Source organism: Winogradskyella sp. PC D3.3, assembly GCF_054366245.1.
In genome coordinates, this window is the sequence record NZ_CM135962.1 from 877572 (window position 1) to 935242 (window position 57671).

A 57671-nucleotide genomic window follows, 5' to 3' on the forward strand; every position below is an offset into this window, starting at 1 on the left:
CAAAGAAATTAAAAAGATAACCTGTATAGTTGTCTTCTAAATCATTGTCGTTGCGTTCTAATTCGTCTATATGCCAATCTGAACAAGCTGTTAAAATAGATTCTAATTGGCTTGTTGTACAATTCATACAATCGTCATCATCATAATCGTAATCATCGTCTTCATCACAATCGTCATTATATTCATCAATGGCATCATCAAGCTCATTAAAATTATTAATTACAATGACGTTACCATTAGCAATTACAATACTTATAGGAAATTCAAAACCAATTAAATCATCTTCATCTATGTCGTCTATAAATTCATAAAGATCATAATCGTTAGTGAATGTGAGTGTTTCAATAACTTCGTTGTTGGTATTAAAAATAGAAGCTGTAATTGGATATACAAAATCTAAACATTCAATATCATCATCAAATTCATTTTCATCATTACAATCATCAGCATAATCTTCTAGCTGATCTAAACTGTTAATTTGAACTTCGGAGTAATCTGAAAAAATAATGGTGATAGGAAAGGAGATGTCTATATTATCATCATCGTCATCAAATTCGTCAAGTAGATCTTCAAGATCATCATAATCATTAATATTTGTAATTATGAGTTCTGTTCCATTAATGGTTACGGTTATAGGCAGTTGAATGGTAAAACAATTGGCATTATAAACGATATTATCTACAGAACCATCATTCATAGTGACTCTTTGAATCTGACTCGCCAAAGCGGAATTAGCTTGTAAAGTAGATTCTGCTGGTGGATCAATACTTATATCATCTTCAGTTCTACAAGATGTTATAGTTAAGAATAAACCAACTAACGCAAAAAGGAAAGGTTTCATAGTTTTCATAAATAATTTGTTTTTAGTTTTTCAATTAATACGGCATATTAATTACCGTCTTTATACTTAGAACAACTGATGAATTAAATGTCCCGAAAAATATATTGTTTTTTTTATTTAATTACAATTTGAGTTGTTTTGGGGTTTAAATCGTTGATTTTAGTTGATTCGATGTATTCCTCTGTTGCATGGTCTTTAAAAAAAAGTATACTTTTGAGAATTCAAATTTCAAAAAAAATACTTTTAATTGTCTAAGTCGCTCCACAAAGATATCTGTGATAAACTACGCTTTTCTAAACTCTACGAAAAGTATGCGCAAAGCATGAGCACTATTCTATACTATAAGTATGGTGATTTATTAAACCCTTCAGATAAAGTGCAAGATGCCTTTATTAAATTATGGGAAAACTGTGCTAAAGTGGCACCTGAAGCTGCAAAATCTTATTTATATACGGTTGCAAATAATATGATGCTTAACGAGGTGAAACACCAAAAGATTGTTTTTAAGCATCAAGAAGTAAAGCCTAAGGATTACACTAATGAGACGCCAGAATTCATGCTGCGTAAAAAGGAATTTTTAAAGCGCTACGAAACAGCCTTGTCAACATTAAAAGAAGAAGAACGTGTGGCTTTTCTTTTAAGTAAGGTCGATGGAAAAACCCACAAAGAAATTGCAGAGTTATTAAGTATTACCAAAAAAGTAGCTGAACACAGAATTTATGCCGCCTTAAATAAGTTGAAAGATCAATTGGAAGAACTGAATTGAAACTAATTTTGGGACAATTGAACGTTGAGTTGTTTTATAAGTATAGCATCAAGTTATGGACAAAGAATATTTACTAAAAAAATGGTTGGACAACAACTTATCTGAAGCAGAGGCGGAAGCTTTTAATGCTTTAGAGGATGCGAAGCTGTATAATGAAATAGCAGAAGAAGCACAGCGCTTTAGTGGTCTTCATCATGCAAAAGTGCCTGCGTTTGAAGCTTTAGAAAGCCAGTTACAAAATAAAAAGGCTTCGTCAATTAATTGGATGAATATAGCATCACGATTTGCAGCTGTTTTTGTTATTGGTTTAACCTTATTTTTGTTTTTAAATAGAGATAATACCAATACAATTGCAACCGATTTAGCACAAAAAGAAACCATTACACTTCCTGATAATTCTAGAGTAGAACTTAATGAGTTGTCTCAGCTTACATATAGGCCTTCAAATTGGGATAACGAAAGAACCTTAAATTTAAAAGGAGAAGCCTTTTTTGATGTCGAAAAAGGAAAGCAATTCGATGTCAATACTGAATTTGGAAAAGTAACCGTTTTAGGAACCGAGTTTAATGTGTTTACAAAGGATAGCATTTTTAAAGTAACCTGTTATGAAGGTTTGGTGCAAGTCAGTTATAACGATGCGGTTATAAAAGTACCAGCCGGTTCAGAGTTTATTTTAAAATCAGGAACTACTAAAAAATCTAACATTGCTATAGCAGAACCGTATTGGCTTAAAAATATGAGTGTATTTAAAGATGCGTCTGTACAAGCAGTGCTTTTAGAGCTCGAAAGTCAATATAACATCACAATTACCGATTCCATTACTGCAAATACGTTGAGATTTACAGGCGCATTTGAGCACGATAACCTTAATAATGCTTTAAAAGCAATTACACAGCCGCTTGGTTTGACCTATGAAATTATAAATAATAAAGAGGTCGTCATACACAATGCTAAAGATTAAGTATATAACTTTTTTAATAAGTGTATTAATTTGCTTTTCAGTAAAAGCACAAGCTAATGATGGAAAAATATCTATCATACAAGTGCTTAATGAGATTTCTAAAAGTCATAATGTTAATTTCAATTATAAAAGTGATCTTCTTAAAGAGATCTATGTCATTCCTTTAGCTGACAATCTAAGTCTAAACACAAAAATTGAAACCTTAGAACAACAGACCCATTTAATTTTTACTAAAATTAGCGACGTGGTCTTTAGTATCACTAAACCCATTACAATTTGTGGTTATTTGCGAGACAACATGGAAAATCCGCTTTATGGAGCAACCATCAATACGAAACACAATTATACAGTAACTAATGATGATGGCTATTTTGAAATTAAAGTCCCATCATTGGCGACGCTTCTTACCATCCGATTTATAGGTTTTAAAACCATAGAGCGTCAAGCCCAATTTTTTAAATTAAATAGTTGTGAGGCTATTACTTTAATGGAAGAAGCTGAGGTGTTTAGTTCTGTAGTGCTCAACGGCTATATTGTTAAAGGTATAGACAAACAACAAGACGGAAGTATCGCTATTGATTATAGCAAGTTTACCTTATTACCAGGACTTATAGAGTCTGATGTGTTACATACGGTTCAGGCATTGCCTGGAGTATTAAGCGTTGACGAAACCGTTTCCAATATTAATATAAGAGGCGGGTCTCACGACCAAAATTTAATGCTTTGGGATGGGATAAAAATGTATCAATCCAGTCATTTTTTCGGGCTTATTTCAAGTTTCAATCCACAAATCACACAAACGGCAACCGTAATTAATAACGGTACAGATGCGTCTTATACCGATGGTGTTTCAGGAACTATTGATATGCATTCTAGTAAAACCATCGAATCCAATTTTAAAGGTTCCTTTGGAATTAATCTTCTTAATGCCGATTTATTTTTAAATGCACCAATTGGTGAAAAGTCTTCAGTTCAAATTGCAGGACGTAAATCTATTGATGAATTGGTAAGAACACCAACTTATAAAACGTATTTTGAACGTGTGACACAAGATACAGAGGTCGCAGAAAACACCTCTAATGTTAGTAACTCAAATCAAGCCTTCGATTTTTATGATGCGTCTTTAAGGTGGCTTTATAAGCCATCGGATAAGGATTTTTTACGATTAAATTTTATGCTAGTTCATAACGATTTAACCTTTGATGAATCGGCCCTTTTTAATGGAGTAGAAGAAACTCGAGAAAGTAGTATTTCTCAAAAGAGTATTTCAGTAGGCTTAAATTATAGACGACAATGGAATGATAAATTAAGTACTGTGCTCAATGTTTATAATACAGATTATACATTACAAGCTGTAAATGCTAACGTTATGGCAGAGCAGCGTTTTTTGCAAGAAAATCTAGTGTCTGAAACTTCAGCAAAATTAGAAGGGTTTTATACCCAAAATCTATGGCAATTCAATTTGGGTTATAATTTTATTGAATCGGAAATTACAAACCTAAATGATATCGATGTGCCAAGATTTGTACGACGTGATTCTGAAGTTTTACGAGAACAAGCGGTTTTTGCTCAGACACAGTTTGAAAATGACACGAAAGATCTTAGCGTTAAATTAGGAGTAAGGGCGAATTATCTAGAAAAGTTTGATGAATTGATTGTAGAACCGCGTTTAAGTATTCGAAAAGCTTTAGGAAATCATGTGGAATTAGAAGCATTAGGTGAGTTTAAACATCAAACCACCTCGCAAATTATCAACTTTCAAAATGATTTTTTAGGAGTAGAAAAACGGCGATGGCAACTCACAGATAATGATAGTATCCCAATAATTAAAAGTAAACAAGCCTCATTAGGATTGCTTTATAAAAACAAAGGTTGGTTAATTGATGCCAAAGTGTATTACAAAAAAGTGGATGGCATCACCACACAAAGTCAGGGGTTTACCACAAAGTATGAATTTGAAAAAGAAAAAGGAAGCTACGATGTTTTAGGAGCCGAATTTTTAGTCCGAAAAAATTTCAATCATCTAAATACGTGGTTGAGTTATTCATATATAAAAAACGATTATACCTTTAAAACGCTTGAAGAAATTGAGTTTCCTAGCAATTTTGATATTACGCATGCCTTTACATTGGGTACAACCTATAGTGATGAGTCGTGGAACATTTCTGCCGGATTAAATTACAGGCTAGGGAAACCAACATCGATACCATTAGTAGAAAATGAAGTTACAGGTAATGCTATTAATTTTGGTAAGGCCAATAACGAACGATTACGAGATTATTTCAGAATTGATGCTTCAGCACTTTATAAATTTAAGATAAATAAGGTGTTCCGTTCAGAAGTTGGTATGTCTGCTTGGAACATCTCTGATGTTAAAAATCCAATCAACAACTATTATAGGATTGATGCAGATGATAATGCGATAAGGTTTTCCAGATATTCATTAGGGATTACGACTAATGCGGTTTTTCGTGTCTATTTTTAGAACAGCTTGGTAGTTAAACTCTTATTTTAGGTTTTAAGCGTTTTTAGTAGGGCGTTTCAATATAATTAATATTATATTTGCGTTAATTGCGAATAAAAATGTAGGTAACTTCCCTAATTTAACCCTATTTTACGCACTTTGTCGGATATATTTGCCGTTTAAAGATGTTTTTTAGTGATTTTAATTTTGTCAACTCATTTTTTTTTATACTTTTACATCATAATTAATAGAATGCACAAAAAAAATATGTTTGCCTCTGTCTTAGTTTTTTTCGTTGGCTTTGCATCTATGGCTCAGGGCTCTGCGGGAGCACCGCCTCCTCCAGCACCACCACCACCACCAGGTCTTCCTATTGATGGCGGTATTATAGTCCTATTTACACTTGCTTTATTTTATGGGATATATAAATCCTATAAGATTTCTAAACAAAAGGTTTAATTACGTAAGTCATTTAGGCGTTTCACGTATTTTCCAATGACGTCAAATTCTAAATTTATTGTATCTCCAATAGTTAAGGTCTTAAACGTCGTATGATTAAACGTGTAAGGTATTATTGCTACAGAAAAACGATTCAATTGCGAATTTACAACCGTTAAACTCACTCCATTTACGGTAATAGAACCCTTTTCTATAGTGATATTATTGAGGCTTTTATCATATTCAAATGTAAAAACCCAACTGCCGTCTTCGGTAACAATATCTACACAAGTTGCTGTTTGATCTACGTGTCCTTGTACAATATGGCCGTCTAAACGATCACCAAGTTTCATAGCGCGTTCTATATTGACAACATCGTTTGCTTTAAGTAACCCTAAATTGGTTTTATCAAGTGTTTCTTGGATTGCTGTTACTGTGTATTTATCACCATCAATACTTACAACGGTTAAACACACTCCATTGTGAGCAACACTTTGATCAATTTTTAATTCATTTGTTAAAGCGGTATGCACTGTAATATGAAGATTTCCACCATCATTTTCAAGTTTTTCTATTCTGCCAAGATCTTCTATAATGCCTGTGAACATAATTTGTACTTTATTTAGTTAAATTTGCAGTTACAAAGTTAAAGACAAAAAATGAAAAAAGACGAAAAGATAATTGTAGGGATTTCCATTGGTGACCTCAATGGTATTGGTGCAGAAATTGTCATTAAAACTTATGAAGACCCAAGATCGTTAGAATTGAATACTCCTGTTATTTTTGCTTCGGCTAAAACCATGCAATTTTTCAAGAATCATTTTAATAGTAAAATTAATTTTTTCAATATTGATTCGCCCGAAAAAGTAGTTCATGGAAAAGTTAATGTGGTTGAGGTTTGGAGCGAACCTGTAAAAATTCAATTTGGCACTGAAGATAAAAAAATAGGAGAATATGCTATAAAATCTCTTGAAGCAGCGACCAAAGCTTTAAAAGAAGGCACCATTGATGTACTGGTAACGGCACCAATTAACAAACACAACATTCAATCTGAAAAATTTAATTTCCCGGGTCATACAGATTATCTGGCAAAAGCCTTAAACGGTAAGAGCTTAATGTTTATGGTCTCTGATGAATTGCGAGTTGGTCTTCTGACAGATCATGTGCCACTTAAGGATGCTAGTAATGCAATTACAGAAAGTCTTATTAAAGAAAAAATTACGACTGTTGCTAAATCTTTAATACAAGATTTTGGTATAAGAAAACCGAAAATTGCGGTTTTAGCGATTAACCCACATGCAGGAGATAATGGAGTTATTGGTAATGAGGACGACACCATTTTAAAACCGGCTTTAGAAAAAATAAAAGCTGATGGTACTTTGGTTTATGGACCTTATTCTGCGGATAGTTTTTTTGGATCTAATACGTATAAAAGTTTTGACGCTATTATTGCTTCTTATCACGATCAAGGTTTAATTCCTTTTAAAACTATTGCTTTTGGAAAAGGGGTGAATTATACAGCAGGCTTAGATAAAGTAAGGACTTCACCCGATCATGGTACAGCATATGATATTGCCGGAAAAGGTATTGCAGATGAAAGTTCTATGAAGCAAGCCATATTTACAGCAATGGATATTTTTAGAAAGCGAAAAGAGTACGATTACTACAGTAAAAACCCTTTAAAGAAAGCTTCTCGATAGTTATAAACAAAATTTGTTGATATCTAGTCTTTAAGTAAGGAAAAATTTATATATTTGCACGCTCAAATTGAATGTGATAATGAAGGCATTAAAATCTTATACTATCCCTTTTGTAGGATTAAAAGAAGGAATGCATCATTTTGATTTTCAGATTGATAATGCGTTCTTTGAACATTTTGAATATGATGAATTTAACGCAGTTGATGTAAATATTGACCTCGAATTCGACAAAAAATCAACTCTTTTAGAGTTGCATTTTTCAGCGGAAGGCACAATAAACTTGAATTGCGATATTACAAATGAACCCTATAACCAGGCTATTAGCGACGATTTTAAACTCGTAGTTAAGTTTGGTAATGAGTATAATGATGATAATGAAGATATCTTAATTATACCACATGGTGAATATGAGATTAATGTAGCACAATATATATATGAGCTCATTATTTTAGCGGTTCCAATTAAACGAATTCATCCAGGTATTGAAGATGGTACATTAGAATCAGACATACTTTCAAAATTAGAAGAATTGCGTCCAAGTGAGGACCATAAAACAAAATCATCAGAGGATATTGATCCTCGTTGGAATAATTTAAAAAAACTATTAACGGATAAATAACATTTAAAATGGCACATCCAAAGCGTAAAATATCGAAAACAAGAAGAGATAAAAGAAGAACACATTATAAAGCTTCTGTACCTCAAATAGCAACTTGCCCAACAACTGGTGAGCCACACTTATACCATAGAGCTCATTGGCATGATGGTAAACTATATTACAGAGGTCAAGTTCTTATTGACAACTCTGTTGAAGAAGAAAACGCAGCGTAAGTACTATGCATGCATACAAGAAAACGCTCCTATGTGAGCGTTTTTTTTGTTATTATTTTTTGAATACAGCAAAAACCACTTACTTTGCATTACTATTTGCCAAAAACTAGGAAAATTGAATTAAACACTACGATTTTTGTCAATTTTTCATACTTTTAATTAATCTAAAAGCTAATAATGAGTAAAATCACAGCGGCAATTACAGCTGTCGGAGGCTATGTTCCTGATTATATTTTATCGAACAAAATCCTCGAAACTATGGTTGAGACCAATGATGAGTGGATCACCTCAAGAACAGGAATAAAGGAGCGTCGAATTCTTAAAGAAGAAGGAAAAGGGACTTCATTTTTAGCTATTAAAGCAGCTGAAGATCTCATTCAAAAAAAAGGGCTAGACCCTAAAGAAATAGATTTGGTTATTGTTTGTACAGCAACACCAGATATGAAAGCAGCTTCTACAGCGGCTTACACTGCAACACAAATTGGTGCCGTAAATGCATTTTCTTACGATTTAGAGGCGGCATGTTCTAGCTTTCTTTACGGAATGTCTACTGCATCGGCTTATATTGAAGCTGGTCGTTATAAAAAAATTCTTTTAATAGGAGCAGACAAAAATTCATCATTTATTAATTACGAAGACCGAGCAACATGCATTATTTTTGGTGATGGAGCTGGTGCTGTACTTTTTGAACCCAATGAAGAAGGTTTAGGTCTGCAAGATGAGTTACTACGAAGTAATGGAGATGGAAGAGAGTTCTTGCAAGCAACTTACGGAGGCTCTGCTTATCCTATAACTAAAGATACATTTAACGAAGGGAAACATTATGTTTTTCAAGATGGTAAAACGGTATTTAAAAACGCTGTGTTTAATATGGCTGATGTTACCGAAAAGATTTTGAAAAGAAATAATCTTACTAATGATGATATCTCATGGTTAGCAGCACACCAAGCTAATAAACGTATTATTGATGCTACTGCGAATAGAATTGATTTAGAAGAAGATAAAGTAATGATGAATATTCAGAAGTATGGGAACACCACTTCTGCAACATTACCCTTATTATTATTTGATTACGAATCACAACTTAAAAAAGGTGATAATATAATATTTGCTGCCTTTGGTGGTGGATTTACTTGGGGCTCAATTTATTTTAAGTGGGCTTATAATTCCTAATTAAAAACTAACTAACAAAATATCTAAAATTATGGATATAAAAGAAATTCAGAACTTAATTAAATTTGTTGCGAAATCTGGAGCAAGCGAAGTTAAGCTAGAAATGGACGATATAAAAATCACCATCAGAACAGGTTCAGAAGGTGATACTACAATTGTACAACAAATGCCAATGCAAACAGCACCAGTAATGCAACAGCATATGCCTGTGCATCCGGCAGCACCAGTACAAGAGGCTGCGGCACCAGTAGCTCCAGCAGAGGATTCAAAATATATCACTATAAAATCACCAATAATTGGGACATTTTATCGTAAGCCTTCTCCAGATAAACCTGTTTTTGTTGAGGTGGGTACAGATATTAAAGAAGGAGATGTGCTTTGTGTTATAGAAGCAATGAAACTATTTAACGAGATTGAATCAGAAATTTCTGGTAAAATTGTGAAAGTACTCGTTGATGATGCCTCTCCAGTAGAATTCGATCAGCCATTATTCTTGGTAGATCCATCATAACCCGATTTAAAATTCCAAAGTATAATTTCTAATGTTTTAGGGATTTGGAATTTGAAATTTTAAATACATAAAAGTTATGTTTAAAAAAATATTAATAGCCAATAGGGGAGAAATAGCGCTTAGAGTTATTAGAACCTGTAAAGAAATGGGTATTCGCACAGTTGCTGTGTATTCTACAGCAGATGCCGAAAGTCTTCACGTGAAATTTGCAGATGAAGCCGTTTGTATCGGTCCACCTCCTAGTAGCGAATCCTATCTTAAAATATCAAACATTATAGCTGCTGCAGAAATTACCAATGCAGATGCTATTCATCCGGGTTATGGATTTTTATCAGAAAACGCAAAATTTTCAAAAATATGCGAAGAGCATGGTATAAAATTCATAGGTGCATCTGAAGAGATGATTAACCGAATGGGTGATAAAGCTAATGCTAAGGCTACAATGAAAGCTGCTGGTGTACCATGTGTGCCAGGAAGTGAAGGTGTTATTGAAACATTTGAAGACTGTGTAAAAGTCGCTAAAGAAACAGGATATCCTGTTATGCTTAAAGCTTCTGCAGGAGGTGGAGGAAAAGGTATGCGTGCCGTTTGGAAACCAGAAGACCTTCAAAATGCATGGGAATCTGCGCGTTCAGAATCTAAAGCTGCTTTTGGAAATGATGATATGTATATGGAGAAGCTTATTGAAGAGCCGCGCCATATAGAAATTCAAATTGTTGGTGATTCTCGTGGAAAAGCATGTCACTTATCAGAAAGAGATTGTTCTATACAAAGACGTCATCAAAAATTAACAGAAGAAGTCCCTTCTCCTTTTATGACCGATAAATTGAGAGCTAAAATGGGTAAAGCTGCTGTAAAAGCTGCTGAATTCATTAAGTATGAAGGTGCTGGTACTGTAGAATTTCTAGTAGATAAACACAGAAATTTCTACTTTATGGAGATGAATACACGTATTCAAGTAGAACACCCAATTACTGAACAAGTTATCGATTTCGATTTAATTCGTGAGCAAATACTAGTGGCTGCAGGGGTGCCAATTTCTGGTAAAAACTATACACCAAATTTACATTCTATTGAGTGTCGAATTAATGCTGAAGACCCATTTAATGATTTTAGACCTTCACCAGGAAAAATCACTACACTTCATGCACCAGGTGGACACGGAGTACGATTAGATACGCATGTATATGCTGGTTATAGTATTCCGCCTAATTATGACTCTATGATAGCAAAGTTGATTACAACAGCTCAAACGAGAGAAGAAGCTATCAATAAAATGAAGCGTGCTCTAGATGAGTTTGTGATTGAAGGAATCAAAACTACGATACCTTTTCATAGGCAGTTAATGGATAATCCAGAGTATTTAGCGGGTAATTATACCACTAAATTTATGGAAGATTTCAAATTACAAAAAGAGATTGAAGACTAAATTAAAACCCAAACGTAAGTTTGGGTTTTTTTATAGCATTACGGTTTTTGGGTTGTTCTGCTATAGGTGGTTTATTATTAATAAAATAAATACCGTAACTTTAAGGATTGAAAAAAAAACAAAAACAAGCTATGTTAAAAAAATACCTTATAAAGGCTATTACTGTTGTAATAGTATTCTTTTCTATTCCAGCGACTTCGCAAATGTCAAATACGTTGTGGACTAGAGTTAGTGAATCAAAAGCAAGACAAACGGAACAAGTTGTAAGAAAAATAAACCTTAAATCTGAGACGTTTTATCAATTAAATATTGAAGAATTAAAAAATTCTGTTCAAAATATAGGAAATAGAGAAAATCCAGGAAATACAATCATTTTATTTCCTAATTCAGATGGGGAATTAAATCGGTATAGAGTGTTTGAAGCTTCTATTATGGAGCCAGAACTTCAGGCTCAGTTTCCAAATATGAGAACTTATGCTGGTCAAGGGGTTGATAACCCTACAGAAATAATTAGATTTAGTATTACACCCAAAGGGTTTCATGCTATGTTTTTAGGAACGTCTAATGGTACTCAATTTATCGATCCATTTTCTAAAGAAGGACATATATACACGGTGTATTCTAAGAGAGATTTAACAGATAGAGATTTCGAATTTGAGTGTGGTGTTATTGATGATGATGCCTTATTGCATAATACTACGAATTTCAGTGAGCCATTAGCAAGAAATGCAGATGATGGTACGTTAAGAAATTATCGTATTGCAGTAGCATGTACAGGCGAGTATACGCAATTTCATGGAGGAACAGTTGCTGATGCAATGGCAGCCATATTGGTAACAATTAATAGAGTTAATAGTGTTTATGAGAGAGATTTATCTATAACCTTAACTTTAGTCGCAAATAATGCGAGCATTATTTATACAGATGGGGCAACCGACGTTTTTGAAAACAATAACACATCAATTTTAATTAATCAAAGTCAAAGTGTTATTAATGCCGCTATAACTGCAGGTGGTTATGATGTTGGTCATACATTTAGTACGGGTGAAGGAGGTTTAGCAAGTCGTGGAGTGACTTGTAATAGTAACTTTAAAGCAAGAGGTGTCACTGGTACATCACAACCTGTTGGAGATGCCTATGATATCGATTTTGTAGCACATGAATTAGGTCATCAGTTTGGAGCACCACATACGTTTAATGGAACGGTAGGTAATTGTGCAGGTGGAAATAGAACAAGTTCTTCGGCATATGAACCAGGAAGTGGAACAACAATTATGGCTTATGCTGGTATTTGTGGTTCTGATAACATACAAATAGGTAGTGATGCTTATTTTCATCAAAATAGTATAAATAATATCTGGAATCATGTGAATAGTACAGGTGCTTGTCCTGTAGATAGAATCGCTACGGGTAATACTGAGCCAGTTGCAAATGCAGGAAATAATTATACCATACCTAAAGGAACACCTTATAAATTAAATGGTCAGAACTCTACAGATGTAGATGGAGAAGAAACATTAACCTACACTTGGGAACAATACGATTTAGGATCAGCAGGTCTTCCAACGGAAACAACATTATCAGGTCCATTGGTAAGATCGTTTGAAGGAACGGAAAACCCTATTAGATATGTGCCAAGACTTTCAGATATTTTAGATAATGGAGGCACCTCTACGACATGGGAAAAATTATCTACGATTAATAGAACCATAGATTTTATGTTAACGGTTAGAGATAATGACGCTAGAGGTGGTCAGACAGATTCAGATGAAATGACCATTACTAATGTTGCGGCAGCAGGTCCATTTACGGTAACATCGCAAAATACAGATCAGATTGTTTGGACACCAGGTGAAACCGAAATAATAACTTGGAATGTAGCAGGTACTACAGGAAATGGTGTAAATACTGCTAATGTTAATATTTTACTATCAACGGACGGAGGGTTAACTTATAACACGACTTTGGCTTCTAATGTGCCAAATGATGGATCTCATTCTATTGTTGTGCCTAATGTAAGTGCCGCAAAATGTAGAATTATGGTTGAAGGTGCAGGAAATATCTTTTTTAACCTTAACACTTCTTTTTTTGCAATAGGTAATTATGTGTATGAAACTGTTGATGTATGTGAAAGTTATACCTTTGATTTTGGGGTAGCAGTGCCAGAAAGCACGGATACTTATTCTGGATTTAATCTGAATGTTCCAGCGTCTTTAATTATGACTGATGCCAATATTACAGTAGATATTACACACCCAAACAGTGGTGATTTATTTTACGGTTTTAGACATCCAGCATATGCCGGAGCGTTCCTTATTAGATTAGCATCTCAAGAGTGTGTTGGTGGCGCAAATCCAAACCTTGTTTTTGATGACGAAGGTGGAGCTATAAACTGTTCTACTCTTAGTAATGGTAATAATGTTATTCCAGAAGATGCATTATCTGCTGTAGATGGAACAAATTCTCAGGGGACTTGGACGTTTTTTATTTTTGATAGTACCGTTAATAATACGTCTAGTGTAATTAATTCTGTGACCATAGAGGTTTGCGAAAACACTGTTGAAGCCGTGTTGTCTGTTGAAGATAATGAATTAGAAGCTCTAAGTATTTATCCTAATCCAAATAATGGAGCATTTAATATTCAATTCAATCCAAAATCTGGTGAAGCTATTTCTGTAGCTGTTTATGATATTAGTGGACGATCTATTTATGCTAAAGACTTTGCTAGCGTTAACAGATTTAATGAAGCAATTCAACTTAATAATGCACAATCTGGAGTGTATTTATTGACGATTACCGATGGTACACAAAAAGTGACTAAGAAAATTATAGTAGATTAAGAATATAATTTATTACTTTAAAAGCTCCTAAATTAGGAGCTTTTTTTATGCTATGAATTTATCATATTGGGAAATAAAAAACTGGTTAACTAACATTGATTTTACCATTGTTGGAAGCGGCATTGTAGGGCTTAATTGTGCCTTACAGTTAAAACAACGCTATCCAAAGTCTAAGATGTTAATTCTTGAAAAAGGAATACTTCCGCAAGGAGCTAGTACTAAAAATGCAGGCTTTGCGTGCTTTGGGAGTTTGAGTGAAATTATAGATGATTTAAATCACCATTCGGAAATTGAGGTAATAGATTTAATAAAAAAACGCATTAATGGACTTCAATTACTTCGCGAAACGTTAGGAGATAAAGCTATAGGTTATCAAAATTTTGGAGGTTATGAATTATTTCTAGAATCTGATGAAACGTTATATAATTCATGCATAGATAAACGAGGATATATCAATCAATTGCTATATCCACTTTTTAATAGTGACGTGTTTTCTTTCAAAGCGAATAAATTTGGCTTTAAAACTATAAAATCAAAGTATGCTTTTAATCCATTGGAAGGTCAGATTGATACTGGAAAAATGATGGACGCATTATTGTATAAAGTTCAATCTTTAGGGGTGAAAATATTGAATAATTGTGCCGTAGAATCATTTTCGGAGGATTCAAATTCAGTACAATTAAAAACCAACCATTTTACACTTTCAACTCAAAAACTTTTTATAGCCACAAACGGATTTGCTAAACAGCTTAACATTCCAGAAGTTCAGCCAGCAAGAGCACAGGTTTTGATTACGAAACCTATTGATTATTTGCATATTAGGGGCACATTCCATTTAGATGAAGGGTATTATTATTTCAGAAATATAGATAACAGAATTTTGTTGGGTGGAGGTCGAAATCTCGATTTTAAAACAGAAGAAACTACAACGTTTGGTGAAACTGAACGCATCCAAAGTAAGCTTGAAGAACTTTTAAAAACGATTATTTTACCTGAGACTAATTTTGAAATTGACCATAGATGGTCTGGAATAATGGGTGTTGGTAAACAGAAAAAAGCCATCGTAAAACAATTATCAGAGCATGTGTATTGTGGAGTGCGTTTAGGTGGAATGGGAATTGCAATTGGCAGTACCATTGGGAAACAGTTAGCGCAATTATTAGATTAATTTATGAAAAGACTATTTCGATTTTTAATGAAATTACTTTTTTGGAGTATTGTATTTTCAGTTGGGGCAGTGGTATTATATAAGTATGTTCCGGTTCCTATAACTCCTTTGATGGTTATTCGATATGCTGAACGTACCGAGGAAACAAAACATTGGAAACACAATTGGGTCTCTATTGATGAGATATCAAAACACATGCAATTAGCTGTTATTTGTAGCGAAGATCAAAAATTTGTGAACCACAATGGTTTTGATATTGAGGCTATTGAAAAAGCGTATAAACATAATAAAAAGGGTAAACGGATTAAAGGCGGAAGTACTATAAGTCAGCAAACAGCTAAAAATGTATTTTTATGGCCAGATCGTAGTTGGTTGCGCAAAGGTTTAGAAACCTATTTTACGTTTTTAATTGAAGCTATCTGGAGCAAAGAACGTATTCTCGAAGTGTATTTAAACAGTATTGAAATGGGACAGGGTATTTATGGCATTGAAGCTGCATCGCAGTACTGGTTTAAGAAATCTGCGGCTAATTTAGATGCTTATGAAGCTGCAGCAATAGTTTCAATATTACCTAATCCAAGAAAGTATCGTGCAAATCCTGCAACAGCATATATTCAAAAGCGGAAACAGTGGATTGTACAACAGATGAAATTCTACGGAAAATTTGACTTAAAGAACCAAAAATGAATGAATGTAAAAGAAGAATTATATAAATCTTGTTTAAAGTTTGTTGACGACCGTTTATTAACGGTTCAAAACACCATTTTAGACATACAAAACTCCTTACAATCGGAAACCAAAAGTAGTGCCGGAGATAAGCACGAAACAGGTCGTGCAATGTTACAGTTAGAACGTGAAAAAGCAGGGCGTCAATTGGCTGAAATTGAAAAGCAAAAACAAATCCTTCAAAAAGTCAATAGCGAATCTACGCATACTAAAGTTGCGCTAGGGAGTATGGTTAAAACCACACAATCTAATTATTTTATTGCCATTAGCGCTGGTGAAATAGTAATAGATGATACCGCATTTTTTGCCATTTCGGCAGCAACACCGATAGCACAATTGTTATGGTCTAAAACGATTGATGATGAAGTTGTATTTAGAGGCATCAAGTTTAAAATTACGGCGATTTTCTAATAGCCAAAGTAGTTGTAAAACAAAAAAAATCCGAGTTTTGAAACTCGGATTTTTTTTGTTTTAAACAAGGTTTTAAAATGCAACTATTTTAAGTCATTATAAAACCTTTAAGCTAAAACTAAAATTATTTAGCTTCAGCGTAGCGTCTTTCAACTTCATTCCAGTTAATGATGTTAAAAAATGCTTCAATATAATCTGGTCTTCGGTTTTGGTACTTTAAGTAATAGGCATGTTCCCAAACATCTAATCCTAAAATTGGAGTACCTTCACAAGTAACACCAGGCATTAATGGATTATCTTGATTTGGTGTAGAACACACTTCAACTTTTCCTCCTTCATGTACACACAACCAAGCCCAACCAGAACCAAATTGTGTTGCGGCAGCATTAGAAAATTCGTCTTTAAAGGCATCGAAAGAACCAAATTTTGCTTCTATGGCATCTTTTAAGTCTCCAGATAAACGGCCTCTTCCTTCAGGATTTATAACGTCCCAAAATAATGAGTGGTTGTAAAATCCACCTCCATTATTTCTAACCGCTTTATTATCCATATCGAGGTTAATAAGAATGTTTTCTATAGTTTTTCCTTCTAAATCTGTACCTTCAATAGCTGTATTTAATTTGTTTGTGTAGCCTTGATGATGTTTAGTATGATGTATCTCCATAGTACGAGCATCAATATTCGGTTCTAAAGCATCGTAAGCATATTTTAATTTCGGTAATTCGAAAGCCATAATTGTAGTGTTTTAATTGATTTATAAAATATCTCAACCCAAATTTACAATTTTGTCGGTGATTTTCTCTTAATAAACTATTAAGATTCCCTATTTTGGTATAAAAATTATCTCTTGCAAAATTCAGCTTTCAAAATATATAACGCTTCTGCAGGTAGTGGAAAAACTTTTACGTTAGCCAAAGCCTATTTAAAAATACTGATTCAGTCTAAAAGTCTCGATCAGTTTAAATCCATTTTAGCCATAACATTTACTAACAAAGCCGTTGGTGAGATGAAGGAGCGTATTGTAGATATGCTAAAATCATTTTCTTCCGAAGAAAGTTTAGTAGCTCCTAATCCAATGTTTATTGCTATTTGTGATGAGTTAAAACTTGTACCAGAGGTGCTTCAAACAAAATCGAAGCGGATCTTAAAACATATTATTCATAATTACGGTGCTTTTGATATCTCTACAATTGATGGTTTTACACACCGAGTGATTAGAACTTTTGCGCACGATTTAAAACTCCCTATAAATTTTGAAGTGGAACTCGACCAAGAAAGACTTCTCAACGAAGCCGTTGATAGCCTTATCGCTAAAGCTGGAACAGATAAAACACTAACGAAAGTCTTAGTGGATTTTGCGATAGAGAAGGCAGACGATGATAAAAGTTGGGACATTAGTTATGACTTTAATAAAATTTCAAAATTACTGGTTAATGAGAGCGATCTTTTTGCAATTCAGACCTTAAAAAAGAAGACGCTTCAAGATTTTAAAAACTTAAAGCAGCAATTATCTGATGAGATTCAACAACATGAAGAGGCGATTATAAACACCGCTGCAACAACCTTAACTCTAATAGAGGAATCAGGATTACAATTTGATGATTTTAATAGAAGTTCAGTACCGAAGCATTTTGAAAATCTTAAAAACAAACGATTTAGTATTAATTTTGAGTCCGCTTGGCAAAACGATTTAATTGAAGGGAATACATTGTATCCAAAACGTGTTTCTGACATTGTGGCGTCAACTATTGAAAGCATTCAGCCACAATTAGCAGAGGCTTTTATTGCAACTAAAAAAACGATTTTTGATTTAAAATTAAAAAAAGGCTTTTATAGAAATATTACTCCACTATCTGTATTAAATGCGATTAAAAATGAGTTAGACGCCTTAAAGGCTGATCAAAACAAAATGTTGATTTCAGAATTTAATACTATTATTAGTAAAGAAATTAAAAATCAACCTACACCATTTATATATGAACGCTTAGGTGAAAAATTTAAGCATTATTTTATAGATGAGTTTCAGGATACCTCAAATATGCAATGGGAGAATTTAGTGCCCTTGCTAGAAAATGCGCTTTCAGCATCCAATGGCTCAGCCATGCTTGTTGGTGATGCCAAACAGGCTATTTACAGATGGAGAGGTGGTGAAGCCGAACAGTTTATAAAGCTCTATAATAAAATTAATAATCCATTTCAACTTGAAGCTGAGGTCTTAGCTTTAGATACCAATTACAGAAGTGCTAAAGCGGTTATCGAATTTAATAATTCATTTTTTGAATTTTTAAGCGAGCGTGCTTTTAGTGAAGTCGCTTATGCCGAACTTTATAAGCAAGCCAGTCAAAAAACACATAATGGATCAGAAGGCTATGTGAATCTTAATTTCTTAAATGTTGAAAAAGAGGATGACATCCACGAAATGTATGCAAACCAAGTATTGCAAACGATAAAACAATGTCAAGCCAACGGATTTCCTTTAGATGATATTTGTGTTTTGGTTAGAAAACGAAAAGAAGGTGTTGCAATTGCAAATTATTTGAATGAACATGGCATAAAAATCACTTCTTCAGAAACCTTACTTTTAAAAAATTCGGACAAGGTAAATTTCATTAATTCATTTTTAAAGTTACTTGTTCAGCCTAATAATGACAGTCTTAAGGTTGAGGTACTTTCCTTTCTTGCAGAACAATATCAGATTGAAGATAAGCATCAGTTTTTTGTTACGTATCTCAAAGAAAATCTTGATGACATGTTTGCTGCGTTAAAGGAGCTTGATATTTATATTGATAAAAATCAATGTCTTCAATTGCCACTATATGAATTAGTAGAGCATATTGTTCGGTTATTCAACTTAAATGCTACTTCGGATGCCTACCTTCAATTTTATTTAGATGTTGTATTAGAGTTTACACAAAAACAAAATTCCGATGTTGCAGGTTTTGTCAATTATTTTGAAAAGAAAGAAGATAATTTAAGTGTTGTTACACCAGAAAATATGGATGCGGTTCAGATTATGACGATTCATAAATCTAAAGGATTAGAATTTCCTGTGGTGATATTTCCTTATGCAGATCTTAATATCTATAGAGAAATAGAGCCAAAAGTCTGGTTTCCGGTTCCGTCAGAAGCGTATAGCGGATTTAGCGCTTTACTTTTGAATTACAACAAAGATGTAGCGCATTTTGAGGAAACAGGTGCACTTATTTACAACACGCATCAATCACAATTAGAATTGGATAATATCAATTTGCTTTATGTTGTTTTAACTAGAGCAGTGGAGCAGTTATATATTATTTCTAAAAAGGATATTAGTGCAAAAGGAGAGGCTAATAGGAACTCTTATGCGGGTATGTTTATTAATTTTTTACAACATCAAAATAAATGGGCAGACAACCAACTTAATTATAGTTTTGGACGCTTAAAACCAAACGAAAATAGTACTGTAAAAGAAATCAATGCAAGGCCATTAAAGTTAATTTCAGTACCTAAAGAAGCGCATAATTTAAATATTGTAACGAAATCTGGCCTGCTTTGGGATACGCAACAAGAAGCAGCTATAGAACGTGGAAATTTAGTACACTTAATTTTGTCTAAGATTAAAACTAGTGATGATATTGATTTTGCATTTAGGGAGCTATTACTTTCTGGAGATGTGACAAAAGATACTATACAAGCCTTGAAAGTGTTAGTAATGAAAGTTGTGGACCACCCCAAATTAAAAATGTATTACACCGCAGATTTCAGGGTTTATAATGAACGCGATATTATAACTAGTTCTGGTCGACTTTTACGACTAGATAGAATTAATATTAATGCTAATAATGAAGCCGTAATTATCGATTATAAAACAGGTGATGCTAAAGGAGCTCACACAGCGCAGTTAAATGAGTATGAAACTGTTTTAACTGAAATGAAATTAAATGTAACACATAAATTATTGGTTTATATAAATGATACAATTGAAGTTCTTGAAGTCTGATTTTTCATAGTATCTTTGTTTCATATTCAAAACTAAACACGATGTACGGAGACATAAAAACACACTTACAACAAGAAATTGAATCGATAAAAGATGCTGGTCTTTTTAAAGAAGAACGCATTATAACCTCACCTCAAGGAGCAGAAATAACCCTTAATACGGGACAGAAAGTTTTAAACTTCTGTGCTAATAATTATTTAGGTTTATCGTCGCATCCAGATGTAATACAAGCCGCAAAAGACACCATGGATACACATGGTTTTGGGATGTCTTCAGTGCGTTTTATATGTGGAACTCAAGATATTCATAAAGAGCTTGAACAAAAAATTGCCGATTTCTATGGGACTGAAGATACCATATTATATGCTGCTGCATTTGATGCCAATGGTGGTGTTTTTGAACCGTTATTAACTGCTGAGGATGCGATTATTTCAGACTCACTAAATCACGCTTCAATTATTGATGGAGTACGATTGTGTAAAGCAGCAAGATATCGTTATCAAAATAACGATATGGCAGATTTAGAAACCCAATTAATAGAAGCGAATGCTAAAGGTGCACGTTTCAAAATTATAGTAACCGATGGTGTGTTTTCTATGGATGGTTTAGTAGCACCCTTAGATAAGATCTGTGATTTAGCAGATAAGTATGATGCTATGGTGATGATTGACGAATGTCACGCTACAGGTTTTATTGGTGAAACCGGTATTGGTACCTTAGAGGAAAAAGGAGTTTTAGGTAGAATTGATATCATTACTGGAACTTTAGGTAAAGCACTTGGTGGAGCAATGGGAGGGTATACAACAGCGAAAAAAGAGATTATTGAACTTTTGCGTCAACGTTCTAGACCCTATTTGTTTTCAAATTCTTTAGCACCTGCTATTGTCGGAGCTTCTTTAAAGGTGTTTGATATGCTTAAAAACGATACAACCTTAAGAGATAAAGTCGATTGGAATACCAAATATTTTAAAAAAGGTATGAAAGAAGCAGGCTTTGATATTGTCGATGGAGACTCTGCGATAGTTCCAGTCATGTTATACGACGCGAAACTATCTCAAAACATGGCTAATAAGCTGTTAGAAGAGGGGATTTATGTGATAGGATTTTTCTTTCCAGTAGTTCCAAAAAATAAAGCTCGAATCAGAGTGCAACTCTCTGCTGCTCATGATAAAAGCCAGCTCGATAAGGCTATTTCTGCCTTTGTTAAAGTTGGTAAGGAGCTAAATGTTATCTGAAATGATTGAAATATTAACGCAATCGCCTTATTTTAGGGCGATTTTGCAATAATTTTGTACATTTGTCTTTGTTAATACAGTTTAACAACTTATTTTTGCCAACAATTAACACTTAAAATTAAATTAATTAGAATATGAAAAATCTTAGCAGATTATTTTTTGTCGCAGTGCTTATTGCAAGTTTTAGCACATCTAATGCACAAGACAAGAACAATCCATGGGCCATTGCATTTGGAGCCAACGCAGTTGACTTTTACCCAGTAGGAGAAGACACACCTCAAGGAGAATATTTTGACGAATACTTCAATGTAACTGATCATTGGAATATTTTACCTTCAATTTCAACACTTTCGGTTTCTAGATACCTTAGTGATGGTTTTACATTTACTGCCAAAGGTTCTATAAATAGAATTGATAAATTTGGTTCTAATTCTGATCCTCTTACAGGAGAAGAGTCAACAAATAAAGTTGATGATTTAACGTATTACGGTTTAGATGGTAGAGTTTCTTATAGCTTTATGGATATCATTAATTCTAAAACAATTGATCCTTATTTAGGTGTTGGTGGTGGTTATACTTGGATTGATGAAATTGGTGCTGGAACATTAAACGGAACATTAGGATTTAAATACTGGTTCTCTGATAACCTAGGTTTAGATATTCAATCTACATATAAGCATTCTTTCGAAGATTATTTACCTACACATTTCCAACATTCAGTTGGTCTTACTTTCAAGTTTGGTGGTACTGATACTGATGGTGATGGTGTTTATGATCAAGATGATGCTTGTCCAGAAGAAGCTGGTTTAGAGATCTTCAATGGTTGTCCAGATTCTGATAATGATGGTATTCAAGATTCTAAAGATGATTGTCCAAACACTCCAGGTTTAGCTGAATTTAATGGTTGTCCTGATTCTGATGGTGACGGTGTAATGGATAAAGATGATAAATGTCCAGATGTTGCTGGTTTAAAAGAATTAGCGGGTTGTCCTGATGCTGACGGTGATGGTGTTTCTGATGCTGATGATAACTGTCCTAATGAAGCAGGTCCTGCTGCAAACAATGGATGTCCTTGGCCAGATACTGATGGTGACGGTGTATTAGACAAAGATGATAAATGTCCTAACGAAGCTGGTACAGTGGCAAACAATGGTTGTCCTGAGGTGAAGCCTACTGAAGAAGTAATGGATACTTTAAACGAATACTCAAGATCAATCTTGTTTAACTCAGGTAAGGCAACTTTCCAGAAACAAACTGATCAAGTATTACAATCTATGGTAGCTATCTTTAAAGAATACCCACAAGCTAACTTCTCTTTAGAAGGTCATACGGATTCTGATGGATCTAAATCAATGAATCAAGCTTTATCTGAAAGAAGAGCAAATGCAGTTAGAGATTACTTAATCGCTAATGGTATTAGTGCTGATAGATTAACTGCTGCTGGTTTCGGTGAGTCTAAGCCTATCGCTAGTAACAGAACAAGTGCTGGTAAAAAAGAAAACAGACGTGTAGAGGTGAAGTTGAAAAACTAATCACATCTAAAATATATTAAAAAACGCTCCGATATTCGGGGCGTTTTTTATTTTTATAAAATGATAAGTTTTATAAAATCGGTTCTCATAGATCTTCAAAAGAAAGACCTAAAACTAGAAGACCTCTATTTCATTCTACCAAGTAAACGTGCTGGTGTTTTTCTTAAGCACCACCTTTCTACATTAATAGACCAACCTATATTTGCTCCTCAAATACTCAGCAGTGAAGAATTTGTAGAAGAGTTATCTGGTTTACAAAACCTACCTAATACAGATTTATTATTTAGACTGTACGAATCCTATAAAGCACTAACCGACGAAGCAGAACAAGAATCTTTTGAATCGTTTTCGAAATGGGCTCAAATTTTGTTACAAGACTTTAATGAGATTGACCGTTACCTCATACCACAAGAGCACATCTTTGACTACTTAAACGCTATCAAAGAGCTTAATCATTGGTCTTTAGAAATCAATCAAACCGATCTTGTTAAAAACCATTTAAAGTTCTGGAAACAGCTTAAAAACTACTACACGGCCTTTACGGATAATATGCTGGAGTCTAAACAAGGCTATCAAGGTTTAATTTATAGAGAAGCGGTAGATAATTTAGAAGCTTACATGGAAAATTGTAAGGGCAAAATACATGTGTTTTTAGGGTTCAATGCTTTAAATACAGCTGAGTCCCAAATTATCCAAGGTTTGCTAAAGAATGAATTAGCCTACATTTATTGGGATATTGATTCAGCATTTATTGATGACCCAGTACATGATGCGGGTTGGTTTACAAGACAGCACAGGGCTCAATGGAGCTATTTTAAAACGCATCCTTTTAATTGGGTTACTAACCATTATAATGAACCTAAAAATATTCATGCCATAGGTATTCCTAAGCTTGTTGGTCAGGCTAAGTATATTGGTCAGATTTTAGATGAGCTTACTCAAAAAGACACTAATTTGTCAAAAATTGCAGTCGTACTAGGTGAAGAGCAGTTGTTGTTGCCTGTACTCAATTCTATTCCTAAAGATATAACCAAACTTAATGTAACGATGGGCTTACCATTACAGTTTGTGCCTTTGGCTTCTTTTTTTGAACAATTATTTACAACGCATAAAACTAATCCGAAACAATTCTATTTTAAAGATGTTGTAAACTTACTTTCGCATCCTTCGATTTACGCATTATTTGAAACCGAAGCGACTAATGTATCAAGTGCTATTATAGCTCATATTCAAAAAAATAATTTGGTCTATCTAACCGTCGCTGATCTTAAGCAAATTGCAACGTCGCATTTAGATCATATTGATCTAATTTTCAAGACTTGGAATGACCAACCTGAAGTGGCCTTAAAACGTTGCTCAGAGCTCATTCTTAAAATGAAACTCAACTTTGATGATGATAAGCAAAATCACAGTTTAGAGTTAGAATACCTATATCGTTTTAATACGTTATTTAACCAGCTAATTGAATTAAATTCAACATATAGTTATCTCAATTCAATCGCTGCTTTACAAACGATATATAAAGAGTTGTTAAGCTCAGAAACTCTAGATTTCAAAGGAGAACCATTAGAAGGACTTCAAATTATGGGAATGCTAGAATCGCGTGTTTTAGATTTTGAAACGGTGATTATAAGCTCTGTAAATGAAGGGATTCTTCCTTCAGGAAAAACGAACAATTCCTTTATTCCTTTCGACGTAAAAATTGAAAATAACCTACCTACTTTTAAAGATAAGGATGCGGTTTACACCTATCATTTTTATAGACTTTTGCAACGCGCTAAAAACGTCTATATTTTATACAACACCGAAATTGATGCGCTAAAAGGTGGTGAAAAAAGTAGATTCTTAACACAGCTAGAAGTTGAAGGGATTCATGAAATAAAAAATAGCATAGTATCTCCAGATGTTCCCATTGTAGAACAAAAACTGACCGAAATAAGAAAAACTCCATCGGTTATGGAACAAATAAAAGTATTATCTGGAAAAGGCTACTCACCTTCGTCTTTAACCAATTATATCAGAAATCCGATAGATTTTTATTATGAAAAAATACTCGGAATAAAAGAGTTTGAAGATGTCGAAGAAAATATTGCAGCCAACACTTTAGGTTCCGTTATTCACAATTCACTTGAAGATTTTTATAAACCCTTAGAAGGTTCTATTTTAACTATTGAGCATCTTAAAGATTTTAAAAGTCGTACTAAGAAAATGGTAACTAAACATTTTGAAGAACTCTACAACAAAGGTGGTTTTTCTCAAGGTAAAAACCTTATCATTTTTGAAATTGCCCAACGTTACATTTCAAATTTTTTAAATTTAGAATTAGAGAGCCTTAAACAAGGAAATGAAATTAAAATCCTTTCGATTGAAGCTGATGAAGCCATTGATATTAAAATTGAAGGTCTCGATTTCCCTATTAAACTCAAAGGAAAAGTAGATAGAATTGATAGCTTTAATGGTATGACTAGAGTTATCGATTATAAATCGGGTAAGGTGGAACAAAATAAAGTAGAAATTGTAAATTGGGAAGATTTAACTACAGATTACACAAAGTACAGTAAATCGTTTCAAATTTTATGCTATGCTTATATGATGCGTCAACAAAATCTAATAGCGCTACCAATTGAAGCAGGTATTATTTCGTTTAAAAACTTAAGTGAAGGTTTATTGAAATTCGGAAAAAAGGCGTCATCTCATGCGAGAACAAAAGACCAATTAATTACGAATGAAACCTTAGATAATTTTGAAATAGAGCTCAAAAAACTCATTACAGAAATCTGTAATCCAAAGCTTAATTTTACTGAAAAAGAACTGGACTAATGACAATTGATAAACATGTAATTTTAGAAAGAGATGGTAAAAAACCCATCTTAATTGATACCTTTTATTCTGAAGAAAAATCAAATCAACCTATAGTCATTTTTTGTCATGGCTATAAAGGGTTTAAAGATTGGGGAGCATGGGACCTTATGGCAGAAGCATTTGCCAATGCTGGATTTTGTTTTATAAAATTCAATTTTTCACATAATGGCGGCACGATGGAAAATCCTATTGATTTTCCTGATTTGGAAGCTTTCGGAAATAACAATTACACGAAAGAGCTAGACGATTTAGATGCGGTTATAACTTGGTCTCAAAATCATTTCAAATCGAATTCAAAAATAGACACCAACACTATTTGCTTAATTGGTCATAGTCGCGGCGGAGGTATTGCGATACTAAAATCTTCGGAAGATCAACGAATCACTAAACTGATTACTTTGGCTAGTGTAAGTGATTTTGCGAGTCGGTTTGGCTCTGAAGAAGCACTTAAAACATGGAAAGAAGACGGTGTTAAATACGTAGAGAATGGTAGAACGAAACAACAAATGCCGCATTACTACCAATTCTTTGAAGATTTTGAAACCCATAAAGCGAAGCTTGATATCAAAGCCGCGACAACACAAATAGACATCCCAATGCTCATTATTCATGGTGATAAGGATACTTCTGTAAATAGCAGTGAAGCAGAAGCGTTACATCAATGGAACCCTAAGAGTCAACTAAAGGTTATTGAAAATGCAGATCATGTGTTTAATACAAAACACCCTTGGAGTAAAAGTGAACTTTCTGAGGAATTAAAAACTGTTGTCGAAACGGCTATTCAGTTTATAATATAAAAAAAGCATGCCTTAAGCATGCTTTTTGTGGAGAAGATCGGGCTCGAACCGACGACCTCTTGACTGCCAGTCAAGCGCTCTAGCCAACTGAGCTACATCCCCAAAGTATTCGATATTATTTTAGTCCACTTAAAACCAAAACCGGCAATGTGGAACTGTGAAAATCTTTTTTCAAGATTGTATCTTTTTCCCATAATTTATTGAAAAACCCTCGCTTTCGACGGACCACACATAATAAATCTGGGTTATGCTCTTTATAATGTTCTAAAAGCGCTAAAAATGTATTAGGACTTTCAACGTTTATTGTTGTTGTAATCATCGATTTTAACTCGTCATTAATTTCAAAGTCACGCTTTTTATGATGAGGAGTCTTTACTAAAAGTAAGGTTAGTGCAGATTCAAATTGTGTTTTTAAATACTTTAAAGGAAGCAAAACCTTATCTTTTTTTACAGTCGCAGATTTAACGGCCATAAATAGTTTTGAATAAGGCTTAAACACGCAATTTTCAGGAACAATTAATGCAGGTATTTGTGTTTGTTTAATAATCTTACCAGACGTTTTTCCTAAATACACTTCGTCTTTAATAGAATTGGTACGCGGCTCTATAAGGATTAAATCAACATTTAATTTTTTACAGATGTTTTCTAAGGTCTTTACCAACTTCCCTTTATACGTTTTGGTAATGACTTCAACACCTTTAGTATCTATGGACGCTACATGTTTTTCTAAAAATGATTTAGACTCGGCTTCTAAAATATCATCTATCTTAATCATGGTGCCTGCTTTGCTATAAACATCATATATTTGAACCGCATAAACCTTAGCACCAAAAGCCTGCGCAAAATCTATAGCATATTGTAAATGCGACTTTGCGTTTTTTGAGGAACCAACAGGAACTAATATTGTTTTCATCTTTAGAAAATTAAGATTAACATTAGGACAAAAGTAAACATTATAAATGATTCGAATAGCAGAAGAAAAAGATATTCAACCCATTTTAGAAATCACAAAAGCTTGTGCTAAATCTATGATTTCTAGTGGTGTTTATCAATGGAATGAGAATTACCCCAATACGTCTGCATTTCAAAACGACCTAAAACGCAACGAACTTTATGTTTTAGAAATTAATCATGCCATTAAAGCTTGTATTGTGATTTCTACATTTATGGATTCGGAATATGAGCCTATCAAATGGTTAACACCTAATGTTAATAACATTTATATTCATCGTTTAGCTGTTCATCCTCAATTACAAGGCAAAGGTTATGCACAACAATTGATGCATTTTGCAGAGCAATTTGCTATTGATAACAACTATAGTTCTATTCGATTAGATACCTTTTCGCAGAACAAAAGAAACCAAAAGTTTTACGAACTTCGCGGTTATAAACGATTAGGAGATATTTACTTTCCAAAGCAAAGTGAATTTCCTTTTTACTGTTACGAATTGGTATGGTGAGCACAGCTATAACTTTAAAACAAATTAATAAATTGGCGATTCCTGCTTTAATTGCGGGAGTGTCTGAGCCTATTTTATCTTTAACCGATGCGGCAATCATTGGTAATATGGAACAGAATGCCACAACATCTTTGGCAGCCGTTGGTATTGTAACCACATTTTTATCCATGCTAATTTGGGTCTTAGGTCAAACTCGAAGTGCCATTTCTTCAATCATTTCGCAATACTTGGGTGCCGGAAATGTGGAAGCCGTGAAGAATTTACCAGCCCAAGCTATTTTTGTAATTACAACACTCAGTCTTGTAATTATAGCTATTACCTATCCCTTAGCTTCGCCTATTTTTAAACTTTACAATGCCTCAGGCGACATTCTCAATTATAGTGTAGACTATTATCAAATTCGGGTTTTTGGATTTCCCTTTACCTTGTTTACCATCGCTGTTTTTGGAACCTTTAGAGGACTTCAAAACACCTATTTCCCTATGCTAATTGCTATTTCTGGTGCATTGGCCAATATTATTCTCGACGTTGTGTTGGTCTATGGTATTAACGGTTTTATTCCTGCCATGCATATTAAAGGTGCTGCATATGCCAGTGTTATTGCGCAATTAATTATGGCTTTACTTTCGGCTTATTACTTACTTAAAAAAACAGATATTCCGTTAATCGCAAAATTGCCTTTTAATCCTGAAATGAAACGTTTCGCGTTAATGATTCTCAATTTATTCATAAGAACGATTGCCTTAAATATTGCCTTGTATTTTGGAACGAGTTTTGCTACAAAATATGGTGAAAGCTACATTGCGGCTTATACCATTGCTATTAATTTATGGTTTTTAGGGGCTTTTCTTATTGATGGCTACGCAAGTGCGGGTAATATTTTATCAGGAAAATTATTTGGAGCAAAAGATTATAAAAGCCTTTTAGAATTAAGTAATAAACTGATTAAATATGGCATTTTCGTCGGGCTTTTTATTGGAGTAATTGGTGCTGTATTTTATTATCCTCTAGGCAACCTATTTAGTAATGACGAAAACGTACTGAAAGAATTCTATAAGGTATTTTGGATGGTTTTAGTCATGCAACCTTTATGTGCTTTAGCCTTTATTTTTGATGGTGTTTTTAAAGGGCTAGGCAAGATGAAATATCTTAGAAACGTGTTGTTATTTTCCACGCTTATTATTTTTGTTCCAGTTATATTTTGGGTAGATCGCCTAGATTATAAACTCTATGGTATTTTTATCGCCTTTACATTGTGGATGATTGCTCGAGGCTTACCATTAATTATAAAATTTAGAAAAACATTTATTCCTCTAGCGCAAAACACTTAAATTTGATTATTAATTTTATTTCTATAATGAGCTTATTAATAACAATACTACAAGACGGTAATATAGACGAAAAACTTAAAAATGCACCAGACAGCAGTTATGGTGTTGGCGTGTTTATTGGTACACTCTTACCTTTTGTGGTTTTAGTTCTCATCGCTTTTGCGATTTATAGATATAACAAAAATAGATATAAAGACGAATAGTATGGATATTCTTGGCTTTTTAGGCGGAAACGGCTTATTCCTTATATTAGGATTAGTACTTATAATTATATTTTTCTACAACAAATATAAAAGGCGTTAATATAGATTTACCGCGTTTTTAACCAACCTGTAATACTCAATCGTTGTGTATTTACGGGTTTTACTTCATGCTCTAATTCTTGGCTTTCAAAAATAACAACTTTGCCAGGAAATGGATAAATAACCTTGTCTTCACCGTCTAAATAAAGCACTAATTCACCTCCATTTTCGGGTTTCCAATCTTCACTATTTAAATAACAAACAAAAGATAATTTACGTCTATCATCATTCTGAAATGTATCTAAATGTCTTTTGTAATAGGTGTCCTTAGGATAAATGGCATAATGGAATTCCTTCTGATTAATACCAAGAAAACAGGTGCGATTGAGATAATCTTTTAAGTCATTGATTTTATTGAAGAATAATTGCTCTGCAGAATTGATAACGTTTTCATCTATCCAGAGAATAATATCTCCGCGCACTGCTTTTTTAACAAGCGCATTGGTTTTATTCCCAATAGCCGATTTTTTAAACGCATCTTCTTCATACTTTAAAAGCAATGAATGCCGTAAAGCAACAACCTCATCTTCTGAAAAAAAATCATCAACAATACTATATTTTTGCGATGAAATGTCTGAAATAACACGCTCATAAAGCGGATTTTCAACAAACGAAATAGCTTCAAAAAGACTACTCATATTGACTTTTAAAGAAATTTAATCCTTTCATTATTTTTTAAAAATTTAAAAAAAGTGCGCAAATGTAATCTAAAAAGCCATTCCTTTTACATTTATAATATCTTTGCACTATAATTTAAAATCGCATGAGTAAAATTCGCATTACAAAACAATTTTCTTTTGAAACAGGTCACGCCCTATACGGTTACGACGGAAAGTGTAAAAATGTCCACGGTCATAGTTACCACCTTTTTGTTACCGTAATAGGCACACCAATAGCTGATTCCAACAATGTAAAATTTGGAATGGTCATCGATTTTGGTGACTTAAAGAAAATAGTAAAAGAAGAAATTGTAGATGTTTTTGACCATGCTACGGTATTTAATAAAAACACACCACACGTGGAATTGGCCAAGGAACTAGAAGCTAGAGAGCATAATGTGTTGCTTGTAGATTATCAGCCAACAAGTGAAATGATGGTGATTGATTTTGCGGAAAAAATAAAACAGCGTTTACCAGAAACTATAAAATTACATTCGTTAAGGCTTTCAGAAACCACCTCTTCTTTTGCTGAATGGTACGCTAGTGATAATGAGTAAACCGAACCACATACATATTGCCGACGGAAAAAAAATCTATTTTGCATCAGATAATCATTTAGGCGCACCAACTAGTGAAGCGTCTCGACCTCGTGAAAAAAAATTCGTTGCTTGGTTAGATGAGATCAAACATGATGCGGCGGCTATTTTCTTAATGGGAGATCTCTTCGATTTTTGGTTTGAATATAAAACCGTTGTGCCAAAAGGGTTTACAAGAACCTTAGGAAAACTAGCAGAAATTAGTGATTCTGGAATTCCGATTCATTATTTCGTGGGTAACCACGATTTATGGATGAATGGCTATTTTGAAGAAGAATTAGGTATTCCTGTATATCATAAGCCTGAAGAATTCACGTTTAATGATACCTCTGTCTTTATTGGTCATGGCGATGGTTTAGGGCCTGGAGATAAAGGCTATAAACGCATGAAAAAAGTGTTTACGAGTCCCTTTTTTCAATGGCTATTCAAATGGATGCATCCTGATATTGGAGTTAAAATCGGACAATATATGTCTGTAAAAAACAAAATGATTTCAGGCGATGATGATGCAAAGTTTTTAGGTGAAGACAATGAATGGCTAGCGGTATATTGCAAACGTAAACTCGAAGATAAACACCGAGATTATTTTGTATTTGGTCATAGACATTTGCCTTTAGAAATTGACTTAAATGAAACGTCTAAGTACATTAATTTAGGCGACTGGATTCAGTATTATACCTACGGAGTTTTTGACGGTGAAAATTTTGAACTGAAAACCTATTAATGTCGTCCTGTTTTTACTTTAACAGAAGCGTAAGTAGACACAGAATAAGGCACCACAAAGCATAAGCCAAGCTTTAACCAATTTACCTTTTCAAAATTCAAATGATATAAAAGGTCTCCTTGGTTGATAATATTTAAAATACAACCAACCACTATAGCGACTTTAATCGAAGAGACGACGATGTCTTTTTCTAAAGCTATTTTAAGCAGTTTTAGAATCATGCTAAATGAACTATTTAAATATTTTGCTGGCAAAAGTAATAAAAATGATAAGGCTTAAAAGTGATTTTATACTCCATCTTTTTCGTGTTCTTCAATATCTTTAGTGAGATCTAGTTCACGTAATGATTTGTTTTTAAAATGCATTGTTGTCACCGTAATAAGTGTTACGGTACCTCCAAGTATTACAGCCAATGGTGCTCCAAATAGTTTTGCAGCGACTCCACTTTCAAGCGCTCCAAGCTCATTAGAAGACCCAACAAACATAGAGTTAACGGCACCAACTCTTCCTCTCATATCATCTGGCGTCTTAAGCTGAAGAATGGTTTGACGAATTACCATAGACACACCATCAAACACACCAGATAAAAATAAAGCAACCAGACTCAGCCATAACAACTTAGAAGCTCCAAAAATAATCATACATATTCCAAAGCCAAAGACTGAAATTAGTAGTTTTTTTCCAGTGTTTTTTGTGATTGGTAAATAGGTGGTTGCCACCATAGTAATAATACTTCCGGAAGACAACGCTGCATTTAGAAAACCGAAGCCTCTTGGACCTGCATCTAAAACATCTTTTGCAAATACAGCAAATATGGCCACAGCGCCACCAAATAAAACAGCAATCATATCTAGGGTTAGTGCTCCTAAAATAACCTTATCGTTAAACACAAATCGTAGTCCAACTTTTAAACTGTCCATCACCGATTCATTCGTTTTTTTATTGAGAACAGGTTTCTTTTTTATACCAAAGACTAATATTAATGACAACATTACTAATGAAAATATAATGCCAAGCGTATAATGCACACCAATCCATGCGATTAAAAATCCGCCACAAAGTGCACCAAATACGTTAGCCCCTTTCCAGGTACTACTACTCCATGTGGCTGCATTTGGGTATATTTTTTTAGGTACAATTAAGGCTATAAGCGAGAAAATAGTGGGACCAAAAAAGGCTCTTAAAACACCACCAAAAAACACTAAACTATATATGCCATATAGAATATAGTTGACAGTCCAAGAACTTTCAATAGCTTCTGAAGTGAGCCAAAACAAGCCAAAACTGATTAATGAGAATAAGGCAATGCAAAGTGTAAACAAGTTTCGTTTTTCTTTTTTGTCAACAATATGACCTGCAAAAGGGGCGAATAAAAATGCGGGTAAAAATTCACAAAGCCCAATAATGCCTAGACTTAATTTATCATTAGTTAAAGCATACACTTGCCATTCGATGACAATAAATTGCATAGACCAACCAAAAACTAAGGCGAAACGCACCAATAAAAAGATGTTGAATTCCTTGATTCTTAATGCCGCGTATGGATCGTTTTTCGCCAATTTGGTTTAATAAATAAGGTTTTAGATGATATGTAAACAAAATACCTGTTTATTAACATGTTTTGAGAATGTGTTAATGAAATTCGTTTTTGTTAACATGTTTCACGTAAATGTTAATAAAATCTAGAAATCATAACTTATAGTCATATTCAGAAAATAGTTTTAGTAAACTATTATTTACAAAGTAATTGTCTCTTCCTATTATTACTTTAGTCAAAATATTACCATCGTTATTTGCTAACTCATTCAAATATTTTGAAGCTGTCTGTCTACTGACTTTTAAATCTTTTTGTAAAAATTCAATTTTTGTATAAGGATGTTTAAATAAGTTATTTATTAAATCTTGGCTATAGAATTTAAAGTTATCTCGAATGAAAAACTTATAATTTTGCATTTCTCTTTTCATATCTGTTATAAGCTTTATAGCCTGAATTGAGACAGATTCAACTGCATCCAAAATAAAACAAATCCAACTTTCCCAATTATTTGAGTCTCGAACATCCTGCAGCAATGAATAGTAAGTAGCTTTATTTTGAATAATATACCTACTTAAATATAAAGAAGGATATTCTAATAAATTTCTTCTTACTAAATAAAGAATGTTAATTATCCTTCCTAACCTCCCATTTCCATCGTAAAAAGGATGAATACTTTCAAATTGATGATGTATTATAGCCATTTTTATCAAAGGATCTAAGTCGTCTAACTCATCATTATTAATATAATCAACAAGATTACTCATTAAATCTTTTACGACTAACTTAGATTGAGGTGGAGTATATACTATTTCTTTTGTTTTATCATTTTTTAAATCTGTACCAGGTAAGGTTCTATAACCTGCGTTATTTTGTTCTAACTCTTTATGTATCGTCAAAATACTACTATTAGTAATAAGTCGGTTTTTGTATACAAATTCATAGCCTATTTTTAGTGCTGAAGCGTAATTCTGAACTTCTTTGGCCGCAATATTTTTCACTAAATTCATATTAAGCTCTGCCTTAAAAAGCTCATCATGTGTAGTAATAATATTTTCTACAGCAGAACTATCCTTGGCTTCCTGAAGAGCAAGTGTATTAATTAAAATTGATGGATTTGGCATTGTAGCTGCAACACCTTTTAGTTCTGCTAAAGCAGCTCTAGCGTTAGGTAGTTTTTTTAAAACTCTTTTTGTCTCAAAATCTGTTTTTAACGGTAAATTTTCTAAAATATACATGCCCTAAAGTTATCTAATTTCAATCAATTTAAAAGCAACACGTCTATTTAATTGGCGTCCTTCTTCGGTGTCATTATCTGAAATAGGTTGTGTACTACCAAAACCAAAGGATGTAATTCGTGTAGCATCTATTCCTTTTTCAATTAAATAATCTAAAACGGCTTTGGCACGTTGTTCTGATAATTCTTGGTTTCTAGTTTCTAATCCAATGGAATCGGTATGACCATAGATTTCAATATTTAATGTAGGATTAGCTTCTAAATGTTTATACAATTGATTGAGTTCTTCTTTTGAAACCGCTAACAATTCGGCTTTATCAAAATCGAATAATACATTTTTGAAGATGTAAACCTCATTAGTTTTAATGGTGGGGTCTTCAAGCGTTTTGAGAGTTTCTTTTTTAACGTTCTCTACTTCTTTTTCTAAGGGCTCAATGGAAACGTCATCGATATAGTAGTAGGAAAACGATTCATATTTAGTTTGTCTAGCTTTACTTTTTTTAGTGTCGGCATTCGTATTAAAATTTCCTATAGCAAAGTAATTTTCAAAACCATTTGCGGTATATAGAAAGGAAACCTCCATCCAGTCTTTATCATTATCGTAGAATGCTTTGCTGAACGTTGGACGAAATGTTAAATTAGGAATTCGTTTTGCAAAGTGTTTTGCATTGATATTCGTTTTACTTTTAGATGCATTGAATCTTTCGGACGTCATCATCATCCCCAATTCTTTTAAAGCAAATCTCGAATTTTCAGCTAAACTGATATAGAATTTTACTTGATACTTCTTCCCTCGCTCTAAGGTAGATTTTAATGTGCCTTGAACATATTCTCTATAGTCTTTCTTGAAATACACATATATACCAGCATAACCATTTCCGGTTCTTGCTTTTTGATAACCATTGAAGTTTTGGAAACCCATTTTCTCGCTACACGAATTAAAATAATCCGTAGTTCCGCTATTTGGATTGGTCCAGTCTTTTACATTTCTATGAAATAGGCTCATATCCCTTGGACAATCGTAGAAATCTTCAAAACTTGGATTTAAAACTAAGTTTTGACTTGTAGAGATTAAGTAAGAAAAAATAAAGAAAATGAGTATAAGTTGTTTCATGTTTTATCAACGGAAGATTATATACTATATTTTATACCTGTCAGGTTTTTAAAACCTTACAGGATAGCACTCTAGAAAAGTATTATGGCTTCATGCTTAAGATCTTTCAGATTTTTAAAATTTAGAAAGTCCAAAAAAACTAAGCCTTAATATCCTTTAATTTCAATTGTAAACTGACGTTGCCATTCCAATGATTTTCATCAATAGCATAGGCAGCACTAAATGGTCTTTTACTTTTAATAATATCTATTTTATCGCCTAAGCCAAAACCAATACAGACAATTTTATCATTGAAGGATTGGGTTACAGTTAATCTAATGTGCTTATCATCTTCACCAACACATTTTCCCCAGCCAGTATCTTTTAGGTTTTGGGACATAAAGGTGGGTGACATATTTCCAGGGCCAAATGGTGCAAATTGTTTTAGGATTCGCATGAGTTTATCATTGATTTGACCAAGTTCTATTTCTAAATCAACTTTAAGCTCTGGTGTTAACAATTTTGGGTCAATGGTTTCCTTAACTACACTTTCAAACTTAGCTTTAAAAGCCTCGTAATTTTTGGGATCTAAAGTTAAGCCCGCGGCATATTTATGACCTCCAAATTGTTCAATATGTTCTGAACAAGCCTCCAACGCATTATACACATCAAATCCTGAAACGGAACGTGCTGAAGCTGCTAATTTATCTCCACTTTTAGTAAATACTAATGTTGGTCTGTAGTACGTTTCTATTAAACGTGATGCTACAATACCGATCACTCCCTTGTGCCATGATGCGTCATAAACAACAGTGGTAAATCCTTCTTGCTCGTTATTCTCTTCAATTTGAACTAAAGCTTCTTCTGTAATACGTTTATCGGTTTCGCGACGATCGGTATTAAACTCATCAATATCTACGGCATATTTTGCAGCAAGGTTAAAATCGGTTTCGGTTAAAAGCGTTACAGCGTGGTTACCGTGTTTCATTCGTCCGGCGGCATTAATTCGAGGTGCAATAATAAAAACGACATCTGTTATGGTAAGAATGTCTTTTTTAACCTCAGCGATAATCGCTTTCATTCCAGGTCTTGGGTTGGTATTTATAATGTTTAAACCCATATAAGCCAAGGCTCTGTTTTCATCTACAATAGGTACAATATCTGCACCAATGGCAGTAGCTACCAAATCGAGATATTCGGTTAAATCTTCTACGGTTTGCCCTTGGTTAGATGCCAAAGCTGTAATTAATTTAAAGCCCACACCACAACCACAAAGTTCTTTAAACGGATAATCGCAATCGTCTCGTTTAGGGTCTAAAACAGCTACCGCCTCTGGAATTTCAGCTCCTGGTCTGTGGTGATCGCAAATAATAAAATCGACCCCTTTTTCTTTAGCATAAGCCACTTTATCTATGGCTTTTATACCACAATCGAGCGCTATAATTAGTGAAATATCATTATCGTCTGCAAAGTCTATTCCTTTATACGATATACCATAGCCTTCATCATAACGATCTGGAATGTATGTGGCAATAGTATCTATTCTTGTTTTTAAATAGGATGACATTAAAGCTACGGAGGTTGTACCATCCACATCATAATCTCCATAAACCATAATGTTTTCACCTTGCTCAATCGCTTTTTCGATTCTAGCAACCGCTTTATCCATATCTTTCATGAGGTATGGATCGTGAAGTTCTTTAAAACTAGGCCTGAAAAATGTTTTAGCAGCATCATAGGTATCGATGCCGCGTTGCAATAATAATGTGGCAACAATATCGTCTACTTGAAGTGCTTTTTTTAGTTCTTCAACTTTTGATGGTTCTGGTTTTGGTTTTAATGTCCAACGCATAATGTCTTATATCGCGATTATTACTTTGTGCTTTCGTGAAAATAAATATTAGTTTTAACAGTAGCAAAACGACGAAACATTTCCATGACTCCACAATATTTATCTACAGATAAATTTACGGCACGTTCGCATTTTTTTTGATTTAAGTCTGCACCATAAAAATGATAATCTACTACTACAGTGTGGTAATATTTAGGATGTTCATCCGTTAATTCACCTGAAACATCCATTTTAAAATCATCTATTTCTACTTTCATTTTATCTAACATAGAAATAACATCCAAGCCAGAACAACCAGCTAGTGACGATAACATCATGGCTTTTGGAGATAGGCCATTACGTTTATCTGTACCTTCAATATTGGTATCCATTATTACGGTTTTTCCACTTGGATTATCAGATTCAAAGGTTAAGCCACCTTTCCATTGGGTTGTGATTTTATTTGTCATTTTTTAAGTTTAAAAGTTATAAGTACTATCTTGTTAGCTCAAAAATACTACTAAAAAAAATAACTATGGCACTAGTAACACCTTTGTCTGCAGACCACGATTTGGAAACCAAAGAATTAGCAGAATTCTTTAATGAAACCCTTGGATTTTGTCCAAATTCGGTTCTAACCATGCAACGGAGACCAGCAATTAGCAAAGCATTTATTAATTTGAATAAAGCGGTTATGGCCAATGAAGGCAAAGTAACCTCAGCTTTAAAACGTATGATTGCTTGGGTGAGTAGTAATGCTACAGGTTGTCGTTATTGCCAAGCACACGCCATTAGAGCAGCAGAACGCTATGGTGCAGAACAAGAACAATTAGATAATATTTGGGACTATAAAACGCATCCTGCTTTTTCTGAAGCAGAACGTGCGGCCTTAGATTTTAGTTTAGCTGCTTCAATGGTACCAAATGCTGTGAATGCGGAGATAAAAGAACGCTTATATCAACATTGGGACGAAGGTGAAATTGTTGAAATGCTCGGTGTAATTTCATTATTTGGTTACCTAAATCGTTGGAATGATTCTATGGGTACTGATATTGAAGAAGGCGCTGTGGAAAGTGGCAATAAGTATTTAGGGAAACACGGTTATGAAGTTGGTAAGCATGATGGGTCTCGGTATTAGTCGGTCATTTTTAGCAAGTCATCGAATTTGTGTAAGTTCTCTGATAATTAGGTAAATAAAGTGTTGTTTTTAGCTTTTCGTTTTCATTATATTGTGCGCCCTAATACTAATTTTTAATAATGAATACTAAAACGATTACACTTGTAACATTTTGTATTATTACATTTTGCTATCCATGGTTATTAACAGCACAAGCGCCTTATGGTAATGCTGGTGAACATACAGCAGTGCCGTTAGGAAGCTCAGAAGCTCCATTTGGTTATTATGAGTATTTGCCAACAGATTTTGATACTACATCTAGTAATGTTTATCCTTTGGTTCTATTTTATCATGGTTCTTCACAACAAGGTAATGGTACAACAGAATTAAATAGTGTGACACAAAATGGACCTGTAGGGCTAATTCAACAAAACACTGATCTTAATGCTATAGTAATATCGCCGCAGAATTCATATGGAACTTTTAGTGCAGATGATTTTTTAGCTTTATATAATTACTTAACCGAAAATTATCCTATAGATATTAATAGAGTCTATGTCACAGGATTAAGTTTAGGAGGTGGAGGAGTTTGGAATGCGCTTAGAGGGCATTACGATAAAATTGCTGCTGCTGTACCTATTTGTGGTGTAGAGTTTCTAAATAATCCTTCTGATTTTATGCAACAAACAGCTATTTGGGCGCACCATAATTTTTATGATACTGTTGTTGTGGTAGAGAATACCATTTCGAATGTTAACAGAATTGCAAATATTGATGAATCTGTAATGTCTGCATATCCATATGGTGATAATAATGCTGCTGCTAACGAAACCTATTCTATGCATTTTGAAACCCATAATCAAGCATGGTCTGCAATTACAGGTGTAAACCAGCCTACAGAAAAATTGACATTTACCTTATATAAAGATGGGGGTCATGATGCTTGGACACAGGTTTATGAGAATCAAGAGGTGTGGGATTGGGTGTTTGCGCAAAGTATAAATCAACTTAGTATTGATGAAGAAACATTAGATTTTAAATTATATCCTAATCCAACTTCTGATGATATTACCATTTCAACAAAAGATGATACTGAGAAGACATTAGAAATTTATAGTCTTTCGGGTAGAAGAATCTATTCTAATCGTTTTTATAAAGAGCTAACCATAGATTTAAGAAGTTATGCTTCAGGAGTTTATTTTGCTAAAGTTATGGGCGATAATATTTATGAGAAAGTGATTAAAATTATAGTGAATTAGGAGGTAATATATATAGCCTTCAACATTAAAAACAATTTTACAAAATTGTAAAAATCGGATCATAGATTCAGAATATTTTTTACCTTCTTTGCCAATTCTGGCACTACCAATTCCTCAAACCAAGGATTCTTACTTCTCCAAAACCGATTCGTTGGTGATGGATGCGGAATTGGAAAATAGGTTGGTAAATAAGACTTGTATTGACCAACAGTTTCTGTCAAGGTTCGTTTGGCGCTTTCTTTTAAATAATATTGCTGAGCGTAAGCTCCAATTAAAATAATTAATTCTACATTAGGCATTTTGTCTAATAATTGCTGATGCCATTGTGGTGCACATTCTGGTCTTGGTGGTAAATCGCCTGTTTTTGCTTTTCCAGGGTAGCAAAATCCCATGGGTATAATGGCAAAGTTTTCGGTGTTGTAGAATTGTTCATCAGTTACTCCTAGCCATTGCCTTAGTTTTTTTCCGCTTTGGTCGTCCCACGGAATTCCAGATTCGTGAACTTTTGTTCCTGGAGCTTGACCAATTATCACAATTTTAGAATTTATATGTGCTGTTGCTACAGGTCTAGGACCTAATGGTAAATGTGCTTTGCAAATAGTGCATTGGCTTATGTTGTGCAGTATGTTTTCCATAATAATTTGGTTTTCAGTACATCAAGCAAAAAGGCACAATACTAGAAATGACGTCAAATGGATTACATCTTGAAATACATTAAGGATAAAACAAGTCACTTCTTTTTTAAGTCTTGATCAGCAGCAAAAGCAAATAATTTATAAGATCTCGAATTTTGTATTTTTCTATGCTTCCATTTGTAAATGCTGTTGGTGTAAAAAGATGATAGGGTGTTATTGTAGATATGGTTTCAAGAATATCAATCTATTTAGGACTCGATGTTAGTTGATCTAAAAAAACATCTACAGTTATTATTTTATTTATGTTTTCCGTCTACCACAATTACAATTTCTCCTTTTGGTGGTTTGTTGGTATAATGCTCTAAAACGTCTTTTGCAGTGCCCCTAATGGTTTCTTCGTAGAGTTTGGTTATTTCTCTAGAAACAGATATTAATCGATCTTCCCCGAAGTATTCACAAAAATGACCAAGGGTTTTAATCAATTTATGTGGACTTTCATAAAAAATCATCGTTCTAGTTTCTTCAGCTAAGAGTAATAATCGGGTTTGTCTTCCTTTTTTAACTGGTAAAAAGCCTTCAAACACAAATTTATCGTTTGGTAATCCGCTATTGACCAAAGCGGGTACAAATGCCGTTGCACCAGGTAAACAATCGACTTCAATATTATTTTCTACACAAGCTCTTACCAATAAAAAACCAGGATCAGAAATCGCTGGAGTACCGGCATCGCTAATGACAGCGATAGTCATTCCTGCTTTTAATTTTTCTATTAAATGGTTAAGCGTTTTATGCTCGTTATGCATATGGTGGCTTTGCATTGGTGTGGTAATTTCAAAATGTTTTAAAAGTTTGCCTGAAGTTCTAGTGTCTTCAGCTAAAATTAAATCGACGTCTTTTAAAACATCGACAGCCCTAAATGTTATGTCTTTTAAATTTCCTATTGGTGTGGGAACGAGGTAAAGCTTACTCATTAGTGTTTGTTTTTTGCCTAAGAAAAAGAGGAGTTGTTGCGTGTTTAATTATTCTTATATGATTATTAATTAAACCGTCCCTCAACAAGCTGAATAAACCGGTCTTCGTATTCTTCTTTACCACTCCAATTATTATAGTCTGGTTTTACATACTCTATAATTAATTTACGAGCTTCGTCTATCGAATTTGCAGTGTTAATTTGAGAAATAACACGATCGTAATCTTCGTGTTTGCCTTCAAATAAGTGTTTAATAAATGCTAATTTATCATTGAGTCCAATCTTTAATCCCTGACCTTTTAATTTATCGTTTAACGATTTAGTTAAATTTTCTGTTTCACGTTTTTGTGCCGCTTCAATAGGTTCAAATTCTGGAATTTCTTCAAAACCAGAGGTAATAGATTCAAATTCAATAGACGATGAAGCTGTTGCGTTTTCATTTTTCAAGGCTTTTTCTAATATAGGATCTATTGGTGCCTCTTTTTCCTCTTCTTCAGGCATATGTGCCACTAAGTCTTTAATTTTAGACATTACAGGTTCCATAATACCATCGTCTTCAACCTCATCTAAATTGATATAGGTTCTATCTTCAACTTCAACATTATCACTTACTTTATTATTAAAAGCCGTATCTAACATGTCAAAAAAGGAAGAGTCATGTCCAATGGTAGGTAGTTTATCCTCAAAATTTTCTTGAGCAAATTTTAATATGGTAAGTTTTTCATAAAGAGTAGCCACTTCTTGGTGTAGTTTATAGACATCTTCTCTACCTTTTAGTTTTAGAATCCTATGGGCAATGCTAACTAATTCTGATTCTAATTTCTTTTTCATGGTTCTAATATTTTATTTTGAAAAATTGTATAGCGCTTTAAGTTTTGAAAATCAATTGCTACTTCTATCTAAAACAAGAATATAATTTCTTTATCGCTTTTCGTGAGTTTTACTTTTGATTTTTAATAAATTTGCGTGACCTTTATAAAAACGGAGTCCGACTCCGATTTAGTGCTAAAATTACAAAATGTTTCTCGAAAATACAGTAAATCAGAAAGAACAATTTGGGTGGATTGAAGTCATCTGCGGATCTATGTTCTCAGGTAAGACCGAAGAATTAATCCGACGACTAAAACGCGCACAATTTGCTAAACAAAAGGTGGAGATTTTTAAACCTGCTGTCGATGTGCGTTACGATGAAGAGATGGTAGTATCTCATGATGCCAATGAAATTCGTTCTACTCCTGTTCCTGCCGCTGCAAATATCCCAATTTTAGCGGATGGTTGCGATGTCGTAGGCATTGATGAAGCTCAGTTTTTTGATGACGAAATTGTTCGCGTTTGTAATGATTTAGCCAATAAAGGAATCCGTGTTATTGTTGCCGGATTAGATATGGATTTTAAAGGTAATCCTTTTGGGCCTATGCCTAATCTTATGGCTACAGCAGAATACGTTACTAAGGTACATGCTGTTTGCACCAAAACCGGAAATTTAGCACAATACAGTTACAGAAAAGCATTGAGCGATGATTTGGTGTTATTAGGTGAAGTTGATGAATATGAACCCTTAAGCAGAGCCGCTTATTTTAAGAGTATGCAAAGAGAGAAGTTGAGACAAATGAATGTGAATGATGCTGAAGAAATAGATTCTAAAGACCAAAATAAGAATGTCTAATCAAGCTAAAGAAACGGTTCTCGAAATTGATTTTAGTGCACTTACACATAATTTCAATTATTTAAAATCAAGATTACACCCACAAACAAAATTTTTAGCTGTAGTAAAGGCTTTTGCCTATGGCAGTGATGCTGTAGAAATTGCGAAACACCTTGAAACATTAGAGGTTGATTATTTTGCTGTAGCTTACATAAATGAAGGTATTGCCTTAAGAGACGCCGGAGTTAAGACGCCTATCTTAGTGTTGCATCCGCAATCTATAAATTTTGAAACCCTTATTGAGCGCTGTTTAGAGCCTAGCCTTTACAGCTATCATGTTTTAAATGAATTTATAAAAACAGCCGAAAACCTATCTCAACATAATTACCCTGTTCATATCAAATTTAATACAGGATTAAATCGTCTTGGTTTTAAACAGGACGACATTGAAGCTGTGGTGTCTAAATTTAAAACGACGACTTCAGTTAATGTAAAGTCTATCTTTTCGCATTTAGCTGCTAGTGAGGATTTTAATGAAGTGGATTTTACAAAACGTCAAATAGAACGCTTTAAAACGATTACCGAAAAATTTGAGGATAACATAGGTTATAAGCCTTGGTTACACCTTTGTAATACTTCAGGAATTTTTAATTATCCTGAAGCACATTTAGATATGGTACGAAGTGGTATTGGACTTTATGGCTTGGGTAATTCGGTGAAAGAAGATAAAAATTTAAAACCGATAGCCTCTTTAAAATCTGTGATTTCTCAAATTCATGAGATAAAAGAGGGAGAAACTGTAGGTTACAATAGAGCGTACAAATCTCAAGGTGTTGAAAGAACAGCAACTATTCCTATTGGGCATGCCGATGGTATTAGTCGTATTTATGGTAAAGAAAAGGGCTTTGTAATTATCAATGGTGAAAAAGCTCATATCATTGGAAATGTGTGTATGGATATGATAATGGTAAACATTACAGGTATAAATTGTAAAGAGGGAGATGAGGTTATTATTTTCGATGCTACCCATACAGCAAGTGACCTAGCAGAATCAGCAAATACAATTTCTTATGAAATTTTAACTGCCATATCACAACGTGTAAAACGGGTTTTTCTGCCTGAATGACCTTTTTTTAACATAATGTGACTTTTTTAACTAACTTAGGGTCTTATCAACATATTAACTAACTATTAAAAAAGACGAATTATGTTAAAAGAATTTAAAGAATTTGCAATGAAGGGCAACCTTATAGACATTGCCGTTGGTTTTGTAATGGGGGCTGCTTTTAAAGAGGTGGTTACTGCATTTACAGGAGGTATTGTTTCCCCGTTAATTGGTATGATTTTCGACTCAGACTTTAAAGCATTGAGATATCAGTTAAAAGAAGGCACATTAAATGATGCTGGTGAAATGGTTGGAGACGTTTTCTTAGAATACGGTACATTTTTAACTAATGTAATTGACTTTATCATTGTAGCATTTGTAATGTTCCTTGTTGTAAAAGGAGTTAATAATATGAAGAAGAAAGAAGAGCCTGCACCTGAGGCACCGGCAGGACCAACTGAGCTTGATCTTTTAAAAGAAATCAGAGATTCATTGAAAAAATAAATCACGTATAGCGTCATCGCTACTCGGTGTATTTTTTAATTAAACCCAGACTGTAATAGTCTGGGTTTCTTTTTGTAATTACAAAATCAATAATTAAAAGCCTATATTTTTATTAGATTTTTAAGACCTAATTGAATGATTTACTTGAAGAAATATTATAATTTTGAAAGTTCTAATATATATGATTTATGAAAGTAGCAATAGTAGGTGCAACAGGTATGGTTGGTAATGTAATGCTTAAAGTGTTAGAGGAGCGCAATTTTCCTTTAGATGAATTATTACTTGTAGCTTCAGAACGTTCTGTAGGTAATAAGTTAAGCTTTAAGGGAAAGGATATTGAAGTCATTAGTATACCGTCTGCTATTGAAAAACGTCCAGATATTGCGTTGTTCTCGGCTGGTGGTAATACATCTCTAGAGTGGGCGCCAAAATTTGCGGAAGTTGGTACAACTGTAATTGATAATTCTTCGGCATGGAGAATGGATTTATCTAAAAAATTGATAGTTCCTGAAATTAATGCAAGTCAATTATCTAAAACAGACAAAATTATTGCGAACCCTAATTGCTCTACCATTCAGATGGTGATGGCTTTAGCTCCACTTCATAAAAAATATAATATTAAACGTGTTGTGGTCTCAACGTATCAATCGGTATCAGGTACAGGTGTTAAAGCTGTTGAACAAATGGAGAACGAAATTGCTGGAATAAAAGGTGAAATGGCATACCCTTATCCAATTCATAAAAATGCAATTCCACATTGCGATGTTTTTGAGGATAATGGCTATACCAAAGAAGAGATGAAATTGGTAAATGAAACTCAAAAGATTCTTAATGATAAAACGATTGCAGTAACAGCAACAGCAGTTCGAATCCCAACAGCTGGTGGACATAGTGAATCGATTAATGTAGAGTTTCATAACGATTTTGATTTAAGTGAAGTGAGACAATTACTTAACGAAACAGATGGTGTAACCTTACAAGATAACTTAGATGTTAACGTATATCCTATGCCTATGTATGCGCATGGTAAAGATGATGTTTTTGTTGGTCGTATTAGACGAGATGGTTCACAACCCAATACGCTAAATTTATGGGTGGTTAGTGATAACCTTAGAAAAGGAGCTGCAACTAATACCGTTCAAATAGCAGAATATCTTATTAAAAATGCTTTAGTGTAGTCTTGTAAAATCATATTTAGATTATTTAAAAATAACGTTATATTCGTGTATTTCAGCTAATTATTATAAATTTAGTTGAAAATCTGTCTATATTGTCCTTCCAAATTTACTGTAAGATTTTAGTAGTTTAAGATTCCAAATTACTAAAACCTTATCTTTGAAGTACTATTGTTTTATTTCAAAAAATCTAATTATGAAAAAAATACTCCCATTTGCATTAGTGCTAACAATTTTTGTGTCTTGTAAAAATGAAAGCGAAGCTGTGAAAACAATGACTGTAGATTATCCTGAAACTCATAAAATAGATACTATTGATACTTACTTTGGTGCAACTGTAATAGATCCCTATCGTTGGTTAGAAGATGATAGAAGTAAAGAAACTGAAGATTGGGTAAAAGCACAAAATGAAGTTACTTTTGGGTATTTAGAACATATTCCTTATCGTGAAGAATTAAAAGAACGACTTACCAAACTTTGGAATTACGAGAAAATAAGTGCCCCTTTTATTGAAGGTGATTATACGTATTTCTATAAAAATGATGGATTGCAAAACCAATCTGTAATTTATAGATATAAAACAGGTGAAGATCCTAAAACAGCTGAGGTTTTCTTAAATCCTAATACGTTTAAGGAAGATGGAACGATTTCATTAGGAGGTATGAGCTTTTCTAAAAATGGTAAAACTTTAGCTTATGCGATCTCTGAAGGAGGAAGCGATTGGAGGAAAGTTCTTGTTATGAATGCTGAAACCAAAGCGATTGTTGAAGATACATTGGTTGATATTAAATTCAGCGGCATGTCTTGGTACAAAGACGAAGGGTTCTATTACTCTAGCTATGATAAGCCAAAAGGAAGTGAATTGTCTGCTAAAACAGATCAGCATAAACTGTATTATCATAAATTAGGAACAAAGCAGTCTGAAGATCAATTAATTTTTGGTGGTACTCCTGAAGAAAAACACAGATATATAAATGGTAGTGTTACAGAAGATGATAACTATCTTGTTATTTCTGCTAGCATTTCAACCTCTGGCAACAAACTTTTTATAAAAGATTTATCACAACCAAATAGCGCGCTTATTACTATTTTAGATCATACAGATAGTGATTCTAATATCATTGAAAATGTAGGTTCTACGCTTTACATTATGACAAATTTGAATGCGCCAAATCGAAAAATTGTAACCGTAGATGCTTCAAACCCGACTCCAGATAATTGGATCGATTTTATTCCTGAAACCAAAAATGTTTTGACTCCATCAACAGCTGGTGGTTACTTTTTTGCGAACTACATGGTTGATGCCGTTTCAAAAGTAATGCAGTACGATTATAGTGGAAAACTAATACGGGAAGTAGAATTACCAGGAATTGGAACCGCTGCAGGTTTTAGTGCTAAGAAAGACGAAAAAGAACTTTACTATTCATTTGCTAATTACGTAACTCCTGGAACAATCTATAAATATCATATAGAAAATGGCACTTCAGAATTATATAAAAAACCGAGTATTGACTTTAATCCAGAAGACTATGAAAGCAAACAAGTGTTTTATAGCTCTAAAGATGGTACTAAAGTACCAATGATTATTACGCATAAAAAAGGATTAGAACTCAATGGTAAAAACCCAACGATATTATATGGTTATGGAGGGTTTAATATCAGTTTAACCCCTAGTTTTAGTATTGCAAATGCCGTTTGGATGGAGCAAGGCGGTGTCTATGCTGTACCAAATTTAAGAGGAGGTGGTGAGTATGGAAAAGCTTGGCACAATGCAGGAACACAACTTAAAAAACAAAATGTTTTTGACGATTTTATTGCGGCGGCTGAATACCTTATTTCAGAAAAATATACCTCACCAGATTATTTAGCCATAAGAGGTGGTTCTAATGGAGGTTTATTAGTTGGTGCAACAATGACACAACGTCCAGATTTAATGAAGGTGGCTTTGCCTGCTGTTGGTGTTTTAGATATGTTACGCTACCATACGTTTACAGCTGGAGCTGGTTGGGCATATGATTATGGAACTGCTGAAGATAGTAAAGAAATGTTTGAATATCTTAAAGGGTATTCGCCTGTTCATAATGTAAAAGAAGGAGTAGCATATCCTGCGACTCTGGTAACCACGGGAGATCATGATGATCGCGTGGTACCAGCACATAGTTTTAAATTTGCTGCTGAGTTACAAAGCAAACAAACAGGTAATAATCCAACGCTGATTAGAATTGAAACAGATGCTGGTCATGGTGCTGGTACACCTGTGAGTAAAACCATTGAGGAGTATGCTGATATCTTTGGATTTACACTTTACAATATGGGATTTGAAGTGTTGCCAACAAAACAAGGCGAAAAATTAAAAGACTAATCATTAAGGGTTTATGTTAATCTAATCGGTGGATTTGGCTTTAAGTAACGCTGTAAATTACAGGAGTAAAATAATGTAATGATGTATTTTGTTAACCACTGTTATTTTATTTTGTAACCTTTTGTAGGGATTTTAGGTTGTAAACGGTCTTATTAACAGTATATAATTATTGCAAATGAAAAAAAATTACGTTCTATTTTTTCTTTCAATTTTGTTTCTTTTTTCGTGTGGTAATGACGATGGTTTAACTCCTTTGCTTATTGAAACGAATCCAGATACTGTAACGATAGTACAAGATTCAGAAATTGAGATTTTTATATTTTCAAATGATTTAAATATTCCATCAAGTGGTGAATTAGCATTAAGTCAACCCACTAAAGGTAGCGTGGAAATAATTGATAGTAATAACACTCCAAACAATCCGAGTGATGATCATATAAAATATACCGCAAACCCAAACGAAGTGGGTTTAGATAGTTTTGAGTATACGATTTGTACCACTTCGGGTAATTGCAAGACAGAAACTATAACGGTTACTATTACAACAAGCTCTAGTGTGCTTTATGATTTAGAGAACATGCCATTTCAATCGTTATCAGATTATCAGTTTTTTCAAGGAGATTTAAAAAATTTAGACCCCACTAATGGTGTTGTGCCTTATATGTTAAATGCGACACTGTTTAGTGATTATGCGAAGAAGAAACGTTTTATATGGATGCCAAATAATAGTAAGGCCTCTTTTGTTAATGAAAATGAACTGTTAGATTTTCCGGTTGGAACAATTTTAATAAAGAATTTTTATTATGATAATGTATGGCCCGAAAACACAACACAAATTATTGAAACACGATTAATCATTAGAAAACAAGAAGGTTGGGTTTTTGCGACATATGCGTGGAATGAAGAACAGTTAGAAGCGGTTTTAGACCTAAATGGTAGTTATGTAGACTTACAATGGGAACAAGCCGGAGAAGTAAAATCTGTACAATATAGAATTCCTTCAGAACCTGAATGTCATACATGTCATAAGGTGAGTGAAATAGCACGACCGATTGGTCCTAAGGCTAGAAATTTAAATTTATCGTATAGTTACAATGATGGAACATCTAATCAGTTAGAAAAATGGGTTAGTCTAGGCTATTTAGAAAACACCCTTCCTGAAACAATTGCGCAATTACCAGATTATAATGATATCAATACACCGCTTAATCAGCGAGTGCGTGCATACTTAGAGATTAATTGTGCACATTGTCACTCTGAAAATACACATTGTTCATATAGACCAATGCGACTCGATTTTTTATCTACAGAAGACTATGTAAATATGGGTGTTTGTGTAGATGCCGATACAGATCTAGGACTTGGACTAGGTCATATCGTAGAACCTGGAGATGCAAGAAATTCGGTATTACACTATAGATTGAGTACTACAGAACCTTCCACTAGAATGCCGTTGTTAGCGCGCACAATCGTACATGTTGAAGGTGTTCAGCTCATAGAACAATGGATAGAATCCTTAAATATAAATTGTAATTAAATACATTGATATGAAAAAACTATTACTCCTCACATTGCTTTTAACATTGTATTGCACTCTTGGTAGTGCGCAAGAGTTAAACCAGTCAGCTAATTGGCCCAATAACCAATGGACGCTTTCGGGTACTTATGACGTAGAATTTTTAATTGAAGATCCAACGACTTCAGCAAGTGGGTCGTTTTCATTTGATGATAATATGGCAGGTGGAACGTCATATAATACTATTGCTGCAGAATCACCTATTATAGATCTTAATGCGGCTTATGCTGCTGGCGAAATTGAAATAACCGTGGTGTTTCCATATGTTTATAATATATGGCAAGGTGATCAATCTTTACAACTTCAGTATTGGGATAATGGTTCTAGCGAATGGGTAAATTGGGGAAATGAGATTGAGGATAATTCTTCGCTTTCTCTTGATTTTTGTAGTGGTGCTTCTACCGTGTTTATTAGTGAAGCTTTGGACATCGCTTTGTTTTCTACTGCACAACTAACAGGGTTTAAATATCGCATATTATATGATGATAATGACTCATATGGTTGGGGGTTTTGTATAGATTCTCCTTCGATTAGTTCTTCAATGTCGCCGCTTTGTCCTAGTGTTGATGCCTTATCTATTAGTAATGTTAATGCTGTAAGTGCCGTAGCAAATTGGATTGCAGGTGGATCTGAAACTTCTTGGGAGGTGGCTATAAATTTAGCTTCAGAGGGTATGCCTTCATCAGGGAGTACTATAACAACAAATAGTAATAGCTTTAGTGGTTTGTTACCAGAGACGACTTATAATGTATTTGTAAGAGCAAATTGTAATACAGGAGGTTATAGTAATTGGGTGAGTCAAAGTTTTACAACCGGAGTTGATACCTCAGGTTATCCTGTAACCTTTACTGCAAACCCAATAAACACTACAGGTGACTATGATTTGGCTTTGGTTGATTTAAATGGTGATTTTTTAGATGATGTTGTTTCTGTTGCTGCTGATAATTTAAACATGCATTACCAACTCGCTTCAGGCGGTTTTAATGTGGTTAATATAGCAACTCCAGTCGTAGACAATTTACCAAATTGGAGTTTAGCTGCTGGAGATTTTGACGGAAATGGCTATAATGATCTCCTATATGGAGGTTATGGTGGAGTTACATTTATGAAAGCAAATAGTACAGGGACAGCATATACGGAAATATCTGGACCAGAATATGTGTTTTCGCAACGTTCTAATTTTATTGATATCAACAATGATGGAGATTTAGATGCTTTTGTTTGTCATGATGTTCAGGCCAATGTCTATTATATTAATGATGGCTCAGGTGATTTAACATTTTACCAAGGACAAAGTACCGTATTACCAAATGGTGTTGGTTTAGTGCCTGGTGGTGGAAATTATGGTACAGTGTGGGTTGATTTTGATAATGATAGAGATATGGATTTGTTTATTGCAAAGTGTAGAGGGAATTCTTCTATTAGTATTAATGAGCTTTGGAGGAACGATGGTAATGGTGTCTTTGTAAATATTGCAGATAGTAACGGTTGGTACAACACAAATTATCCAAGTGTAGGTCATAATAATTCTTCTAATTTAGGAGACTTGGTACAAACTTGGTCTTCTGCTTGGGCAGATTTTGATAATGATGGTGATATGGATGTCTATATTGGGGCAAGTAGTACAGTTGACGGAGATTCTAAATTGATGCGTAATAATGGTGATGGTACATTTACTGATGTAACCGCTGGGTCCGGAGTTTTAGATGCTGCTTTGGGAAGAGAAAATGCTCCAGCAGATTTCGATAATGATGGTTATGTGGATATTTTAAGTAATGGAGATATCTTATTTAATAATGGCGATTTTACATTCACTAATTTTTCTGATAATATGCCTAAAAGTGGTGCTATTGGAGACACTAATAACGATGGTTTTTTAGATGTTTTTAGTAATGGCAAAATTTACCTCAATAATACAAATAGTAACAATTGGATTAAAATTAATACCATCGGAACAACAAGTAACATAAATGGTATTGGTGCTAGAGTAGAGATACAAACAACAAACGGCACGCAAATAAGAGATGTTAGAAGTGGAGAAGGTTTTGAATTTATGAGTTCATTAAATACACATTTCGGTATTGGTGCTTTAACGAGTATTAATAGCATCACTATTTACTGGCCATCTGGTACGGTAGATTTTATTGCAAACCCAGCAATCAATACAACACATACCATTGTTGAAGGGTCAGCATTAAGTGTTATAGACGAAACGCTATCAGATGTTTCTATTTACCCTAATCCGGTTAAAGATGCGCTTACAATCAAAACTTCAGCAGATGTTACGGGTAAAATTGCAACGGTTTTCGATATAAACGGAAAACGGGTACTTAACTTAAAACTTAAATCGATTACGGTTGATGTTTCAAATTTAACAAGTGGAGTTTACTTTTTAAGATTAGAATCTGAAGGAAAAGTTATAAAACGAAAGTTTATAAAGAAATAATTATAGACTGTAAATAGTTTAAAACCGTTTGAGAAATCAAGCGGTTTTTTTATGCAAAATACCTATTGAAGTGTTATGTTTGTAACATGCTTCAAGTAAACAACGTCACTTTTGGATATGGTAAAATCAAAGTTTTAAATGCTATTGATTTTAGGGTTAAAGCTGGAGAAAACCTTGCTATTATTGGTGAGAGTGGCTCTGGTAAAAGCACTTTGTTGAAGTTGTTATATGGCGAGTACGATTTAAAACAAGGTCAAATTTTTTGGAAAGATGAAGAAATTTTAGGTCCAAAATATAATTTAGTAGTTGGATATGATTTTATGAAATCGGTGACCCAAGAATTCGATCTCATGCCTTTTACTACAGTTGCAGAAAATATTGGTAAATATCTGTCTAATTTTTATCCTGAAGAAAAACAAAAACGCACTAAAGAGCTCATCGAAGTTGTAGAACTTGAACCTTTTGCAAATACCAAAGTAAAACTGTTAAGTGGTGGACAAAAACAGCGTGTGGCTATTGCTAGAGCATTAGCAAAACAACCAGAAATTTTGTTATTAGATGAACCTTTTAGTCATATCGATAATTTTCAAAAACAAGGCTTACGACGCAATGTTTTTAATTATTTGAAAGCAAAAAGCATAACCTGTATTGTTGCGACTCACGACAGAAATGATGTGCTTGGCTTTGCAGATCAAATGATAGTTCTTAATAATGCTAAAATTATAGCTAAAGACACTCCTCAAAATTTATACAAGAATCCTAAATCACCATTAATTGCATCATTTTTTGGAGAATTTAATGTGATAGAACCGTATGGGATTGTCTATGCCAATCAAGTTAAAATTGTAGACCATTCAGATTTAAAAGCTATTGTAAAAAGATCTTATTTTAAGGGAAACTCTTGGTTGATTGAAGTAAAATATAACGCTGAATCTCTATTTATTGAGCATGATTTTGAATTAAAAAAAGATGAACAAATTCAATTTTCAATTTCCTCATAATTTCTTACTGAAGTTTTTAGTTTTTTAAGCATTCTGTTACGTAATTTTTGAGGTTTTAAAACTTCAATACTATCACCAAATCCTAAAATAAGACGTTCCAATTCAAAATTAATTTGCACAAAAATATTGAAAATAACACCATCATTTGTTTTTTCAATGATACGCTGCGATGCATGAAAGGGTTTTGTAATGACGTAAGGAGCGTTTTTATTATCTATTTTAAATTGAATGCGCTCTGCTCTAGAATTTGAAACTGTAACACCAACAACATCTTTGTAATACACATCACCATCAATTTTAAAATCCTCATAATTTTCATCATCAAGCGTTACAATTTTAGTCATTCTGTCTAAAGCCAAAGTGATAAATTTTCCGTTTTGACTGGCTAATAAAAACCATCGATTATTAAACTCTTTAAGTAATTGCGGATGTACTTTCTGCAGACTAGCGTTAGAAGCTTTAAAAGATTGATATGATACTTCAATCACCTTTTTAGTTTGAATAGCATCATATAAACTATCGATAAATTCAAGGCCTTTTAGCTGTTCATTTTTATCTAAATGAATAATGGCGCGTTTGTCTTTCTGTGATGAATTTACGGAGTCTTCTAAACGTTGTAAAACACCATCCATTTCTTTAAATAACGAAAAATCTTTGAACTGTCTCAGTAATTGAATGGCCTCGTTCATTACTTTAATATCCTTATCTGTTATAGGAATATTAATAATACTATATTCAGGATCCTCATACTTATAAAACTTACGGTCATAAACTACAATAGGAGCATTATACCCCAGCTTGTCGCTGCGCATCATTTGCAGGTCTAACTGAACAGTTCTTTTGCTTACATCAATATCTTTGCCTTCGTATTCGTATAAGGCATCAGAAACCGCTTCAATTAGGTCGTTAAGCGTCCATTTCCTAAACTGATTCTGAAGACATTTATCGATGGTTTTATAACGTATTAATGCGTTTTTATTTACTGCCATTTAGATTCAAATTTTGAGATACCATAAAAGTAAAATATTAGTGCGCAATTATCATGCGTAGCTAAAGAAATTCATAAAAATGTTCACCGATTGAAAAAATATTTGCATTTCTAAAAAAAATATAATACTTCGTATTATGGTACTCAATTTCAAGCGATTTGAAAAATAAATTTTGTAAAGTCAAAAAAAAATCTAAATATTTGCAACGCATTTCAACCAAAACACAACGTTGAATTAAAAATTAGAAACTATGAGTTTATGTATAACATATCAAAACAATCCAAAAGGAATTCTGCCTTTTGCGATGCTTCGTGATTATCGTTAGATAAACTTTTCAAATTTATAAATGAGAAATCCGAAGCCAGTTAAATACTGTTTCGGATTTTTTGTTTTCATTCTTAGCAAGCCTGCTAAACACATTTCCACAAACAGTAATTATAAAACGAACATTATGTCATTCGGAGCACAACGAAGAATCTCATGTATAGTTCAAACGAATTTATTAATAATTAAAAAAAAATCCTGAATAAAGTTCAGGACAACTAAAACCATGGACACGAATTTGTTAAACAACTACGTGCTTAAAGCCATAGATGCTTATCCATACGAACTAGAAGAAACTGTAGAAAATCTAAACTACGCCTTATCCTATGAATCTAACAATGCTTATGCTTTGTATTTAATGGGACGTTTACAAGCTGAACAATTTGGCGATTACGAAAAAGCAAAGCACTATTATGCAGAAGCTTTGGCAAACAAACTCGATTTTCACAAAGTGTATTCGCACTACATTTTAGTTTTAATATGGAATGAAGATTACGACGAAGCTCAGAAATTAATTGATTTCGCATTGACTGTCAAAGGAGTCTATAAAAGTGAAATCCACCTATTTCAAGGTTTCGTTTTTGAATGTCTTCAGAAGTACAAGAAAGCATTAAAGGCTTTAAAGCTCGCAAAGCGAATAGCTTATAACAACAGTTACATCAGCTTTATAGATTCTGAAATGAAAAGAATCAAAAATAAAATTAAGCCTAAAAAGACTATAAAATCCAAGAGCAAGAAGAAAAAGAAGAAGAAAAACAAAAAATAATTTCACTACGCAAAAACATTGCGCAATAGTATGAAATATTTGCATTGTAATTGATAGTTTACTATCACACTGAGTGCAGTCGAAGTGTCTTAAAAATGTCTGGATTTTTTTGGAATCAGACTTTTAAAAGTAGCGCTTTGCTAGAAAAGGAATCTAACAGAGCTTAATAAAAGTTCATTGAAATAAAATGAGGTTAAATTTAAGCTTCATTAATAGAGAAATAATCATTTTTTATAAATGATTGGGCGGCTTATCGTCCTTAGATAAACTTGGTAACAAGGATAAATCTATTTGCAGGCACTGCAAGTAGAGACTACACTCATTTGAGCGTAGTACACGTAAGCAAGCAGCTAACATAAATAACTATTTGCAAGGGGCAACCGCTGACGTAAATAAGAATTTATAGCCAACACACAAGTTAGGCTTGAGATGGAGACATTAACAGAAAAAGCTGTAGTAATGGGTTACATATTAGGTTATCCAACCTAATGGAGCGCATTGCAGTATTAAAGTTACCCGACAGGAAACTGTTCGGCAACTTAACATACCGTGTGTTGGGAGACACACAAGGAAAAGGTTGGTATTTTGTAGGCGAAAATCTATGAAGCCATTTTCGAAGCCCTTTTCCTAGGTCAAAGTTTTTGGGTTCGATTCCCAATCCTACACCAATGAAGGATTTCTCAGGTAGAGCATTGTATTTTCATACAGCAAACGCAAAAGACTTCGAACATTATAGTAGCTAGTAGTTGCCTAAATCCATTGAAATATATGGAACGTTAGAGGTCGCAAGCCTTTAGCGTATGGTGAACATTCTAATAAGCCGCCTCAAAAGAGGACGTTTATGAATGGTGAGGGAGCCAACCCTCGTAATTGCAAAGCGTGGCGAAAAGCCTCTATGCAAGCCAAGTCTAAGTTGCCGAACAGCTATAATGTATTAAGGCATCAGATAAGTACGTAATTCTCAAAGCTATGAGAAGCGCGTGGAAAACTAGAGAAAGCGTAAGCTATAATTCTAGGAAAGCTTATCTAAAACGTAAGTATTCTCAAAACGTTTTTTTTAAATATTAAACCGGAAGCATTGAGCAATTGGTTGGCTCGCCAGACTGTAAATCTGGTCTTTTTAAGCGTGTAGGTTCGAGTCCTACTGCTTCCACATCAAGCAAGTCTTGTTAAGTGTTTCGGTATAGCACTATTGTATAAATCCTTACTGTTTAGTATGAGGTTTTTATATGCAACTTGACTTGAAGGCTTTGGTTATTTGCCAAAAGAATAACCACCATCTATGTACACAGGTTCGAATCCTGTCTTCTCTAACGGGAAGTAGCTTAGCGGTGAAGCAATAGATTGTAGCTGTCGTCGGTTCGAATCCGATCATAGACTTAGGCTCTAGGTTTATGTAGCTCAGTTAGGTTAGAGCACTACTCTTTTAAGTAGGTTTTGGACTCATAATCCATACTCCCAAAGAAGGTCACTTTTAAAAATCGACCACCAAGTGCGTCACACTTTAAATGGCAAAAACAAAGTGAACTAAAACTAGCAATAGCAACTTGTTGTTAGCGCAGTCTAGAAAACACCTTGACATACAAATTGTATTGTAGGTCGCTTTAGGTATTCTTTTAAAGATTCATTTTTCAATTATAGTTTCGGCAATCGTCGTTTCAACATTGATAAATCATCTGCAAAACAATTCTAAAAACATTTAAAATCTATTGTATTTCCGTAGTTAGAAAGATGGTTTTCTTTCGCTTTGTTAGTGAAACTTATTTCTGAAAAGTCTAAAAGACGCATTCAAAAATAATAGTGGAACTAATCCCGCTGAAGAGCGGGATCTTTTTGAATAGTCATTCCGGAAAATGGAATTCTATTATAAATGTATAACCGTTCTGAAGTAAAAAAAAGAAAACTAAAGGGCAAAAAATCAGAAATCATGTATAGAGAAAGAATTCATGAAGGTACAGTAGGTTTGGTGTTTAAAAATGGTAATTACACGCGTGTTATTACTGCAGGAAAACATTGGATAAAATTTAGTGAGCAAGTCTTAAGATGCGACTTATCACAAGCTTTCAGTGCGCCAAAAGCATTAGAAATCTTGCTTAAAGATGAAGTCTTAGCAGCAATGTTAACTCTAATTGATGTAAAGGATAATGAAATTGTTTTGGTTTACGAAAACAACAACTTTAAACGCATCTTAACTGCTGGTCGTTATGCATTTTGGAACAGCTTAATTGACTACAAATTTGTAACTGCCGATTTAAGTAAAATCGAAATTACAGAAGACATCAGTAAAGCTTTGTATAGCAATATGCAATTGCGTCAATATATTAGAACTTTTGAAGTTGCCGCTTTTGAAAAAGCCATTATGATTG

51 protein-coding genes and 2 tRNA genes (2 of these 53 cut by a window edge) are annotated in these 57671 nt (G+C 33.7%); 37 read left to right on the plus strand and 16 right to left on the minus strand.

The genetic code is table 11. The annotated features are described in order from the left end of the window. Nucleotides 1-850, minus strand: the 5' portion of a protein-coding gene (locus ACXGSQ_RS03795; RefSeq protein WP_458628311.1) for a hypothetical protein. Its footprint begins 233 nt before the window's first position; 850 of the gene's 1083 nt are visible here — the first part of the coding sequence; it begins with the start codon at nt 848-850; the stop codon falls past the left edge of the window. A 238-nt stretch (nt 851-1088) separates the two neighbouring features. Between ACXGSQ_RS03795 and ACXGSQ_RS03800 the strand changes: the two genes are divergently transcribed. The 4 genes from ACXGSQ_RS03800 (at nt 1089) to ACXGSQ_RS03815 (ending at nt 5491) form a co-directional block, all read left to right on the plus strand. Next, a complete protein-coding gene (locus tag ACXGSQ_RS03800) occupies nt 1089-1607 on the plus strand; it encodes an RNA polymerase sigma factor (protein WP_458628312.1) in 519 nt (172 codons plus the stop codon). Nucleotides 1608-1662: 55 nt separating this feature from the next. After that, a complete protein-coding gene (locus tag ACXGSQ_RS03805) occupies nt 1663-2568 on the plus strand; it encodes a FecR family protein (RefSeq protein WP_458628313.1) in 906 nt (301 codons plus the stop codon). Continuing rightward, the gene (locus ACXGSQ_RS03810) at nt 2555-5053 is read left to right on the plus strand and encodes a TonB-dependent receptor (protein ID WP_458628314.1); all 2499 of its coding nucleotides are present in this window, start codon (nt 2555-2557) and stop codon (nt 5051-5053) included. The genes ACXGSQ_RS03805 and ACXGSQ_RS03810 overlap by 14 nt, the downstream gene beginning before the upstream one ends. Before the next feature lie 246 nt (nt 5054-5299). Then, nucleotides 5300-5491, plus strand: a complete 192-nt coding sequence (locus ACXGSQ_RS03815) for a PID-CTERM protein-sorting domain-containing protein (RefSeq protein WP_458628315.1) — start codon at nt 5300-5302, stop codon at nt 5489-5491. Here the strand turns inward: ACXGSQ_RS03815 and ACXGSQ_RS03820 are convergent. Further along, nucleotides 5488-6078, minus strand: coding sequence for a riboflavin synthase (locus ACXGSQ_RS03820; RefSeq protein ID WP_458628316.1), 591 nt, complete (start codon nt 6076-6078; stop codon nt 5488-5490). The two genes, ACXGSQ_RS03815 and ACXGSQ_RS03820, sit on opposite strands and share 4 nt — an antisense overlap. 51 nt (nt 6079-6129) lie before the next feature. Between ACXGSQ_RS03820 and pdxA the strand changes: the two genes are divergently transcribed. From pdxA to ACXGSQ_RS03870, 10 genes are all read left to right on the plus strand, one after another. Beyond that, entirely contained in the window at nt 6130-7170 is a 1041-nt protein-coding gene (gene pdxA / locus ACXGSQ_RS03825) for a 4-hydroxythreonine-4-phosphate dehydrogenase PdxA (protein WP_458628317.1), read from the plus strand. 79 nt (nt 7171-7249) lie between these two features. Then, entirely contained in the window at nt 7250-7789 is a 540-nt protein-coding gene (locus ACXGSQ_RS03830) for a YceD family protein (protein WP_458628318.1), read from the plus strand. An 8-nt stretch (nt 7790-7797) separates the two neighbouring features. Beyond that, nucleotides 7798-8001, plus strand: a complete 204-nt coding sequence (rpmF, locus tag ACXGSQ_RS03835) for a 50S ribosomal protein L32 (protein WP_020897471.1) — start codon at nt 7798-7800, stop codon at nt 7999-8001. Nucleotides 8002-8178: 177 nt separating this feature from the next. Beyond that, nucleotides 8179-9174 (plus strand): beta-ketoacyl-ACP synthase III, encoded by a 996-nt coding sequence (locus ACXGSQ_RS03840; protein ID WP_458628319.1) that lies wholly within the window; start codon nt 8179-8181, stop codon nt 9172-9174. 31 nt (nt 9175-9205) lie between these two features. Next, nucleotides 9206-9685, plus strand: a complete 480-nt coding sequence (accB, locus tag ACXGSQ_RS03845) for an acetyl-CoA carboxylase biotin carboxyl carrier protein (protein WP_458628320.1) — start codon at nt 9206-9208, stop codon at nt 9683-9685. A 76-nt stretch (nt 9686-9761) separates the two neighbouring features. Then, a complete protein-coding gene (accC, locus tag ACXGSQ_RS03850; RefSeq protein ID WP_458628321.1) occupies nt 9762-11114 on the plus strand; it encodes an acetyl-CoA carboxylase biotin carboxylase subunit in 1353 nt (450 codons plus the stop codon). Between the two features lie 107 nt (nt 11115-11221). After that, entirely contained in the window at nt 11222-13954 is a 2733-nt protein-coding gene (locus tag ACXGSQ_RS03855) for a zinc-dependent metalloprotease (RefSeq protein ID WP_458628322.1), read from the plus strand. Between the two features lie 52 nt (nt 13955-14006). Continuing rightward, nucleotides 14007-15122, plus strand: a complete 1116-nt coding sequence (locus ACXGSQ_RS03860) for an NAD(P)/FAD-dependent oxidoreductase (RefSeq protein ID WP_458628323.1) — start codon at nt 14007-14009, stop codon at nt 15120-15122. Between the two features lie 3 nt (nt 15123-15125). Then, nucleotides 15126-15809, plus strand: a complete 684-nt coding sequence (mtgA, locus tag ACXGSQ_RS03865; protein WP_458628324.1) for a monofunctional biosynthetic peptidoglycan transglycosylase — start codon at nt 15126-15128, stop codon at nt 15807-15809. Then, nucleotides 15810-16259 carry a 3-oxoacyl-ACP synthase gene (locus ACXGSQ_RS03870; RefSeq protein WP_458628325.1) on the plus strand — a complete coding sequence of 150 codons (450 nt, stop codon included), beginning with the start codon at nt 15810-15812 and terminating at the stop codon, nt 16257-16259. A 124-nt stretch (nt 16260-16383) separates the two neighbouring features. On the opposite strand, the gene ACXGSQ_RS03875 is transcribed toward ACXGSQ_RS03870, so the two are convergent. Next, entirely contained in the window at nt 16384-16992 is a 609-nt protein-coding gene (locus ACXGSQ_RS03875; RefSeq protein ID WP_458628326.1) for a superoxide dismutase, read from the minus strand. Between the two features lie 114 nt (nt 16993-17106). Here ACXGSQ_RS03875 and ACXGSQ_RS03880 point away from each other — a divergent pair, with 114 nt between their 5' ends. From ACXGSQ_RS03880 to ACXGSQ_RS03900, 5 genes are all read left to right on the plus strand, one after another. Beyond that, nucleotides 17107-20238 carry a UvrD-helicase domain-containing protein gene (locus ACXGSQ_RS03880; protein ID WP_458628327.1) on the plus strand — a complete coding sequence of 1044 codons (3132 nt, stop codon included), beginning with the start codon at nt 17107-17109 and terminating at the stop codon, nt 20236-20238. Nucleotides 20239-20279: 41 nt separating this feature from the next. Beyond that, a complete protein-coding gene (kbl, locus tag ACXGSQ_RS03885; RefSeq protein ID WP_458628328.1) occupies nt 20280-21473 on the plus strand; it encodes a glycine C-acetyltransferase in 1194 nt (397 codons plus the stop codon). Between the two features lie 134 nt (nt 21474-21607). Further along, nucleotides 21608-23005 carry an OmpA family protein gene (locus tag ACXGSQ_RS03890; protein ID WP_458628329.1) on the plus strand — a complete coding sequence of 466 codons (1398 nt, stop codon included), beginning with the start codon at nt 21608-21610 and terminating at the stop codon, nt 23003-23005. Nucleotides 23006-23065: 60 nt separating this feature from the next. After that, complete coding sequence (locus tag ACXGSQ_RS03895) at nt 23066-25825, plus strand: PD-(D/E)XK nuclease family protein (protein ID WP_458628330.1); 2760 nt, start codon at nt 23066-23068, stop codon at nt 25823-25825. Then, complete coding sequence (locus tag ACXGSQ_RS03900; protein ID WP_458628331.1) at nt 25825-26664, plus strand: alpha/beta hydrolase family protein; 840 nt, start codon at nt 25825-25827, stop codon at nt 26662-26664. Before ACXGSQ_RS03895 ends, ACXGSQ_RS03900 begins: the two co-directional genes overlap by 1 nt. A gap of 28 nt (nt 26665-26692) precedes the next feature. On the opposite strand, the gene ACXGSQ_RS03905 is transcribed toward ACXGSQ_RS03900, so the two are convergent. Together ACXGSQ_RS03905 and ACXGSQ_RS03910 are read right to left on the minus strand one after the other, a co-directional pair. Beyond that, nucleotides 26693-26766: transfer RNA gene (locus ACXGSQ_RS03905), tRNA-Ala, on the minus strand. Nucleotides 26767-26779: 13 nt separating this feature from the next. After that, entirely contained in the window at nt 26780-27577 is a 798-nt protein-coding gene (locus ACXGSQ_RS03910) for a universal stress protein (RefSeq protein ID WP_458628332.1), read from the minus strand. Between the two features lie 46 nt (nt 27578-27623). On the opposite strand from ACXGSQ_RS03910, the gene ACXGSQ_RS03915 reads away from it, so the two are divergent. From ACXGSQ_RS03915 to ACXGSQ_RS03925, 3 genes are read left to right on the plus strand one after another with little or no spacing between them, the layout of a single operon-like run. Then, nucleotides 27624-28124, plus strand: a complete 501-nt coding sequence (locus ACXGSQ_RS03915) for a GNAT family N-acetyltransferase (RefSeq protein WP_458628333.1) — start codon at nt 27624-27626, stop codon at nt 28122-28124. Beyond that, the gene (locus tag ACXGSQ_RS03920; RefSeq protein WP_458629316.1) at nt 28121-29455 is read left to right on the plus strand and encodes an MATE family efflux transporter; all 1335 of its coding nucleotides are present in this window, start codon (nt 28121-28123) and stop codon (nt 29453-29455) included. Before ACXGSQ_RS03915 ends, ACXGSQ_RS03920 begins: the two co-directional genes overlap by 4 nt. Before the next feature lie 2 nt (nt 29456-29457). Further along, nucleotides 29458-29658: a hypothetical protein gene (locus tag ACXGSQ_RS03925; protein WP_215927451.1), complete on the plus strand. Its 201-nt coding sequence runs from the start codon at nt 29458-29460 to the stop codon at nt 29656-29658. Nucleotides 29659-29765: 107 nt separating this feature from the next. Here ACXGSQ_RS03925 and ACXGSQ_RS03930 read toward each other — a convergent pair whose 3' ends face one another. Then, complete coding sequence (locus ACXGSQ_RS03930) at nt 29766-30395, minus strand: 2OG-Fe(II) oxygenase (RefSeq protein ID WP_458628334.1); 630 nt, start codon at nt 30393-30395, stop codon at nt 29766-29768. A 125-nt stretch (nt 30396-30520) separates the two neighbouring features. On the opposite strand from ACXGSQ_RS03930, the gene ACXGSQ_RS03935 reads away from it, so the two are divergent. Then, nucleotides 30521-30973, plus strand: coding sequence for a 6-pyruvoyl trahydropterin synthase family protein (locus ACXGSQ_RS03935; RefSeq protein WP_334468446.1), 453 nt, complete (start codon nt 30521-30523; stop codon nt 30971-30973). A gap of 10 nt (nt 30974-30983) precedes the next feature. Beyond that, nucleotides 30984-31736, plus strand: a complete 753-nt coding sequence (locus ACXGSQ_RS03940; protein ID WP_092466868.1) for a UDP-2,3-diacylglucosamine diphosphatase — start codon at nt 30984-30986, stop codon at nt 31734-31736. On the opposite strand, the gene nrtS is transcribed toward ACXGSQ_RS03940, so the two are convergent. From nrtS to ACXGSQ_RS03970, 6 genes are all read right to left on the minus strand, one after another. Beyond that, entirely contained in the window at nt 31733-31957 is a 225-nt protein-coding gene (gene nrtS, locus ACXGSQ_RS03945; RefSeq protein ID WP_458628335.1) for a nitrate/nitrite transporter NrtS, read from the minus strand. The two genes, ACXGSQ_RS03940 and nrtS, sit on opposite strands and share 4 nt — an antisense overlap. Before the next feature lie 66 nt (nt 31958-32023). Then, on the minus strand, nt 32024-33295 hold the full coding sequence (locus ACXGSQ_RS03950) for an MFS transporter (protein WP_458628336.1): 1272 nt from the start codon (nt 33293-33295) through the stop codon (nt 32024-32026). 130 nt (nt 33296-33425) lie between these two features. Beyond that, nucleotides 33426-34508, minus strand: a complete 1083-nt coding sequence (locus ACXGSQ_RS03955) for a Fic family protein (RefSeq protein WP_458628337.1) — start codon at nt 34506-34508, stop codon at nt 33426-33428. 9 nt (nt 34509-34517) lie between these two features. After that, complete coding sequence (locus ACXGSQ_RS03960; protein ID WP_458628338.1) at nt 34518-35621, minus strand: OmpA family protein; 1104 nt, start codon at nt 35619-35621, stop codon at nt 34518-34520. 139 nt (nt 35622-35760) lie between these two features. Next, complete coding sequence (gene recJ / locus ACXGSQ_RS03965; protein ID WP_458628339.1) at nt 35761-37452, minus strand: single-stranded-DNA-specific exonuclease RecJ; 1692 nt, start codon at nt 37450-37452, stop codon at nt 35761-35763. A gap of 20 nt (nt 37453-37472) precedes the next feature. Continuing rightward, on the minus strand, nt 37473-37901 hold the full coding sequence (locus ACXGSQ_RS03970) for an OsmC family protein (protein ID WP_458628340.1): 429 nt from the start codon (nt 37899-37901) through the stop codon (nt 37473-37475). 65 nt (nt 37902-37966) lie between these two features. Between ACXGSQ_RS03970 and ACXGSQ_RS03975 the strand changes: the two genes are divergently transcribed. Together ACXGSQ_RS03975 and ACXGSQ_RS03980 are read left to right on the plus strand one after the other, a co-directional pair. Next, nucleotides 37967-38569, plus strand: a complete 603-nt coding sequence (locus ACXGSQ_RS03975) for a carboxymuconolactone decarboxylase family protein (protein WP_458628341.1) — start codon at nt 37967-37969, stop codon at nt 38567-38569. Nucleotides 38570-38688: 119 nt separating this feature from the next. Further along, nucleotides 38689-39807, plus strand: coding sequence for a T9SS type A sorting domain-containing protein (locus tag ACXGSQ_RS03980; RefSeq protein ID WP_458628342.1), 1119 nt, complete (start codon nt 38689-38691; stop codon nt 39805-39807). Nucleotides 39808-39866: 59 nt separating this feature from the next. Here ACXGSQ_RS03980 and ACXGSQ_RS03985 read toward each other — a convergent pair whose 3' ends face one another. The 3 genes from ACXGSQ_RS03985 to ACXGSQ_RS03995 form a co-directional block, all read right to left on the minus strand. Next, complete coding sequence (locus ACXGSQ_RS03985; RefSeq protein WP_458628343.1) at nt 39867-40442, minus strand: uracil-DNA glycosylase family protein; 576 nt, start codon at nt 40440-40442, stop codon at nt 39867-39869. A 296-nt stretch (nt 40443-40738) separates the two neighbouring features. Continuing rightward, nucleotides 40739-41413 carry a 16S rRNA (cytidine(1402)-2'-O)-methyltransferase gene (rsmI, locus tag ACXGSQ_RS03990; protein WP_458628344.1) on the minus strand — a complete coding sequence of 225 codons (675 nt, stop codon included), beginning with the start codon at nt 41411-41413 and terminating at the stop codon, nt 40739-40741. Between the two features lie 65 nt (nt 41414-41478). Beyond that, nucleotides 41479-42243 carry a hypothetical protein gene (locus tag ACXGSQ_RS03995; RefSeq protein WP_458628345.1) on the minus strand — a complete coding sequence of 255 codons (765 nt, stop codon included), beginning with the start codon at nt 42241-42243 and terminating at the stop codon, nt 41479-41481. 187 nt (nt 42244-42430) lie between these two features. On the opposite strand from ACXGSQ_RS03995, the gene ACXGSQ_RS04000 reads away from it, so the two are divergent. From ACXGSQ_RS04000 to ACXGSQ_RS04035, 8 genes are all read left to right on the plus strand, one after another. Beyond that, entirely contained in the window at nt 42431-43078 is a 648-nt protein-coding gene (locus ACXGSQ_RS04000) for a thymidine kinase (protein ID WP_458628346.1), read from the plus strand. Then, nucleotides 43071-44183, plus strand: a complete 1113-nt coding sequence (alr, locus tag ACXGSQ_RS04005) for an alanine racemase (protein WP_458628347.1) — start codon at nt 43071-43073, stop codon at nt 44181-44183. The genes ACXGSQ_RS04000 and alr overlap by 8 nt, the downstream gene beginning before the upstream one ends. 81 nt (nt 44184-44264) lie before the next feature. Beyond that, nucleotides 44265-44666, plus strand: coding sequence for a large conductance mechanosensitive channel protein MscL (mscL, locus tag ACXGSQ_RS04010; RefSeq protein WP_458628348.1), 402 nt, complete (start codon nt 44265-44267; stop codon nt 44664-44666). Between the two features lie 188 nt (nt 44667-44854). Further along, a complete protein-coding gene (locus ACXGSQ_RS04015; RefSeq protein ID WP_458628349.1) occupies nt 44855-45844 on the plus strand; it encodes an aspartate-semialdehyde dehydrogenase in 990 nt (329 codons plus the stop codon). 193 nt (nt 45845-46037) lie between these two features. Then, on the plus strand, nt 46038-48203 hold the full coding sequence (locus ACXGSQ_RS04020; RefSeq protein WP_458628350.1) for a prolyl oligopeptidase family serine peptidase: 2166 nt from the start codon (nt 46038-46040) through the stop codon (nt 48201-48203). Between the two features lie 175 nt (nt 48204-48378). Then, nucleotides 48379-49740 carry an SO2930 family diheme c-type cytochrome gene (locus tag ACXGSQ_RS04025; protein ID WP_458628351.1) on the plus strand — a complete coding sequence of 454 codons (1362 nt, stop codon included), beginning with the start codon at nt 48379-48381 and terminating at the stop codon, nt 49738-49740. Between the two features lie 10 nt (nt 49741-49750). After that, complete coding sequence (locus ACXGSQ_RS04030) at nt 49751-52225, plus strand: FG-GAP-like repeat-containing protein (RefSeq protein ID WP_458628352.1); 2475 nt, start codon at nt 49751-49753, stop codon at nt 52223-52225. 86 nt (nt 52226-52311) lie between these two features. After that, complete coding sequence (locus ACXGSQ_RS04035; RefSeq protein ID WP_458628353.1) at nt 52312-53226, plus strand: ABC transporter ATP-binding protein; 915 nt, start codon at nt 52312-52314, stop codon at nt 53224-53226. On the opposite strand, the gene ACXGSQ_RS04040 is transcribed toward ACXGSQ_RS04035, so the two are convergent. After that, nucleotides 53205-54215, minus strand: a complete 1011-nt coding sequence (locus tag ACXGSQ_RS04040) for a helix-turn-helix transcriptional regulator (protein WP_458628354.1) — start codon at nt 54213-54215, stop codon at nt 53205-53207. The genes ACXGSQ_RS04035 and ACXGSQ_RS04040 overlap by 22 nt on opposite strands. Nucleotides 54216-54765: 550 nt before the next feature. Between ACXGSQ_RS04040 and ACXGSQ_RS04045 the strand changes: the two genes are divergently transcribed. The 3 genes from ACXGSQ_RS04045 to ACXGSQ_RS04055 form a co-directional block, all read left to right on the plus strand. Beyond that, nucleotides 54766-55305 (plus strand): tetratricopeptide repeat protein, encoded by a 540-nt coding sequence (locus ACXGSQ_RS04045; RefSeq protein WP_458628355.1) that lies wholly within the window; start codon nt 54766-54768, stop codon nt 55303-55305. A gap of 1071 nt (nt 55306-56376) precedes the next feature. Continuing rightward, nucleotides 56377-56458: transfer RNA gene (locus ACXGSQ_RS04050), tRNA-Tyr, on the plus strand. 774 nt (nt 56459-57232) lie between these two features. Beyond that, on the plus strand, nt 57233-57671 hold the 5' end (the start) of the coding sequence (locus tag ACXGSQ_RS04055) for a slipin family protein (RefSeq protein ID WP_458628356.1). Its footprint extends 662 nt past the window's final position; 439 of the gene's 1101 nt are visible here — the first part of the coding sequence; its start codon is at nt 57233-57235; its stop codon lies beyond the right edge, outside the window.

Excerpts from the sequence above, each read along its gene's own strand:
- ACXGSQ_RS03805 (WP_458628313.1), top strand. The coding sequence starts at position 1,663 with ATGGACAAAGAATATTTACTAAAAAAATGGTTGGACAACAACTTATCT.
- ACXGSQ_RS03810 (WP_458628314.1), top strand. The coding sequence starts at position 2,555 with ATGCTAAAGATTAAGTATATAACTTTTTTAATAAGTGTATTAATTTGC.
- ACXGSQ_RS03815 (WP_458628315.1), top strand. The coding sequence starts at position 5,300 with ATGTTTGCCTCTGTCTTAGTTTTTTTCGTTGGCTTTGCATCTATGGCT.
- ACXGSQ_RS03820 (WP_458628316.1), bottom strand. The coding sequence starts at position 6,078 with ATGTTCACAGGCATTATAGAAGATCTTGGCAGAATAGAAAAACTTGAA.
- pdxA (WP_458628317.1), top strand. The coding sequence starts at position 6,130 with ATGAAAAAAGACGAAAAGATAATTGTAGGGATTTCCATTGGTGACCTC.
- ACXGSQ_RS03830 (WP_458628318.1), top strand. The coding sequence starts at position 7,250 with ATGAAGGCATTAAAATCTTATACTATCCCTTTTGTAGGATTAAAAGAA.
- rpmF (WP_020897471.1), top strand. The coding sequence starts at position 7,798 with ATGGCACATCCAAAGCGTAAAATATCGAAAACAAGAAGAGATAAAAGA.
- ACXGSQ_RS03840 (WP_458628319.1), top strand. The coding sequence starts at position 8,179 with ATGAGTAAAATCACAGCGGCAATTACAGCTGTCGGAGGCTATGTTCCT.
- accB (WP_458628320.1), top strand. The coding sequence starts at position 9,206 with ATGGATATAAAAGAAATTCAGAACTTAATTAAATTTGTTGCGAAATCT.
- accC (WP_458628321.1), top strand. The coding sequence starts at position 9,762 with ATGTTTAAAAAAATATTAATAGCCAATAGGGGAGAAATAGCGCTTAGA.
- ACXGSQ_RS03860 (WP_458628323.1), top strand. The coding sequence starts at position 14,007 with ATGAATTTATCATATTGGGAAATAAAAAACTGGTTAACTAACATTGAT.
- mtgA (WP_458628324.1), top strand. The coding sequence starts at position 15,126 with ATGAAAAGACTATTTCGATTTTTAATGAAATTACTTTTTTGGAGTATT.
- ACXGSQ_RS03870 (WP_458628325.1), top strand. The coding sequence starts at position 15,810 with ATGAATGTAAAAGAAGAATTATATAAATCTTGTTTAAAGTTTGTTGAC.
- ACXGSQ_RS03875 (WP_458628326.1), bottom strand. The coding sequence starts at position 16,992 with ATGGCTTTCGAATTACCGAAATTAAAATATGCTTACGATGCTTTAGAA.
- kbl (WP_458628328.1), top strand. The coding sequence starts at position 20,280 with ATGTACGGAGACATAAAAACACACTTACAACAAGAAATTGAATCGATA.
- ACXGSQ_RS03890 (WP_458628329.1), top strand. The coding sequence starts at position 21,608 with ATGAAAAATCTTAGCAGATTATTTTTTGTCGCAGTGCTTATTGCAAGT.
- ACXGSQ_RS03895 (WP_458628330.1), top strand. The coding sequence starts at position 23,066 with ATGATAAGTTTTATAAAATCGGTTCTCATAGATCTTCAAAAGAAAGAC.
- ACXGSQ_RS03900 (WP_458628331.1), top strand. The coding sequence starts at position 25,825 with ATGACAATTGATAAACATGTAATTTTAGAAAGAGATGGTAAAAAACCC.
- ACXGSQ_RS03910 (WP_458628332.1), bottom strand. The coding sequence starts at position 27,577 with ATGAAAACAATATTAGTTCCTGTTGGTTCCTCAAAAAACGCAAAGTCG.
- ACXGSQ_RS03915 (WP_458628333.1), top strand. The coding sequence starts at position 27,624 with ATGATTCGAATAGCAGAAGAAAAAGATATTCAACCCATTTTAGAAATC.
- ACXGSQ_RS03930 (WP_458628334.1), bottom strand. The coding sequence starts at position 30,395 with ATGAGTAGTCTTTTTGAAGCTATTTCGTTTGTTGAAAATCCGCTTTAT.
- ACXGSQ_RS03935 (WP_334468446.1), top strand. The coding sequence starts at position 30,521 with ATGAGTAAAATTCGCATTACAAAACAATTTTCTTTTGAAACAGGTCAC.
- nrtS (WP_458628335.1), bottom strand. The coding sequence starts at position 31,957 with ATGATTCTAAAACTGCTTAAAATAGCTTTAGAAAAAGACATCGTCGTC.
- ACXGSQ_RS03955 (WP_458628337.1), bottom strand. The coding sequence starts at position 34,508 with ATGTATATTTTAGAAAATTTACCGTTAAAAACAGATTTTGAGACAAAA.
- ACXGSQ_RS03960 (WP_458628338.1), bottom strand. The coding sequence starts at position 35,621 with ATGAAACAACTTATACTCATTTTCTTTATTTTTTCTTACTTAATCTCT.
- recJ (WP_458628339.1), bottom strand. The coding sequence starts at position 37,452 with ATGCGTTGGACATTAAAACCAAAACCAGAACCATCAAAAGTTGAAGAA.
- ACXGSQ_RS03970 (WP_458628340.1), bottom strand. The coding sequence starts at position 37,901 with ATGACAAATAAAATCACAACCCAATGGAAAGGTGGCTTAACCTTTGAA.
- ACXGSQ_RS03975 (WP_458628341.1), top strand. The coding sequence starts at position 37,967 with ATGGCACTAGTAACACCTTTGTCTGCAGACCACGATTTGGAAACCAAA.
- ACXGSQ_RS03980 (WP_458628342.1), top strand. The coding sequence starts at position 38,689 with ATGAATACTAAAACGATTACACTTGTAACATTTTGTATTATTACATTT.
- ACXGSQ_RS03985 (WP_458628343.1), bottom strand. The coding sequence starts at position 40,442 with ATGGAAAACATACTGCACAACATAAGCCAATGCACTATTTGCAAAGCA.
- rsmI (WP_458628344.1), bottom strand. The coding sequence starts at position 41,413 with ATGAGTAAGCTTTACCTCGTTCCCACACCAATAGGAAATTTAAAAGAC.
- ACXGSQ_RS03995 (WP_458628345.1), bottom strand. The coding sequence starts at position 42,243 with ATGAAAAAGAAATTAGAATCAGAATTAGTTAGCATTGCCCATAGGATT.
- ACXGSQ_RS04000 (WP_458628346.1), top strand. The coding sequence starts at position 42,431 with ATGTTTCTCGAAAATACAGTAAATCAGAAAGAACAATTTGGGTGGATT.
- alr (WP_458628347.1), top strand. The coding sequence starts at position 43,071 with ATGTCTAATCAAGCTAAAGAAACGGTTCTCGAAATTGATTTTAGTGCA.
- mscL (WP_458628348.1), top strand. The coding sequence starts at position 44,265 with ATGTTAAAAGAATTTAAAGAATTTGCAATGAAGGGCAACCTTATAGAC.
- ACXGSQ_RS04015 (WP_458628349.1), top strand. The coding sequence starts at position 44,855 with ATGAAAGTAGCAATAGTAGGTGCAACAGGTATGGTTGGTAATGTAATG.
- ACXGSQ_RS04020 (WP_458628350.1), top strand. The coding sequence starts at position 46,038 with ATGAAAAAAATACTCCCATTTGCATTAGTGCTAACAATTTTTGTGTCT.
- ACXGSQ_RS04025 (WP_458628351.1), top strand. The coding sequence starts at position 48,379 with ATGAAAAAAAATTACGTTCTATTTTTTCTTTCAATTTTGTTTCTTTTT.
- ACXGSQ_RS04030 (WP_458628352.1), top strand. The coding sequence starts at position 49,751 with ATGAAAAAACTATTACTCCTCACATTGCTTTTAACATTGTATTGCACT.
- ACXGSQ_RS04035 (WP_458628353.1), top strand. The coding sequence starts at position 52,312 with ATGCTTCAAGTAAACAACGTCACTTTTGGATATGGTAAAATCAAAGTT.
- ACXGSQ_RS04040 (WP_458628354.1), bottom strand. The coding sequence starts at position 54,215 with ATGGCAGTAAATAAAAACGCATTAATACGTTATAAAACCATCGATAAA.
- ACXGSQ_RS04045 (WP_458628355.1), top strand. The coding sequence starts at position 54,766 with ATGGACACGAATTTGTTAAACAACTACGTGCTTAAAGCCATAGATGCT.